At 60.9% G+C, this 57,671-nt stretch carries 48 protein-coding genes (1 of these 48 running past the window's edge); 31 read left to right on the top strand and 17 right to left on the bottom strand.

Annotated elements, in window-relative coordinates:
- The 10 genes from B0E42_RS18090 to nudK form a co-directional block, all read left to right on the top strand.
- On the top strand, positions 1-406 hold the 3' portion of the coding sequence (locus B0E42_RS18090; protein WP_003187193.1) for a F0F1 ATP synthase subunit B. Its footprint begins 65 nt before the window's first position; 406 of the gene's 471 nt are visible here — the last part of the coding sequence; the start codon falls outside the window, past its left edge; the stop codon is at positions 404-406.
- Positions 407-418: 12 nt separating this feature from the next.
- Positions 419-955: a F0F1 ATP synthase subunit delta gene (locus B0E42_RS18085; protein WP_003207094.1), complete on the top strand. Its 537-nt coding sequence runs from the start codon at positions 419-421 to the stop codon at positions 953-955.
- Positions 956-976: 21 nt separating this feature from the next.
- Complete coding sequence (atpA, locus tag B0E42_RS18080; RefSeq protein WP_003207093.1) at positions 977-2,521, top strand: F0F1 ATP synthase subunit alpha; 1,545 nt, start codon at positions 977-979, stop codon at positions 2,519-2,521.
- 50 nt (positions 2,522-2,571) lie between these two features.
- Positions 2,572-3,432 carry a F0F1 ATP synthase subunit gamma gene (gene atpG / locus B0E42_RS18075; RefSeq protein WP_003207090.1) on the top strand — a complete coding sequence of 287 codons (861 nt, stop codon included), beginning with the start codon at positions 2,572-2,574 and terminating at the stop codon, positions 3,430-3,432.
- A 27-nt stretch (positions 3,433-3,459) separates the two neighbouring features.
- Positions 3,460-4,836: a F0F1 ATP synthase subunit beta gene (atpD, locus tag B0E42_RS18070; protein WP_003207089.1), complete on the top strand. Its 1,377-nt coding sequence runs from the start codon at positions 3,460-3,462 to the stop codon at positions 4,834-4,836.
- A gap of 45 nt (positions 4,837-4,881) precedes the next feature.
- Complete coding sequence (locus B0E42_RS18065; RefSeq protein ID WP_003207087.1) at positions 4,882-5,307, top strand: F0F1 ATP synthase subunit epsilon; 426 nt, start codon at positions 4,882-4,884, stop codon at positions 5,305-5,307.
- 115 nt (positions 5,308-5,422) lie between these two features.
- Entirely contained in the window at positions 5,423-6,790 is a 1,368-nt protein-coding gene (gene glmU / locus B0E42_RS18060) for a bifunctional UDP-N-acetylglucosamine diphosphorylase/glucosamine-1-phosphate N-acetyltransferase GlmU (protein ID WP_077506973.1), read from the top strand.
- Between the two features lie 211 nt (positions 6,791-7,001).
- Positions 7,002-7,778 (top strand): DeoR/GlpR family DNA-binding transcription regulator, encoded by a 777-nt coding sequence (locus B0E42_RS18055; protein WP_018613851.1) that lies wholly within the window; start codon positions 7,002-7,004, stop codon positions 7,776-7,778.
- A gap of 1 nt (position 7,779) precedes the next feature.
- Entirely contained in the window at positions 7,780-9,612 is a 1,833-nt protein-coding gene (glmS, locus tag B0E42_RS18050; protein ID WP_077506972.1) for a glutamine--fructose-6-phosphate transaminase (isomerizing), read from the top strand.
- 93 nt (positions 9,613-9,705) lie between these two features.
- Entirely contained in the window at positions 9,706-10,302 is a 597-nt protein-coding gene (nudK, locus tag B0E42_RS18045; RefSeq protein WP_053183253.1) for a GDP-mannose pyrophosphatase NudK, read from the top strand.
- Positions 10,303-10,313: 11 nt separating this feature from the next.
- Here the strand turns inward: nudK and B0E42_RS18040 are convergent, their stop codons facing one another.
- Positions 10,314-12,536: an LTA synthase family protein gene (locus B0E42_RS18040; RefSeq protein WP_077506971.1), complete on the bottom strand. Its 2,223-nt coding sequence runs from the start codon at positions 12,534-12,536 to the stop codon at positions 10,314-10,316.
- 325 nt (positions 12,537-12,861) lie between these two features.
- Between B0E42_RS18040 and B0E42_RS18035 the strand changes: the two genes are divergently transcribed.
- The 4 genes from B0E42_RS18035 to B0E42_RS18020 all read left to right on the top strand — a co-directional run bounded on the left by B0E42_RS18035 (position 12,862) and on the right by B0E42_RS18020 (position 18,052).
- On the top strand, positions 12,862-13,764 hold the full coding sequence (locus B0E42_RS18035) for a LysR family transcriptional regulator (protein ID WP_077506970.1): 903 nt from the start codon (positions 12,862-12,864) through the stop codon (positions 13,762-13,764).
- Between the two features lie 125 nt (positions 13,765-13,889).
- On the top strand, positions 13,890-14,516 hold the full coding sequence (locus B0E42_RS18030) for a glutathione S-transferase family protein (protein ID WP_033062948.1): 627 nt from the start codon (positions 13,890-13,892) through the stop codon (positions 14,514-14,516).
- A gap of 205 nt (positions 14,517-14,721) precedes the next feature.
- A complete protein-coding gene (locus tag B0E42_RS18025; RefSeq protein WP_077506969.1) occupies positions 14,722-15,915 on the top strand; it encodes a DUF3142 domain-containing protein in 1,194 nt (397 codons plus the stop codon).
- Complete coding sequence (locus B0E42_RS18020) at positions 15,902-18,052, top strand: hypothetical protein (protein WP_053186203.1); 2,151 nt, start codon at positions 15,902-15,904, stop codon at positions 18,050-18,052. The genes B0E42_RS18025 and B0E42_RS18020 overlap by 14 nt, the downstream gene beginning before the upstream one ends.
- A 237-nt stretch (positions 18,053-18,289) precedes the next feature.
- On the opposite strand, the gene lpdA is transcribed toward B0E42_RS18020, so the two are convergent.
- Positions 18,290-19,690, bottom strand: coding sequence for a dihydrolipoyl dehydrogenase (gene lpdA, locus B0E42_RS18015; RefSeq protein WP_053186207.1), 1,401 nt, complete (start codon positions 19,688-19,690; stop codon positions 18,290-18,292).
- 221 nt (positions 19,691-19,911) lie between these two features.
- Here lpdA and B0E42_RS18010 point away from each other — a divergent pair, with 221 nt between their 5' ends.
- The 5 genes from B0E42_RS18010 to cfaB all read left to right on the top strand — a co-directional run bounded on the left by B0E42_RS18010 (position 19,912) and on the right by cfaB (position 27,245).
- Positions 19,912-21,873: a protease modulator HflK gene (locus B0E42_RS18010; RefSeq protein WP_077506968.1), complete on the top strand. Its 1,962-nt coding sequence runs from the start codon at positions 19,912-19,914 to the stop codon at positions 21,871-21,873.
- Complete coding sequence (gene hflC / locus B0E42_RS18005) at positions 21,870-22,910, top strand: protease modulator HflC (protein ID WP_077506967.1); 1,041 nt, start codon at positions 21,870-21,872, stop codon at positions 22,908-22,910. The genes B0E42_RS18010 and hflC overlap by 4 nt, the downstream gene beginning before the upstream one ends.
- The gene (hflK, locus tag B0E42_RS18000) at positions 22,907-23,959 is read left to right on the top strand and encodes a protease modulator HflK (protein ID WP_077506966.1); all 1,053 of its coding nucleotides are present in this window, start codon (positions 22,907-22,909) and stop codon (positions 23,957-23,959) included. Before hflC ends, hflK begins: the two co-directional genes overlap by 4 nt.
- The gene (locus B0E42_RS17995) at positions 23,956-25,875 is read left to right on the top strand and encodes a heavy metal translocating P-type ATPase (RefSeq protein ID WP_077506965.1); all 1,920 of its coding nucleotides are present in this window, start codon (positions 23,956-23,958) and stop codon (positions 25,873-25,875) included. The genes hflK and B0E42_RS17995 overlap by 4 nt, the downstream gene beginning before the upstream one ends.
- A gap of 182 nt (positions 25,876-26,057) precedes the next feature.
- Positions 26,058-27,245 carry a C17 cyclopropane fatty acid synthase CfaB gene (cfaB, locus tag B0E42_RS17990; RefSeq protein WP_018613886.1) on the top strand — a complete coding sequence of 396 codons (1,188 nt, stop codon included), beginning with the start codon at positions 26,058-26,060 and terminating at the stop codon, positions 27,243-27,245.
- Here the strand turns inward: cfaB and cls are convergent.
- On the bottom strand, positions 27,242-28,681 hold the full coding sequence (gene cls, locus B0E42_RS17985; protein WP_053183223.1) for a cardiolipin synthase: 1,440 nt from the start codon (positions 28,679-28,681) through the stop codon (positions 27,242-27,244). The genes cfaB and cls overlap by 4 nt on opposite strands.
- Before the next feature lie 141 nt (positions 28,682-28,822).
- Here cls and B0E42_RS17980 point away from each other — a divergent pair, with 141 nt between their 5' ends.
- A complete protein-coding gene (locus B0E42_RS17980) occupies positions 28,823-29,344 on the top strand; it encodes a DUF3617 domain-containing protein (RefSeq protein WP_018613891.1) in 522 nt (173 codons plus the stop codon).
- Between the two features lie 184 nt (positions 29,345-29,528).
- On the opposite strand, the gene B0E42_RS17975 is transcribed toward B0E42_RS17980, so the two are convergent.
- The 5 genes from B0E42_RS17975 to B0E42_RS17955 form a co-directional block, all read right to left on the bottom strand.
- Positions 29,529-30,404: a metal ABC transporter substrate-binding protein gene (locus B0E42_RS17975; protein WP_053183220.1), complete on the bottom strand. Its 876-nt coding sequence runs from the start codon at positions 30,402-30,404 to the stop codon at positions 29,529-29,531.
- Positions 30,405-30,415: 11 nt separating this feature from the next.
- Positions 30,416-31,282 (bottom strand): metal ABC transporter permease, encoded by an 867-nt coding sequence (locus B0E42_RS17970; protein ID WP_053183339.1) that lies wholly within the window; start codon positions 31,280-31,282, stop codon positions 30,416-30,418.
- Positions 31,282-31,950, bottom strand: a complete 669-nt coding sequence (locus B0E42_RS17965; RefSeq protein ID WP_053183217.1) for a metal ABC transporter ATP-binding protein — start codon at positions 31,948-31,950, stop codon at positions 31,282-31,284. Before B0E42_RS17965 ends, B0E42_RS17970 begins: the two co-directional genes overlap by 1 nt.
- On the bottom strand, positions 31,947-32,843 hold the full coding sequence (gene folE2, locus B0E42_RS17960; protein WP_077506964.1) for a GTP cyclohydrolase FolE2: 897 nt from the start codon (positions 32,841-32,843) through the stop codon (positions 31,947-31,949). The genes B0E42_RS17965 and folE2 overlap by 4 nt, the downstream gene beginning before the upstream one ends.
- A gap of 116 nt (positions 32,844-32,959) precedes the next feature.
- The gene (locus B0E42_RS17955; RefSeq protein WP_077506963.1) at positions 32,960-33,352 is read right to left on the bottom strand and encodes a glutamine synthetase; all 393 of its coding nucleotides are present in this window, start codon (positions 33,350-33,352) and stop codon (positions 32,960-32,962) included.
- A gap of 143 nt (positions 33,353-33,495) precedes the next feature.
- On the opposite strand from B0E42_RS17955, the gene zigA reads away from it, so the two are divergent.
- Both zigA and B0E42_RS17945 read left to right on the top strand, forming a co-directional pair.
- A complete protein-coding gene (gene zigA, locus B0E42_RS17950) occupies positions 33,496-34,704 on the top strand; it encodes a zinc metallochaperone GTPase ZigA (RefSeq protein WP_077506962.1) in 1,209 nt (402 codons plus the stop codon).
- Positions 34,704-35,354 carry a DUF1826 domain-containing protein gene (locus B0E42_RS17945; RefSeq protein ID WP_018613905.1) on the top strand — a complete coding sequence of 217 codons (651 nt, stop codon included), beginning with the start codon at positions 34,704-34,706 and terminating at the stop codon, positions 35,352-35,354. Before zigA ends, B0E42_RS17945 begins: the two co-directional genes overlap by 1 nt.
- Here the strand turns inward: B0E42_RS17945 and B0E42_RS17940 are convergent.
- The gene (locus B0E42_RS17940) at positions 35,351-35,704 is read right to left on the bottom strand and encodes a hypothetical protein (RefSeq protein WP_014340943.1); all 354 of its coding nucleotides are present in this window, start codon (positions 35,702-35,704) and stop codon (positions 35,351-35,353) included. The two genes, B0E42_RS17945 and B0E42_RS17940, sit on opposite strands and share 4 nt — an antisense overlap.
- A 27-nt stretch (positions 35,705-35,731) precedes the next feature.
- Here B0E42_RS17940 and B0E42_RS17935 point away from each other — a divergent pair, with 27 nt between their 5' ends.
- Positions 35,732-36,697 carry a GTP-binding protein gene (locus B0E42_RS17935; protein ID WP_053183208.1) on the top strand — a complete coding sequence of 322 codons (966 nt, stop codon included), beginning with the start codon at positions 35,732-35,734 and terminating at the stop codon, positions 36,695-36,697.
- Between the two features lie 12 nt (positions 36,698-36,709).
- Here the strand turns inward: B0E42_RS17935 and B0E42_RS17930 are convergent, their stop codons facing one another.
- Positions 36,710-37,132 (bottom strand): DUF3301 domain-containing protein, encoded by a 423-nt coding sequence (locus B0E42_RS17930; RefSeq protein ID WP_053186237.1) that lies wholly within the window; start codon positions 37,130-37,132, stop codon positions 36,710-36,712.
- 119 nt (positions 37,133-37,251) lie between these two features.
- Here B0E42_RS17930 and pdxY point away from each other — a divergent pair, with 119 nt between their 5' ends.
- A complete protein-coding gene (pdxY, locus tag B0E42_RS17925; protein ID WP_018613913.1) occupies positions 37,252-38,124 on the top strand; it encodes a pyridoxal kinase PdxY in 873 nt (290 codons plus the stop codon).
- Between the two features lie 111 nt (positions 38,125-38,235).
- Here pdxY and B0E42_RS17920 read toward each other — a convergent pair whose 3' ends face one another.
- On the bottom strand, positions 38,236-38,721 hold the full coding sequence (locus tag B0E42_RS17920) for an acyl-CoA thioesterase (protein ID WP_003206993.1): 486 nt from the start codon (positions 38,719-38,721) through the stop codon (positions 38,236-38,238).
- Positions 38,722-38,999: 278 nt separating this feature from the next.
- Between B0E42_RS17920 and B0E42_RS17915 the strand changes: the two genes are divergently transcribed.
- The gene (locus tag B0E42_RS17915) at positions 39,000-40,763 is read left to right on the top strand and encodes a cation:proton antiporter (protein WP_077506961.1); all 1,764 of its coding nucleotides are present in this window, start codon (positions 39,000-39,002) and stop codon (positions 40,761-40,763) included.
- Between the two features lie 13 nt (positions 40,764-40,776).
- Here B0E42_RS17915 and B0E42_RS17910 read toward each other — a convergent pair whose 3' ends face one another.
- From B0E42_RS17910 to uvrD, 3 genes are all read right to left on the bottom strand, one after another.
- Entirely contained in the window at positions 40,777-41,184 is a 408-nt protein-coding gene (locus tag B0E42_RS17910) for an SMI1/KNR4 family protein (protein ID WP_024616886.1), read from the bottom strand.
- Between the two features lie 140 nt (positions 41,185-41,324).
- Positions 41,325-42,200: a Tim44 domain-containing protein gene (locus B0E42_RS17905; protein ID WP_018613918.1), complete on the bottom strand. Its 876-nt coding sequence runs from the start codon at positions 42,198-42,200 to the stop codon at positions 41,325-41,327.
- Between the two features lie 312 nt (positions 42,201-42,512).
- Positions 42,513-44,696 carry a DNA helicase II gene (gene uvrD / locus B0E42_RS17900; protein WP_018613920.1) on the bottom strand — a complete coding sequence of 728 codons (2,184 nt, stop codon included), beginning with the start codon at positions 44,694-44,696 and terminating at the stop codon, positions 42,513-42,515.
- Between the two features lie 260 nt (positions 44,697-44,956).
- On the opposite strand from uvrD, the gene B0E42_RS17895 reads away from it, so the two are divergent.
- Positions 44,957-47,830: a bifunctional diguanylate cyclase/phosphodiesterase gene (locus B0E42_RS17895; protein WP_077506960.1), complete on the top strand. Its 2,874-nt coding sequence runs from the start codon at positions 44,957-44,959 to the stop codon at positions 47,828-47,830.
- Between the two features lie 69 nt (positions 47,831-47,899).
- On the opposite strand, the gene B0E42_RS17890 is transcribed toward B0E42_RS17895, so the two are convergent.
- Positions 47,900-48,214 carry a hypothetical protein gene (locus tag B0E42_RS17890; protein WP_018613925.1) on the bottom strand — a complete coding sequence of 105 codons (315 nt, stop codon included), beginning with the start codon at positions 48,212-48,214 and terminating at the stop codon, positions 47,900-47,902.
- 441 nt (positions 48,215-48,655) lie between these two features.
- Between B0E42_RS17890 and hexR the strand changes: the two genes are divergently transcribed.
- Positions 48,656-49,522, top strand: coding sequence for a transcriptional regulator HexR (gene hexR / locus B0E42_RS17885; protein ID WP_003187110.1), 867 nt, complete (start codon positions 48,656-48,658; stop codon positions 49,520-49,522).
- Between the two features lie 161 nt (positions 49,523-49,683).
- Positions 49,684-49,893 (top strand): PA3496 family putative envelope integrity protein, encoded by a 210-nt coding sequence (locus B0E42_RS17880; RefSeq protein ID WP_018613928.1) that lies wholly within the window; start codon positions 49,684-49,686, stop codon positions 49,891-49,893.
- Here the strand turns inward: B0E42_RS17880 and B0E42_RS17875 are convergent.
- A complete protein-coding gene (locus B0E42_RS17875; protein WP_077506959.1) occupies positions 49,835-50,797 on the bottom strand; it encodes a LysR family transcriptional regulator in 963 nt (320 codons plus the stop codon). The genes B0E42_RS17880 and B0E42_RS17875 overlap by 59 nt on opposite strands.
- A gap of 187 nt (positions 50,798-50,984) precedes the next feature.
- On the opposite strand from B0E42_RS17875, the gene B0E42_RS17870 reads away from it, so the two are divergent.
- Both B0E42_RS17870 and oadA read left to right on the top strand, forming a co-directional pair.
- A complete protein-coding gene (locus tag B0E42_RS17870; protein WP_003187105.1) occupies positions 50,985-52,400 on the top strand; it encodes an acetyl-CoA carboxylase biotin carboxylase subunit in 1,416 nt (471 codons plus the stop codon).
- Between the two features lie 12 nt (positions 52,401-52,412).
- On the top strand, positions 52,413-54,221 hold the full coding sequence (gene oadA, locus B0E42_RS17865) for a sodium-extruding oxaloacetate decarboxylase subunit alpha (protein ID WP_077506958.1): 1,809 nt from the start codon (positions 52,413-52,415) through the stop codon (positions 54,219-54,221).
- A gap of 64 nt (positions 54,222-54,285) precedes the next feature.
- Here oadA and B0E42_RS17860 read toward each other — a convergent pair whose 3' ends face one another.
- Positions 54,286-56,427 carry an autotransporter domain-containing protein gene (locus tag B0E42_RS17860; protein WP_077506957.1) on the bottom strand — a complete coding sequence of 714 codons (2,142 nt, stop codon included), beginning with the start codon at positions 56,425-56,427 and terminating at the stop codon, positions 54,286-54,288.
- 674 nt (positions 56,428-57,101) lie between these two features.
- Between B0E42_RS17860 and B0E42_RS17850 the strand changes: the two genes are divergently transcribed.
- Positions 57,102-57,422 (top strand): hypothetical protein, encoded by a 321-nt coding sequence (locus B0E42_RS17850; protein ID WP_077506955.1) that lies wholly within the window; start codon positions 57,102-57,104, stop codon positions 57,420-57,422.
- Positions 57,423-57,671 lie beyond the last annotated feature (249 nt).

Raw genomic sequence — 57,671 nt, 5'->3', positions numbered from 1 at the left:
GAAGTTCGTATGGCCTCCGGTCATTGCGGCATTGCACGAACGTCAAAAGAAGATCGCTGATGGTCTGGACGCTGCCAGCCGTGCAGCTCGCGACCTGGAGTTGGCCCATGAGAAAGTGGGTCAGCAACTGCGCGAAGCGAAAGCTCAGGCAGCTGAAATCATCGAGCAAGCCAAGAAACGCGGTACCCAGATTGTCGACGAAGCCCGTGAACAGGCTCGCGTCGAAGCTGACCGTGTGAAGGCTCAGGCTCAAGCCGAGATCGAACAGGAACTCAACAGTGTCAAAGACGCGCTGCGTGCCCAAGTGGGTGCCCTGGCCGTTGGCGGTGCTTCGAAGATCCTGGGTGCCACAATCGATCAAAACGCGCACGCAGAGCTGGTTAACCAACTGGCTGCTGAAATCTAAGCGAGGGCGATCATGGCAGAACTGACCACGTTGGCCCGACCTTACGCTAAGGCGGCCTTCGAGCACGCTCAGGCCCACCAGCAACTGGCCAATTGGTCAGCCATGCTCGGCCTGGCTGCAGCGGTGTCGCAAGACGACACCATGCAGCGCGTGCTCAAGGCCCCGCGACTGACGAGCGCAGAAAAGGCCGCCACGTTCATTGACGTGTGCGGCGACAAGTTCGATGCCAAGGCACAGAATTTCATTCACGTCGTTGCCGAAAACGACCGTCTCCTGCTTCTGCCGGAGATCGCCACTCTTTTCGACCTGTACAAGGCCGAGCAAGAGAAGTCGGTAGACGTGGAAGTGACCAGTGCTTTCGCATTGAACCAAGAACAGCAAGACAAACTCGCCAAGGTTCTCAGTGCACGACTCAACCGGGAAGTGCGCCTGCAAGTCGAGGAAGACAAGTCCCTGATAGGGGGCGTTGTAATCCGCGCCGGCGACCTGGTTATCGATGGCTCGATTCGCGGCAAAATCGCGAAACTTGCCGAAGCATTGAAATCTTGAGTTTGAAGGGGCAGCAGAGCAATGCAGCAACTCAATCCTTCCGAAATAAGTGAAATTATCAAGGGCCGCATCGACAAGCTCGATGTGACCTCCCAAGCCCGTAACGAAGGCACTGTCGTCAGCGTATCTGACGGTATCGTGCGGATTCACGGTCTGGCCGACGTCATGTACGGCGAGATGATCGAGTTTCCGGGCGGCGTCTACGGTATGGCCCTCAACCTGGAGCAAGACTCCGTAGGTGCCGTTGTACTGGGTTCCTACCAGTCGCTGGCCGAAGGCATGAGCGCCAAGTGCACCGGCCGCATCCTCGAAGTTCCGGTGGGTAAGGAACTGCTGGGTCGCGTCGTCGACGCACTGGGTAACCCTGTTGACGGCAAAGGTCCGCTGAACAACACCGAGACCGACGCGGTCGAGAAAGTTGCTCCTGGCGTGATCTGGCGTAAGTCGGTAGACCAGCCTGTACAGACTGGCTACAAGGCTGTCGATGCCATGATCCCTGTCGGCCGTGGCCAGCGTGAGCTGATCATCGGTGACCGTCAGATCGGTAAGACCGCTCTGGCGATCGACGCGATCATCAACCAGAAGAACAGCGGCATTTTCTGCGTCTACGTAGCCATCGGTCAGAAGCAATCGACCATCGCCAACGTGGTTCGCAAGCTGGAAGAAAACGGCGCCCTGGCCAACACGATCATCGTGGCGGCCAGCGCATCGGAATCTCCTGCGCTGCAGTTCCTGGCACCGTACTCCGGTTGCACCATGGGCGAATACTTCCGCGACCGCGGTGAAGACGCGCTGATCGTTTATGACGATCTGTCCAAGCAGGCAGTGGCTTACCGCCAGATCTCCCTGCTGCTGCGCCGTCCACCAGGCCGTGAAGCCTACCCAGGCGACGTGTTCTATCTCCACTCCCGTCTGCTGGAGCGCGCATCCCGCGTTTCTGAAGAGTACGTGGAGAAGTTCACCAACGGCGCAGTGACCGGCAAGACCGGCTCCCTGACCGCTCTGCCGATCATCGAAACCCAGGCTGGCGACGTTTCCGCGTTCGTTCCGACCAACGTGATTTCCATCACCGACGGTCAGATCTTCCTGGAATCGGCCATGTTCAACTCCGGGATCCGTCCTGCTGTGAACGCCGGTGTTTCGGTATCCCGTGTGGGTGGTGCCGCTCAGACCAAGATCATCAAGAAGCTGTCCGGTGGTATCCGTACCGCCCTGGCCCAGTACCGTGAACTGGCGGCATTCGCCCAGTTCGCTTCTGACCTGGACGAAGCGACCCGTAAGCAACTTGAGCATGGTCAGCGCGTTACCGAGCTGATGAAGCAGAAGCAATACGCACCAATGTCGATCGCTGACATGGCGCTGTCGCTGTATGCCGCTGAGCGTGGGTTCCTGACTGACGTTGAAATCGCCAAGGTCGGCAGCTTTGAACAAGCGCTGATTGCTTACTTCAACCGCGATCACGCCGACTTGTTGGCCAAGATCAACGTGAAGGGTGACTTCAATGACGAAATCGACGCTGGCATGAAAGCCGGTATCGAGAAGTTCAAGGCCACCCAAACCTGGTAAGCCGCAGCGGGAGTCGCAAGGCTCCCGCTTGCTAACCTGATAGGTGTTACATGGCAGGCGCAAAAGAGATTCGCAGTAAGATTGCGAGCATCAAAAGCACGCAAAAAATTACCAGCGCCATGGAAAAAGTGGCGGTCAGCAAAATGCGCAAGGCACAAATGCGCATGGCTGCTAGCCGCCCTTATGCGGAGCGCATCCGCCAGGTTATTGGTCATCTGGCCAACGCCAACCCGGAATATCGCCACCCGTTCATGATCGACCGTGCTATCAAGCGCGTCGGTTACGTCGTGGTGAGCAGTGACCGTGGTCTGTGTGGTGGCTTGAACACCAACCTGTTCAAGGCCCTGGTCAAGGACATGGCTGTAAACCGCGAACAAGGCGTCGAGATCGATCTGTGCGTGATTGGTAGCAAGGGTGCGGCTTTCTTCCGCAACTTCGGCGGCAACGTCGTCGCTGCTATCAGCCACCTGGGTGAAGAACCGTCGATCAATGACCTGATCGGCAGCGTCAAGGTGATGCTGGATGCTTACCTGGAAGGCCGGATTGACCGCCTGTCCGTGGTATCCAACAAGTTCATCAACACCATGACGCAACAGCCAACCGTGGAGCAATTGATCCCACTGGTGGCGACCCCGGAACAGGAACTCAAGCACCACTGGGACTATCTCTACGAACCGGATGCCAAGGAGCTGCTTGACGGCTTGATGGTCCGCTACGTGGAGTCGCAGGTCTACCAGGCGGTGGTCGAGAACAACGCAGCTGAACAAGCAGCGCGGATGATCGCGATGAAGAACGCTACCGACAACGCCGGTGATTTGATCAGCGATTTGCAGCTGATCTACAACAAGGCGCGTCAGGCTGCGATCACCCAAGAGATCTCGGAAATCGTCGGCGGCGCTGCCGCGGTTTAACGGTTCAAATATTCAGAGGATCCAGCTATGAGTAGCGGACGTATCGTTCAAATCATCGGCGCCGTTATCGACGTGGAATTTCCACGCGACAGCGTACCGAGCATCTACAACGCGCTGAAAGTACAAGGCGCGGAAACTACCCTGGAAGTTCAGCAGCAGCTGGGCGACGGCATCGTTCGTACCATTGCGATGGGTTCTACCGAAGGCTTGAAGCGCGGTCTGGACGTTATCGACTCTGGCGCAGCCATCTCCGTACCGGTCGGTAAAGCGACCCTGGGCCGGATCATGGACGTACTGGGTAACCCGATCGACGAAGCGGGTCCGATCGACACCGAAGAGCGCTGGGGCATTCACCGTCCTGCGCCATCCTTCGCTGAACAGGCAGGCGGCAACGACCTGCTGGAAACCGGCATCAAGGTTATCGACCTGGTTTGCCCGTTCGCCAAGGGCGGTAAAGTCGGTCTGTTCGGTGGTGCCGGTGTAGGCAAGACCGTAAACATGATGGAACTGATCCGTAACATCGCCATCGAGCACAGCGGTTATTCCGTGTTCGCCGGTGTGGGTGAGCGTACTCGTGAGGGTAACGACTTCTACCACGAGATGAAGGATTCCAACGTTCTGGACAAAGTGGCACTGGTCTATGGCCAGATGAACGAGCCGCCGGGCAACCGTCTGCGCGTAGCCCTGACCGGCCTGACCATGGCCGAGAAGTTCCGTGACGAAGGTAACGACGTTCTGCTGTTCGTCGACAACATCTACCGTTACACCCTGGCCGGTACCGAAGTATCCGCACTGCTGGGCCGTATGCCTTCGGCAGTAGGTTACCAGCCGACCCTGGCTGAAGAGATGGGCGTTCTGCAAGAACGTATCACTTCGACCAAGGAAGGTTCGATCACTTCGATCCAAGCGGTATACGTACCTGCGGATGACTTGACCGACCCGTCGCCAGCGACCACCTTCGCCCACTTGGACGCCACCGTCGTTCTGTCCCGTGACATCGCTTCCCTGGGTATCTACCCAGCGGTTGACCCACTGGACTCGACTTCGCGCCAGCTGGATCCGAACGTGATCGGCCAGGAGCACTACGACACCGCTCGCGGCGTCCAGTACGTGCTGCAGCGCTACAAAGAGCTGAAGGACATCATCGCGATCCTGGGTATGGACGAGCTGTCGGAAGCCGACAAGCAGTTGGTATCCCGCGCTCGTAAGATCCAGCGCTTCTTGTCGCAGCCGTTCTTCGTGGCTGAAGTCTTCACCGGTGCCTCGGGTAAATACGTTTCCCTGAAAGACACCATTGCTGGCTTCAAAGGCATCCTCAACGGTGACTACGACCACCTGCCAGAACAAGCGTTCTACATGGTCGGCGGCATCGAAGAAGCGATCGAGAAAGCCAAGAAACTGTAATCCCGGCGCCCGGCAACGGGCGCTAATTTAGGTTGAGGCAATCAGATGGCTATGACAGTCCATTGCGATATCGTCAGTGCGGAAGGGGAAATCTTCTCCGGTCTGGTCGAGATGGTGATTGCGCATGGTGAGCTGGGTGATCTTGGTATCGCTCTGGGTCACGCACCGCTGATCACTAATCTGAAACCGGGTCCGATCCGCTTGATCAAGCAGGGCGGGGAAGCCGAGGTGTATTACATCTCCGGTGGTTTCCTCGAGGTTCAGCCGAACATGGTCAAGGTCCTTGCCGACACTGTGCAACGTGCTGCCGACCTGGACGAAGCCTCCGCTCAGGAAGCCGTCAAGGCTGCCGAGAAGGCCCTGCACGAGCGTGGCGCGGAGTTCGATTACGGTTCTGCTGCTGCACGTCTGGCCGAGGCCGCAGCCCAGCTGCGCACCGTCCAGCAGATCCGCAAGAAGTTCGGCGGCTAAGCCGTCTGCTTTCTGTGCGATTGATTAAAAAGGGTAGCCTCGGCTACCCTTTTTTCTTTTCCCGATACTCATCATCTGGTCGCAGCCGCTGACCACCCAGGATTGGTAGCCAGTCATGTCTCTCGAAATCGTTATCCTCGCGGCCGGTCAAGGCACCCGCATGCGTTCGGCGCTGCCCAAGGTCTTGCACCCGGTAGCCGGCAATTCCATGCTCGGCCATGTTATCCACAGCGCCCGGCAACTTGATCCACAGCGCATTCACGTGGTGATCGGCCACGGTGCCGATGCGGTGCGCGAACGCCTGGCCGCCGATGACCTGAATTTCGTCCTGCAGGACAAACAACTGGGCACAGGCCATGCGGTGGCCCAGGCCGTGCCGTTCATCACCGCCGATACGGTGCTGATTCTCTACGGCGATGTGCCGCTGATCGAAGTCGAGACCTTGCAGCGCCTGCTCAAGCACGTTGCCCCACAGCAGTTGGGCTTGCTGACCGTCGAGCTGGATGACCCCACCGGTTACGGCCGCATTGTGCGCAACGCCGACGGCCAGGTGATGGCGATTGTCGAGCAGAAGGACGCCAACGAAGCCCAGCGCGCGATCACTGAAGGCAACACCGGGATTCTGGCCGTGCCGGCCGAGCGCCTGGGTGACTGGATGAGTCGTCTGTCGAACAACAACGCCCAGGGCGAGTACTACCTGACCGACGTGATTGCCATGGCCGTTGCTGACGGGCTTGTCGTTGCTACCGAGCAACCATTGGACGCCATGGAAGTGCAGGGCGCCAACGATCGCCGGCAACTGGCCGAGCTGGAGCGCCATTATCAATTGCGCGCCGCCCGCCGCCTGATGGCCCAAGGCGTGACCCTGCGCGATCCGGCCCGTTTCGACGTGCGCGGTGACGTCAGCGTGGGTCGCGACGTGGTCATCGACATCAACGTCATCCTCGAAGGCAAGGTTGTCATCGAAGACGACGTGGTCATCGGCCCGAACTGCGTGATCAAGGACAGCACCCTGCGCAAAGGCGTGGTGATCAAAGCCAACAGCCATCTCGACGGTGCGATCATGGGGGAGGGCAGCGACGCCGGCCCGTTTGCCCGCCTGCGCCCGGGTTCGGTGCTGGAAGCCCGTGCCCATGTGGGTAACTTCGTTGAACTGAAAAACGCTCATCTGGGCGAAGGCGCCAAGGCCGGGCACCTGACCTACCTCGGTGACGCTGAAGTCGGCGCCCGCACCAACATTGGCGCCGGGACCATTACCTGCAACTACGATGGCGCCAACAAGTGGAAAACCGTGTTGGGCGAAGATGTGTTCATCGGCTCGAACAACTCCTTGGTAGCACCTGTGGATATCTCCAGCGGTGCGACCACGGCAGCCGGTTCGACCCTTACCCAGAATGTGGATAAAGGCCAATTGGCAGTCGGACGCGCCCGCCAACGCAACATCGACGGCTGGAAGCGGCCGGAGAAAATCAAGAAATCCTGAAGTTATCCACATCCCCCTTGTGGGAGCGGGCTTGCTTGCGAAAGCGGTGGTTCAGCCAATTAATTCGTTGCTGACCCAACGCATTCGCGAGCAAGCCCGCTCCCACATTCGATTTGCGTGATTTCTGAATTTTTCTTCTGGCGCCTTGACGATATCGCTTCAATAGGTTTTGATTGCTTACGTTATCTTTCGAATCGAAACTTAAGCCGCCATGTCGAAACGCAACACGCCACAGCGCCGTCACAACATCCTTGCTTTGCTCCAAGAGCAGGGCGAGGTCAGTGTGGATGAGTTGGCCAAGCGCTTCGAAACCTCGGAAGTTACGATTCGCAAGGACCTCGCCGCCCTGGAAACCAACGGCCTGCTGCTGCGTCGCTACGGTGGCGCGGTACCGATGCCGCAGGAGTTGGTGGCCGATAACGGGCAAGCCGTCTCCAAGTACAAACTGGCCATTGCCCGGGCCGCCGTGAAGCGGATCCGCGAGCACGCGCGTATCATCATCGACAGCGGCAGCACCACGGCGGCCATGATTCCGCAACTCGGCCAACAGCCGGGCCTGGTAGTGATGACCAATTCCCTGCACGTTGCCAATGCCTTGAGCGAACTGGAGCACGAGCCGGTGCTGTTGATGACTGGCGGCACTTGGGACCCTCACTCCGAGTCGTTCCAGGGCCAGGTGGCCGAGCAGGTTCTGCGTTCCTACGATTTCGACCAGCTGTTCATCGGTGCCGACGGCCTCGATCTGGTTCGAGGTACCACCACCTTCAACGAACTGCTGGGCCTGAGCCGTGTGATGGCTGAGGTTGCCCGGGAAGTGATCGTGATGGTGGAGGCCGACAAGATCGGCCGCAAGATCCCCAATCTGGAACTGCCGTGGAGCAGCGTCCATACCCTCATTACCGATGATCGCCTGCCCGTAGAGGCCCGCGATCAGATTCAGGCCCGCGGCATCACCGTGATCTGCGCGCCTGTCAGCCAGGAGAAATAGCATGTGTGGAATTGTCGGCGCCGTAGCGGAACGCAACATCACTGCCATCTTGCTTGAGGGCCTCAAGCGTCTTGAATATCGCGGCTATGACAGCGCCGGCGTGGCGGTTTTCACCAACGACGAAAAGCTTGAGCGCATGCGTCGTCCAGGCAAGGTCAGCGAACTGGAACGAGCGCTGGACGCCGAACCGCTGGTCGGTCGCCTGGGCATTGCCCATACCCGTTGGGCCACCCATGGCGCGCCGTGCGAGCGTAACGCCCATCCGCATTTCTCCGGCGACCTGGCGGTGGTGCACAACGGCATCATCGAGAACTATGAAGCGTTGCGCGAACAGCTGAAGGCGCTCGGCTATGTGTTCACTTCCGATACCGACACCGAAGTCATTGCCCATTTGCTCACCCACAAGCTCAAGGATCTGGCGGACCTGACCGTGGCCCTCAAGGCAACGGTCAAGGAACTGCACGGGGCCTACGGCTTGGCGGTGATCAGCGCGAAACAACCGGATCGCCTGGTAGCAGCCCGCAGTGGCAGCCCGCTGGTGATCGGCCTGGGCCTGGGGGAAAACTTCCTGGCGTCCGATCAACTGGCGCTGCGTCAGGTCACTGATCGCTTCATGTACCTGGAAGAAGGCGATATCGCCGAGATTCGTCGCGACAGCGTGCAGATCTGGGACCTCGATGGCAAAAGCGTGGAGCGCGAGACCGTTCAGTACCGCGACGGTGCCGAAGCCGCCGACAAGGGCGAGTTCCGCCATTACATGCTCAAGGAAATCCACGAGCAACCGGCCGTTGTGCAGCGCACCCTGGAAGGACGCATGAGTCAGGAACAGGTGCTGGTCCAGGCCTTCGGTCCACAAGCGGCCGAATTGTTCGCCAAGGTCCGCAACGTGCAAATCGTGGCCTGCGGCACCAGTTATCACGCCGGCATGGTCGCCCGTTACTGGCTGGAAGAGCTGGCGGGTATTCCGTGCCAGGTCGAAGTGGCCAGCGAGTTCCGCTATCGCAAAGTCGTGGTGCAACCCGATTCACTGTTCGTCACCATTTCCCAGTCCGGCGAAACTGCCGACACTCTGGCCGCCCTGCGCAATGCCAAGGAACTGGGTTTCCTCGCCAGCCTGGCGATCTGCAACGTGGGCATCAGCTCGCTGGTGCGCGAGTCCGACCTGACCCTGCTGACCCAGGCCGGGCGTGAGATCGGTGTGGCGTCGACCAAGGCGTTCACCACGCAGCTGGTGGGGCTGCTGTTGCTGACGCTGTCCCTGGGCCAGGTGCGCGGCACCCTGGGTGAAGGCGTCGAGGCCAAGCTGGTGGAAGAACTGCGTCGCCTGCCGGCCCGCCTGGGCGAAGCCTTGGCCATGGACGGCACCGTGGAAAAAATCGCCGAGCTGTTCGCCGAGAAGAACCACACCCTGTTCCTGGGCCGTGGCGCGCAATTCCCGGTGGCGATGGAAGGGGCCTTGAAGCTCAAGGAAATCTCCTACATCCACGCCGAGGCCTACCCGGCCGGCGAGCTCAAGCACGGCCCGCTGGCGCTTGTGGATAACGACATGCCGGTGGTCACCGTCGCGCCGAACAACGAGCTGCTGGAAAAGCTCAAGTCCAACCTGCAGGAAGTGCGCGCCCGTGGCGGCCAGTTGATTGTCTTTGCTGACGAGAAGGCCGGCATGACCAATGGCGAAGGCACCCACGTGGTGCACATGCCGCACATCCACGACATCCTGTCGCCGATCCTCTACACCATCCCGTTGCAGCTGCTGTCGTACTACGTCGCTGTGCTCAAGGGTACCGATGTGGACCAGCCGCGCAATTTGGCGAAGTCTGTGACGGTGGAGTGATTCATGGCGCTTCTGCTAGCCTGCCGATTCAATTCGACAGGCTGGCAGGCCATGGTTGTGCCTGTGGCCACTGGTCCCTAACGGAGTGGGCAAATGACACAGGCAATCAGCATCAAGGATCGGGTACGCATCAAGCACGTCGAAGTCCTCTCGGATGATTGGTACGTGCTGCGCAAGACCACCTATGACTACCTCGGCCGCAATGGCCAATGGCGCGAGCTGACGCGCGAGACCTACGACCGTGGCAACGGCGCCACCATCCTGCTGTACAGCAAAGCCAAGCAGACCGTGGTGTTGACCCGGCAATTCCGCTTCCCGGCCTTCGTCAACGGGCACGATGACCTGTTGATCGAAACCTGCGCCGGCCTGTTGGACAACGACGACCCGCACACCTGCATTCGCAAGGAAACCCAGGAGGAAACCGGCTATATCATCCAGGACGTGCGCAAGGTGTTCGAAGCCTTCATGAGCCCGGGTTCGGTGACTGAACGGGTGCATTTTTTCGTCGGCGAGTACTTCGATGAAGACAAGCAGCACGCAGGCGGCGGCCTGGAAGCCGAGGGCGAAGAGATCGAAGTGCTGGAGCTGTCCCTCGACCAGGCCTTGGGCATGATCGAGACCGGGGAGATTTGCGACGGCAAGACCATCATGCTGTTGCAGTACGCCAAGCTGCATCGGTTGCTGGATTAGCCGCGTTTTTTTCAGCTGGATTGGGCCTCGCTGTCTTCCTGCATATCGTCCAGGTATTGCGGCTGGTCCGTCTGGTCCGTCTGGTCCGGCAGCTCGGTCACGACGCTGAAGTCGCTGATCTCGATGGCGCCGACCCCATGACCGAGCAGATGGAAGGAAAACATCTTGCGTTGCTGTGGGTTGTCGAAACGGAGGTTCATCACCAGCGGCTGGTCGGGGGTCACCACCACGTCTGTCGGCAGGTCCATCGGCACATCCTGCTCTAATTCCTTGGCCTTGAGGGAAATGTAGGCGGCATGGTCAGCCTCGACGGCGCGGATGGTCAGGCTGACGCGGGTCTGTGAACCCTTGGGCATTTCCAGGTACTGGGCACCGATCAGGTTGTCGGCCCAGTCGTCGATGACCTGGGCCGGCAGCGGGATTTTATCCGCGCCGCCGAACTGATAATGCTGGTTCAAGGGCGTGCGCAACAGGGTCTGGTCCAGGGCCGTGGCCCGGGCGCCGATCAGCCTGGCGCGCTGGCCGCTGTATTGCCCGCCATAGGTGGCACGGTCGGCGATGAAGCCTTCGCTGGTGTAGTCACGGCAATGTTGGAGAAAATCGCATTCGGTAAACGTGCCCTTGCCATCGTGGTAGCGCAGCTTGCCGTTGGTGAACGACATGATTTCCCGGCCCGTCGGGTAGTCCCTGAACATCGAGCGGCCAGACAACGACGTGGGCACCGTAAAGCCGAAGTAATCGAGGATCGAGGCGGTCAGGTCGACATGGCCGTAGGTGCCTGACTTGATCCGGGGCAACGGTTCCGGCGCCAGCGTCAGGTTGAACCCCCAGGACGAGGCCAGCCGCACGTCGTCGATGCCATGGGATTCGTCCGAGGTGATGACCACCAGGGTGTTGTCCAGGATGCCCTGGCGTTCCAGGCCCGCCAGGAAGTTCTCCAGGGCGTCGTCCAGGTAACCCACCGCCGCCTGCTTGGCGGTGTCGTAGCGTTGCAGGTAGTCATCTGGGGCCGAGTAGGGCTGGTGCGTGCCCACGGTCAACAGGGTCAGCATCCAGGGTTTGTCCGCTTGTTGCAGTTGCCCGACGTAGTCCAGCGCGCCTTCGAAGAAGGTCTTGTCGTCCTTGCCCCAAGGGAATTCCAGGTAGGCGGGGCGAGTGAACCATTCCATGCCCAAGGTCGTGTCGAAACCGATGTGCGGCATGATCCGGTCCTTGGCCATGAACCGCAGGCCCGCGCCCTGCAGGAAGTGGGTGGAAAAGCCGTTCTGGCGCAACTGGGCTGGCAGGCAGGCTTGGTTACGCTGGCTCTGGTTGAGCATTTCGACGCCTTTGGGCGTGCCGTTGTCGAGCTTGTCGTAGTCGCCACACAGCATCGCGTACAAGCCCCGGATGGTCTGGTGGCTGTGCAGGACGTAATCGGGGGTGTTCATGCCGCGCTCGGCCCAGGCGCTGAGGTGCGGCATCAGGTTCTCCTGATAGCTGCTTTTCAAGGCCTGACGGTTGGCGCCCACATAGGCGCCGGGAATGCCCTCCAGGGCGATGACCAGGACGTTGCGCGCACGCCCGGGTTCGGCCAGCAGTCTGTTGCCATCGAGGTCCAGGCGGGTCAGCCCTGCCATGGGCGGGGCGGGGTCCACGGCATCGCCGTCGAGCCATTGTCGGGCCTGATCCTGCCCGGCGGCGATACCCGCCGTGACGAGTTGGTGGGGCAGGTTGAACACGTTCCATTGGTCCGCCTCGCTGGGGCGCCAGGCTTGCAGCGCGCCGTGGCTCAGCAGGAGCAACACGGGCACGGCCCAGGCGTGGCGAGGCAAGCGTGGCGCTTGGCGTGGGCGGTTGGTCCATTGGGTCATCAACCAGAACGCCAGCGCGGCCAACTGGATCGCCGCCAGCCATGGATGGGAAAAGCCGCCGCGGGTGGAGTTTTCAACGAACTGCGGGTCGGTCAGATAAAGAATGTCCGAAGGATTGGGCATCCGCCCGACCGCGCTGACCAGCTCGATGCTGGCCAGCGTCAACGTGCTCCAGGCCAGCAATACCGGGAACGCCAGCCACCCGGGACGGTGATGGAGCAGCACGATCAGCAACCCGCCGATACCCAGGTCCGAGAGATAACCCAGCGGGTCGGACCAGCCGAGGGCGAGACGCAGGCCCATGGGGACGAGTAGTACGCAGCCAATCAGGGCGATGAGGGCGGCGCGCGGATGGGTTGAAGCGCGATAAAGAACGTTCACAAAAGCAGGCCTTTCGATGGGTGCGAGCCAGGCAACCCTGTGAGAGCGGGCTTGCTCGCGAAGGCGTTGTGCCAGTCAGCATCCTCGTCAACTGAAATACCGCCTTCGCGAGCAAGCCCGCTCCCACCAGGTCCAGGTCATTCTCAAGTCATGAAACTGTCATGAAGAGGGATGGTACCAAGGGCAATCGCCCCTGGCCGAGCCAATGTCCCGGTGTCTGGCTGCGCTACGCTGTGGTTCACTGGCCCAGGCCTCTACAATGGCCGCGTAGCGCTGCTTTGAGACGCGCAGAAAACTTGTATCAGGATTTCTCATCGGGGGATGGATGGACAGGTTCCAGGAAATGCAGGTTTTCCTCGCCGTGGCCCAGGAGTCGGGGTTTTCGGCGGCAGCGCGGCGCCTGGGGCTGTCGGCGGCCAGTGTCACGCGGGCGGTGGCAGCGTTAGAGCAACGCATCGGCACGCCGTTGTTGGTGCGCTCCACCCGCAATGTGTACCTGAGCGAAGCCGGCCAGCGCTTTCTCGAGGACTGTCGCCGGATCCTGAGCGATTTGCAGGAAGCCGAGGATTCGGCGGCCGGCAGCCACGTCCAGCCCCGTGGGCAATTGACGATTACCGCACCGGTGCTGTTCGGTCAGTTATTCGTCACGCCGCTGCTGGTGGATTACTTGCACCGGTTCCCCGAGGTCAGCATCAACGCCTTGTTGTTGGATCGTACGGTCAGCCTGGTGGAGGAGGGCATCGATGTTGCCTTGCGCATTGGCGAGCTGCCGGACAGCAACCTGCACGCTGTGCGTGTCGGTGAAGTGCGGCGGGTGGTGTGCGGCGCCCCGGATTTCTTCGCGCGCCACGGGCTGCCCCGGCATCCGGAGGACTTGGAGCGAATGCCCGTGGTGGCGTCGTCGGCCATTGGCCAGGTCAAAAGCTGGACCTTCATCGATTCAGGCCAACCGTTGGCCGTCCGGCCCGTGCCTCGGCTGGTGGTGACGGCCAACCAGGCCGCGATCACGGCGGCCTGCCAGGGGCTGGGGATGACGCGTGTCCTGTCTTACCAAGTGGCAGGCAACGTGGCGGCCGGGGAATTGGAAATCGTCCTGGCCGATTTCGAATTGCCGCCTCTGCCGATCCATGTGGTGTATCAGGGCGGGCGCAATGCGCCGGCGCGGGTCCGCAGTTTTGTCGATTTCATCGTCAGTGCATTGCGCGAACATCCGGCCTTGAGCGGCTGAAGCATTGTTTCTCTGGCTGAAACAATGGATTGCATTTCTGGGGGATTCTCTTGGTTTTGCCTGGAGCGGAAGATGACCCCATCGACGCCGTTGTGCTGATGGCGTCACTTGCAGCGGAGTCGACCATGAACCCTATCAAGCACTATCACTTCCCGCTTTCCGGCCATTCCCATCGCGTTCAACTGATGCTTTCGTTGCTCGGGCTGCCTGTCGAAGAAGTCTTCGTCGACTTGGCCAAGGGCGCGCACAAACAGGCGGATTTCCTGGCGCTCAATGCGTTTGGCCAAGTGCCGGTCATTGACGATGACGGCGTTGTGCTGGCGGACTCCAACGCGATCCTGGTGTACCTGGCGCACAAATACGGCAAGGGCCGCTGGCTGCCGACCGATCCGATCGGCGCCGCCCGGGTGCAGCGCTGGCTGTCGGCGGCGGCCGGGCCGATCCATGCGGGGCCGGCCACGGCGAGGCTGATCACGGTGTTTGGTGCGGCCTACAACGCCGAGGACGTGATTGCCCGTTCTCACAACGTGCTGAAAGTCATTGATCAAGAATTGAGCAGCCGTGCTTATCTGGCGGGTGACGCTGCAACCGTCGCGGACATCGCCGGCTACAGTTACATCGCCCACGCACCGGAAGGCAATGTGTCGTTGGACGACTATGCCAATGTACGGGCCTGGCTGGCGCGGATCGAAGCCTTGCCCGGGTTCGTGGGCATGCCGCGTACGGTTGTCGGGTTGCAAAAGCACGCCTGACACGGAGCCCGGTGGCGAGGGGATTTATCTTCACTGTGGGAGCAAGGCTTGCCCGCGATGAAGGCACTGCGGTCCTTCATAGATCGAGGCGTCTGTTTCGCGAGCAAGCTTTGCTCCCACAGTAGGATCAAATCCCCTCTGCACCATTTCCGCTTCGACCCCAAGTGGCGGTAATCTGCCGGGCTTTGATGGGTGGTGAGGCTCCATGACTTTTCTTTTCCGGCTCTCCCTGGCCCTCGCCGTGTTGTTTTTGGGGGGCTGCGAACAATCCCCGGCCCCGGCCCTCGATCAGCAGCTCTATATCTGGCAACGCCAATGGACCCCGGCCCACGCGCTGGCGCTGCGCCAAAGCCAGGGCGATTTTTCCACGCTGCGGGTGCTGGCGTTGCAGGCTTTTCCCGGGGCGGGCTGGAGCCGTGCGCGGATCAATCCGCTCTTGCTCAAGGCTGACGGCCGTCCGCTGATCGCTGTGATTCGCCTGGACGGTCAGCTCAAGGCTTTGGACCAGGACGAGGTGATCGCGCAGATCCAGCAGGTGCTGGGCGATTGGCAAGCCCAAGGCCTGACCCCGGTGGGGGTAGAAATCGACCACGATGCGGGCAACGCACGGTTGCCGGCTTATGAAAAGTTCCTCGGCCAACTGCGGCAAGCCCTGCCGGCCAATGTGCGGCTGAGTATTACCGCGCTACCGGCCTGGCTCGACAGCCCCGCCTTGCCTGGCTTGTTGGAAACGGTGGACAGCAGCGTGCTGCAGGTCCACGCGGTGAGCGACCCCAGGCAGGGCTTGTTCGATCCGAAACAGGCCCGGCACTGGGCGCAACGTTGGAGCGATGTCACCACACGGCCGTTTTATCTGGCCCTGCCGGCGTACGGCGTGGCGCTGCTGACCCAGGAGAGTGGCGTTCCGGTGGTGGAAAGCGAAGTGCCGATCGATCGCGGTGGCGAGCGGCGGGAGTTGCTGGCCGATCCGCAACAAGTGGCCGGGCTTGCGGCAGATTTGCGTGCCGATCCGCCGCAACATCTCGCGGGGCTGATCTGGTTTCGCCTGCCGCTGGCCGGCGACCGAAGGGCGTGGAGCCTGACCACGCTCGGCGCCGTCGCCCGGGGCGACAACCTGGCCAGTCGCCTGGCGTTGCAGTGGGGAGAGCAGGGTGGTTTGTACGATATCCGCCTGGTTAACCAGGGCAATCTCGACAGCCCCTGGCCCCAGCGCCTGACGCTGGCTGTTGGCGCGTGTGACGGCGTCGATGCCCTGGCCGGTTATACGTTGCAACAAACCCCCGGACTGCTTACCTTCACCCGCATTCAGGAAGGCCGCTTGGCTGCTGGCAGCCAACGGGCAATCGGCTGGGCGCGCTGTACGAAAATTGACCAAGGAGGTTTCAATGTTTACCCGTAAGTGGCCTCGTCACCTACTGTGCCTGAGCCTTTGCCTGCCGCTGGGCCCGGCGCTGGCCTGCGGGCCGGATTTCCCGATGCGTCTGCTGGATAACCGCGCCCAGTCGCTGGCCGAATTGCCCGAAGGCAGCTTTCGCTTTGAGGTCAGCCGCCTAGGCCAGGCGATTGCCGGGCTCAAGCCGGCCACCGAGGCAACGCGTAACCCGGACTACAGCTATGACGACCTGCCTTCCTACGTTGAACAACGCAACAAGGCTGAGCAGATCGGCCTGACCCCGCCGCAGCAAGCGGTGGTGGAGCGCCTGCGGGCCCTGACCGATGTCGACCAGGTGGCAACCGAAGCGGCCAATCTGCCTGATGAACTGCGCCTGTATGCGATTGGCGCGGCGGCTTTTAACGTCGGCGAGCATCAGCGTGCCGTGGACGCGTTCCAGCAGTTGCTGGCGTTACCGGCCGACCAACGTCGGTTGCGCAGCACCTGGGCCGCGTACTCCCTGGGGCGGGCCTTGTTCGCCGTGAGCACCGAGGCCGGCAGCGGCGACCCTGTGGTTTTGCAGGACCAGGCGCGAGCAGCGTTTCGCCAGGCCCGCGAGTTGAGCATTGCCGGCTTCAGCGATCCGCTGGAACTGGGCATCGCCAGCCTTGGCGAAGAAGCCCGGGTGGCCTACACCGCTGACGACTGGGACAGTGCCATCGGCCTGTATGCGATCCAGAACCTGCAAGGCTCCCCGGTGGGCTACAGCTCGTTGTTGCAACTGGCCGGTGATTTGAGCGTCCAGCCGGATGCGCGCTTGAGCGAACTGCTCAAGACTAAGGCAGTGCAGCGATTGGTCACCGCCTACCTGCTCAGCCGCGTCGGCTGGTGGGACGGTGAAGAACCCTCTGGCGAGAAAAGGCTGTTCGAACTGTTGCAGGCCAGCGCCCGGGACAACCTGGACGACGCCGACCGTTTGGCGGCGGTGAGTTACCAGCACGGCGATTACGCCAGCGCCCAGGCTTTTGTGCAAAAGGCTTCCGACACCGGCCTGGCCTGGTGGGTGCGTGCCAAGCTGGCCTTGCGCGACGGCGACAAAGTGACCGCGGCGGCGGCTTATGCCAAGGCCGCCCAGGCCTTTCCGAACGATGAATCCTGGGGCAACCGGCGCACACCGGATTGGAACTACGAGTCGGTGCAACCCAAGTGCCGTGTCGAAGGTGAAAGCGCGATCCTGGCCCTGCAGCGCGGCGATTACCTGCAAGCTTTCGATCAGCTCTATCGCGGCCAGAGCAACTATTGGTACGACGCTGCCGCCGTCGCCGAGCGTGTGCTCACGGTGGATGAGCTCAAGCAGTACGTCGACGCCCAGGTCCCGGCGCCACCGGCGTTGAGCCAGGAGGATCGGGACAACTACGTGCCGCTGCCGGTGGCTGCGAGCCTGCGCAATCTGCTGGGTCGTAGGTTGTTGAGAGAAGGGCGCTTTGATGAGGCACCGGCTTATTTCGATAACGCGGACCTGCAGAACAAGGCCCGCGCCTATGGGCAATTGCGCCAGGACGCGGAGTCCAAATGGTGGCCAACCCGACGGGCCGAGGCGTATTTCAATGCGTCCTGGATGGCGCGCAAATGGGGCATGGAGTTGCTCGGCTATGAGATGGCGCCGGATTACGCCAGCCTGGGCGGCAACTACAGCCTGGAACCGGTTGAACTGAAGGTCGGGCCGCTGGTGGCCGAAGGCGAAGTGCAACGCCAGCAGGCCAGCGCGGCGCAGCCTGAGGTGCGTTATCACTATCGGTTTGTCGCCACGGCGCTGGCGAGCCAGGCGGCGGATCATTTGCCGCATACCAGCCAGGCCTTTGCGGCGGTGCTGTGCAAAGGGGTGGGGTACAACTCCAGCCTTGAGGAACAAAGCGCGCTGTATCAACGCTATGTGAAGGACGGTCCGTATGTGGATTGGGCCGGCGATTTCGGTCATCAATGCCAGGAACCGGACTTCAGCAAGGCGAACAAACGCTATGTGACGCAGGCCTTGGACCCGATTCGTTCGACGTTGCGACCTTACAAGGTTTGGCTGGAGGTGAGCGGGGCCGTGCTGCTGGTAGCGGTGGCGTTGGGGCTGATCAGCCGGCGCCGGCGCAAGGCACGGATGTCGACCAGCTAAGCTAACGGCCAGCCGAACACAGTTGTTTGGACCGAGGTCATGGTGGCCTTTGTGGCGAGGGGATTTATCCCCGCTGGGCTGCGCAGCAGCCCCAAAAGCAGTTAACTCAATCTTCCTGGCATACCGAGTTGCCTGGTTTTGGGGGGCTGCTGCGCAGCCCAACGGGGATAAATCCCCTCGCCACAGGTTAACCATGCCCCCGGACCAAACAGTGTTCCTTCCAGCTTTGCGTTGTTCCTACATCTGCGTCGCCATCCCCTCCACATTCATCGCCGCCTGGCGTAACGCCTCCGAGCGGGTAGGGTGTGGGTGGCAGGTCAGGGCGATGTCCTCGGCTGAGGCGCTGAACTCCATGGCCACGCAGTATTCACCGATCATCTCACTGACGCTCGGGCCTACCAGGTGCACGCCAAGGATCTCATCGGTGCGTTCATCGGCCAGGACCTTGGCGAACCCTTCGGTCTCGTGGTTGATCTTGGCTCGGCTGTTGGCGGTGAAGGGGAACTTGCCGACCTTGTAGGCACGGCCTTCGGCCTTGAGTTGTTCCTCGGTCTTGCCGACGCTGGCCAGTTCCGGACGGGTGTAGATGACGCTGGGAATCAGCGCATAGTTGACCTCGGCAGCCTTGCCGGCGATCTGTTCGATGCAGACCATGGCTTCGTCTTCGGCCTTGTGGGCCAGCATCGGTCCGGACGTCACATCACCGATGACCCAGACGCCGGGCGCTTCGGTCCGGTGATGCTGGTTGGCGAGCATGCCGCGTTTGTCAGGGCTCAGCCCGACGTTCTCCAGCCCCAACCCTTGCGTGTAAGGCCGACGACCGATGGCGACCAGCACGTAATCGGCGTCCAGGGTCTGTGCTTCGCCGCCCGCCGCCGGTTCGATCTGCAATTGCACGCCGTTGGCCGAGGGAATGGCTCCGGTGACCTTCGAACTCAACTTGAACTGGATGCCCTGTTTACTCAGGGCCCGTTGCAGGGTCTTGCCGGCCTCGCCATCTACCCCCGGGCAGATGCGATCGAGGTATTCCACCACGGTCACCTGGGCCCCCAGGCGCCGCCAGACCGAACCCAGTTCAAGGCCGATGACGCCAGCGCCGATCACCACCAGATGCCGGGGCACTTCACTCAGGGACAAGGCGCCGGTGGAGTCGAGGATGCGTTGGTTATCGATGGTCACGCCTGGCAGGGGCATGGGTTCCGAGCCGGTGGCGATGACGATGTCCTTGGCGCTGAGTTCGGTCCTGGCGCCATCGTCGCCGGTAACGGTCACCTTGCCGGGCCCGTCGATGTGGCCCCAGCCTTTGATCCAGTCGACCTTGTTCTTGCGAAACAGAAACTCGATGCCCTTGGTCAGGCCAGCCACGCTTTCGTCCTTCTGCTTCATCATCTGCGCAAGGTTGAGGGTGGGGCTGACTTCAATGCCAAGATTGGCGAATTCCGCTCCCGTGGCGGCTTCGTACAGTTCCGAGGCATGCAGCAAGGCCTTGGAGGGCATACAGCCGACATTCAGGCAGGTGCCGCCCAGGGTGGCTCGGCCTTCGACACAGGCGGCTTTCAACCCCAACTGCCCGGCCCGAATCGCCGCGTTATACCCGCCGGGGCCGCCGCCCAGAATGATCACGTCGTAGTTGCTCATTGCTGTTCTCCCGCTTGGCTTGATAAAAAATTATGCTCGTAATATGAGCGTTTCCAGAGATTTCGGTCAAGGCTTAAGTCAAGCGGCCAGCGTGGGCCTTGGCATGAAGAATTCAAAACGGAAATTTCACAGGAATCGTTATAAGGTAACGGCATATAACGGAGCGTCGGTGGCGCCTGGCCACGGCCCCGGATTTTGATCGCCACGAGTGCTGGGGTGGTATGCAAGTCGATCTTGATGTCGAGGGGGCACAGGTGGCCGAATGGCCGCGTTTTCAGCGCGCGTTGTTTCAAGGGCGCCGTTTGAAGCAGATTGCTTTCGCCCTGGGAAGCGTGGCGGGTTTGGGCCTGGTGCTGGCGTTTTTTATCGGGGTGTTTTCGCCACAGTCGCTATGGCCGGTTTTGCTGGTCAGCCAAGGCGCGGGACTCTTGGTGCTGGTGGTGGGTTTGCAATCGGCCTGGTGGGTCACGCAATGGCGTAGCAGGGCGCTGCTGCCAGCTGTGGATAACCTGCCTGCGGAAAACGAGCCTGTTGATAACCTGGGTTGGTATGAGCGGCTGCTGGAGCGAATGGGCGCTCGCGGGGTCGGCCTGCTGAAACAGATCGGTGCGCCTGCGTTGTGGTTGGTCGGGTGGTCAGTGCTGGTATTGCTGGGCCTGGAGCAAGCCTGGAATTTGCAACTGCCGGCTGCCGCCCTCGGTGTCTCGGCCAGTGTGGGGGCGGTGTTGTCGTTGTTGTTGGCGTTCGGGTTATTGGTGTTCGAGCGGCAATTGGCCCAGCAATCTCCGGTGGAATGGCCGGAAGCGCCGCCGCTGGCGCAACTGACGCGGGTGGCAATCATCGTGCTGGTGCTCGGCGCTTTGTGCTTGTTGTTCGCCGCAGAAACGTCCATCTGGCCGATGCGCCTGGCCGTGCTGATGGGGCTGTTGCCGGGCGTGGTGGCGGCCGAGTTTTTGCTGCGCGCGGTGCTGTCGTTATTCATCCCGCGCCGGGACGCCCTGGAACCGACGCTGCTGGGCCGCAGTGTCATCGCCGATCTGCTGCGCTGGCCGCCGCAACCGTTGCTGGCCCTGCAGCATGAACTGCACAACCGTTTTGGTATCGACCTGCGCCAGATCTGGGCCTTCAGCTACATGCGCCGGGCTTTTTTGCCGGTGTTGGCGCTGGTGTCGCTGGTGGGCTGGTTGTTGACGGGCATGCATGAAGTGCCGCTGCAGGGACGTGGCATCTATGAGCGCTTTGGCAAACCGGTGGAGGTGTTCGGCCCGGGCTTGCATGTCGCGTTGCCTTGGCCGTGGGGCAGGGTGCTGAACGTCGAGAATGGTGTTGTGCATGAACTGGCGACCAGCGTCGCGGAGAGTCGGGCCGTGGTCGAGGCTGAACCGGCGGAGGGACCGGCGCCGGCAATCGCCAATCGGTTGTGGGACGCCAGCCATGTGAACGACAAGTCCCAGGTCATTGCCAGTCGTCGTGCCGACCAGCAGAGCTTCCAGATCGTCAACATGGACGTGCGCTTTGTCTACCGTATCGGCCTGACCGACGCTGCGGCGTTGGCGGCGACCTACAACAGCGCGGATGTGCCGACGCTGATCCGCAGCACCGCCAGCCGCATCCTGGTGCATGAGTTTGCGTCCCGCACGCTGGACGGTTTGCTGGGCGCGGACCGTGTCAGCCTCGCCGACGAAATCGGTCGCGCCGTCCAGGCTGATTTGCAATCGCTCGACAGCGGTGTGGAAATCCTGGCGACGGTTGTGGAGGCGATTCATCCACCGGCCGGTGCGGCCAATGCCTACCACGGCGTGCAGGCGGCGCAGATTGGCGCGCAGGCATTGATCGCCCGAGAGCGTGGCGCGGCGGCGGAACAGACCAACCAGGCGCAATTGCAAGCCAGCGTCGCCCATGACCAGGCTACGGCCACCGCCCGGGAAATCAACGCGACCGCCCAGGTCGCCGACCTGCGCTTCAATGCCGACCGCAAAGCCTACGCCACGGCGGGGCACGCTTTTGTGCTGGAGCATTACCTGGGCCAACTCAGGCAGGGCCTCACCAATGCCCGGTTGCTGATTCTCGACCATCGCCTGGGCGGCAGCGGCAACGCGCCGACCATCGACTTGCGTACCTTCACGCTGCCGGTAGACCCCGCGTCGCCGCGTAACCCTGTCCCGCCAGGAGCTGCCCATTGAGCCAGTCCTCTACACACGATCACCACGACCACGCTGGTCACGATCACGGTAATGCCGGTCATCACCATGGGCATCATCACCACCATCATGGCGATACGCAGCAAGCCGGTCCGTTCCCGTGGCGGCGGATGGGTTGGGCGGTGTTGCTGGTGGCGTTTGCCGTTGCAGCGGCCAGCCTGGTGCAAGTGCGCTCGGGGGAGGCCACGGTCATCACCCGTTTCGGCAATCCGGCGCGGGTGCTGCTGCAACCTGGCTTGGGTTGGCGCTGGCCGGCGCCGTTCGAGGCAGCGATCCCGGTGGACCTGCGATTGCGCACCACCTCCAGCGGCCTGCAGGATGTCGGTACTCGTGACGGGCTGCGGATCATCGTCCAGGCCTACGTGGCGTGGCAGGTACAGGGTGACCCGGACAACGTGCAGCGCTTCATGCGCGCGGTGCAGAACCAACCGGACGAAGCCGCACGGCAGATCCGCACCTTTGTCGGCTCGGCGCTGGAAACCACGGCCGCCAGTTTTGACCTGGCGAACCTGGTCAACACCGACGCCAGCCAGGTACGCATCGCCGATTTCGAAGCTCAGTTGCGTCAACAGATCGATCAACAGTTGCTCACCACTTACGGCGTGCGCGTGCTGCAAGTCGGCGTTGAGCGCCTGACCTTGCCCTCGGTGACACTGACGGCGACGGTGGATCGCATGCGCGCCGAGCGTGAGACCATCGCCACCGAACGCACCGCCATCGGCAAGCGCGAAGCGGCGCAGATTCGCTCCGCCGCAGAACGTGATGCGCGAGTCCTGCAAGCCGATGCCACGGTGAAAGCTGCGGATATCGAAGCGCAGTCGCGGGTAGAAGCAGCCGAGATCTACGGCCGGGCATACGCTGGATCTCCGCAGCTCTACAACCTGCTCCGTTCGCTGGACACCTTGGGCACGATCGTCAGCCCAGGCACGAAGCTGATTTTGCGCACCGATGCGGCGCCATTCCGTGTCCTGGTGGACGGCCCTGTTTCCATGGAAGGTAAAGGTGGAACACAACCATGAGTTTGGTTCCACGTGGAACAAACGAGTTATCCAGCCCGTGGATCCAGGCCGGGCGCCTGGCGTTTCTGGCGCTTTACGCCGTCACGGTGTTGGCGGCGTTGGCCTGGGTCTTTTCCAACGTGCGGCAGATCGATCCGCAGAATCGTGCGGTGGTGCTGCACTTTGGCGCCTTGGATCGCATCCAGAATGCCGGCCTTTTGTTGGCGTGGCCTCGTCCTGTGGAACAAGTGGTCTTGCTGCCCGCTGCGGATCGGGTGCTTGAGCGGCGGGTGGAAAATCTGCTGCGCTCGGATGCGGCCTTGCAGGCTGATCGTGTCGCCAGCTTCGCCACCCCGGTCAGCGATGCGTTGGCCGGCTCTGGTTATTTATTGACCGGTGATGCCGGCGTGGTGCAACTGGATGTGCGGGTGTTCTACAAAGTCACCGACCCTTATTCCTTCGTCTTGCAAGGTGAACATGTCCTACCGGCACTGGACCGGTTGGCGACCCGCAGTGCCGTGGCCCTGACCGCAGCCCGGGATCTGGACACCATTCTGGTGGCTCGCCCCGAACTGATGGGCAGCGACAACCAGGCGGCCGAGCGTCGCGAACGCTTGCGTGGCGATCTGGTCCAGGGGCTTAACCGACGCCTGGCTGACTTGGCGGCGACGGGGCAGGGGTTGGGGATCGAAGTGGTGCGGGTCGATGTGCAATCGAGTTTACCGGGGCCGGCGGTGAGTGCCTTCAACGCGGTGCTGACGGCCAGCCAGCAGGCCGATAAAGCCGTGGCCAACGCCCGGACTGAAGCGGAAAAACTCACCCAGGCCGCTCGCCAAGATGCCGACCGCGCCGTGCAAGTCGCCCATGCCCAGGCCAGCGAACGACTCGCCAAGGCTTCGGCCGACACGGCCACGGTGCTCGGCTTGGCGAAGACCCAAGGCAGCGATCCGCAAATGCTGCTGCGTCTGTATCGCGAACGCATGCCTGCCATCCTTCGCCAGGCCGGTTCAGTGACCACGGTCGATCCGAAAGACGATTCCCACCTGATCATCCAGGGAGCCGGACAATGACCGCCCAAACCAGCGTTGCACCGATGTTGTCCTCGACGGAACAACGCATCGCCGCCCGGCAACTGACCTTGGCGATGCTCGCCCTCGGCTTGCTCGCATTGGGCCTGGTATGGCGCGGTTGGTCGCCGGAGCAGAGCGGTGTCAGCCAACTGCTGTTGGGGTTCGCCTCGCTGTTGGTGGCAGTGCCGGTGATGCGGTCGGCCTGGTACAGCTTGCGTTACCCAAGCCTGCACGGGATTACCGACCAACTCATCGCCCTGGCGATGCTCGGTGCCTGGGCCACCGGCGATCTGCTGACGGCGGCGTTGTTGCCAATCATCATGATCTTCGGGCATGTGCTGGAAGAGCGCAGCGTCATCGGTTCCCAGGAGGCGATCCATGCACTTGGCCAACTGACCCGCAGCCAAGGTCGCAAGGTGCAGGCCGACGGTTCGATCATCGATGTCGACAATGCAACGCTCCAGCCCGGCGATGTCGTTGAGGTGCGCGCCGGTGACCGGGTGCCGGCTGATGGTCGGGTGTTGTCCGGCCAAGCCAGCCTCGACACCGCGCCCATCACGGGTGAGTCGGTGCCGTTGGAGGCTGTGGTCGGCACTGAAGTCTTTGGTGGAGCGATCAACCTGGATGGCCTGTTGCGCCTGGAAGTGACCCGGACCGGCGAAGAATCGACTCTGGGCAAAGTCATCGCACTGATGCAAAACGCTGAACGCTCCAAGCCACCCATCACTCGCTTGCTGGAACGCTACGCCGGCAGTTACCTGGTACTGGTGTTGTTGCTGGCGGCGGTGACCTGGTTCGTGACCAACGATGCCCAGGCGATGCTGGCGGTATTGGTCGCCGCCTGCCCTTGTGCGTTGGTGCTGTCGGCGCCGGCCACCGCCATTGCAGGGATCGCGGTGGCGGCGCGCCACGGGATCCTGATCCGCAGCTCGGCCTTCCTGGAAGAACTGGCGGACCTGACGTCGTTGGTTGTCGATAAGACCGGTACTCTGACCTACGGCGTCCTGCGCCTGCAATCCATCGAACATGCCCAGGATGCTCCCTCATCGTTGCTACTGCCTTTGGCGGCCAGCCTCGGTTCGGCCAGCAGTCATCCGGTCAGTCGTGCGTTGGCAGGGTTGGTGGACCAGGAAGACTGCGTGGCGCTGACGGACATCCATGAGCGCCAGGGCTTAGGGGTGGTCGCGATGACCGCCCAGGGCGAAGCGGCGCTTGGGCGGCCGGAGTTGTTTGCACAGCTGGGCATTCAAACGTCAGCGGTCCCGGAGCACGATGGCCCGATTGCCGGTCTGGCCCTGGATGGGCAGTTCCTCGCCTGGCTGTTGCTGGCCGACAGCGTCAAGCCGGAGGCACGGGTTGCCATGGCCGAGCTGCGCGAGCTGGGCCTGGGACGTCAGTTGCTGTTGACCGGCGACCGCCAGAGCGTGGCCACGACCCTGGCCCGGGATGTCGGCATCGGCGACCTGCAAGCCCAGGCCCTCCCTGAAGACAAACTCAAACGGGTCATGGCCGAAATCGACCATGGGTTCCGCCCCATGGTGGTGGGCGATGGCATCAACGACTCCCTGGCGCTCAAGGCCGGGGTGGTCGGCGTTGCAATGGGCGCCGGCGGCGCAGATATCGCCCTGGCGTCGGCAGACATCGTGCTGATCGGCAGCGACCTGCGACGCCTCGGCACCTGCGTCCGATTGAGCCGCCAATGCAGGCGCACGTTGCAGGTCAACGTGATCATTGGCCTGGGCTGGACGCTGGCCATCGTCGCCTTTGCCGCCTTCGGTTGGCTCGGCGCGGCGGGGGCGATGATCGCTGCGCTGCTGCACAATCTCAGTACCCTGCTAGTGTTAGGTAATGCAGGGCGATTGCTGCGGTTCCAGGAGCCACTCCTGAAAATCCAAGCGAAGGGAGCCGTTGGATAACCCTTGGCGAACTGTGCGTCACCCTTGCAGTCTCTGTTGGAGAGGGCACCCATACTGGCATTACCCGGCACAAGGAGTGAATTTGGGACGGTGATAGAGAAAGGCTATAAATTCGATAGCCTGCTATTTTTCTATGATGGTCTACCCTCATTTTCAGACGTCTGAAACATGGGGGATTCTTCATGCTCGCGCAACTTCCACCGGCCTTACAGAATCTGCATCTACCGCTTCGGCTGCGGCTCTGGGATGGCCATGAATTTTCACTGGGTGACGACCCCAGTGTCACGATCGTGGTCAAGGACCCACAAATGGTCGCGCAATTCACCCATCCCAGCCTGAATGCGCTAGGAGCGGCCTTCGTCGAAGGCAAGCTGGAACTCGAAGGATCGATCCACGAAGTCATTCGTGTCTGCGATGAATGGAGCCAGGCATTGATTGAGGACGACGCCGACAACCTGCCGGTGCGATCGCTCCACGACAAGGAAACCGACGCCCAGGCGATCTCCTATCACTACGATCTTTCCAACGCGTTCTATCAGCTGTGGCTCGACAGTGACATGGCCTATTCCTGTGCCTATTTCGAGACGGGCAGTGAAACCCTCGAACAGGCCCAGCAAGCCAAATTCCGCCACTTGTGCCGCAAGCTGCGATTACAGCCGGGTGACTACCTGCTGGATGTCGGATGTGGGTGGGGCGGCCTGGCCCGTTACGCTGCACGCGAGTTTGGTGCCAAAGTCTTCGGGATTACCCTGAGCAAGGCGCAGCTGACACTGGCTCGGGAACGGGTCAAGGCAGAAGGCCTGGAGGATCTGGTCGATTTGCAATTGCTGGACTACCGCGACCTGCCCCAGGACGGTCGCTTCGACAAAGTGGTCAGCGTCGGCATGTTCGAGCATGTTGGCCACGCCAACCTCGAGCAGTACTGCAAGACGCTGTTCGGCGCGGTGCGTGAGGGCGGGTTGGTGATGAACCATGGCATCACCGCCAAGCACACCGACGGTCGTCCGGTCGGTCGTGGCGCCGGTGAATTCATCGAGAAGTATGTATTCCCCAACGGCGAGCTGCCGCACCTGTCGATGATCTCTGCCGAAATCAGCGAAGCGGGGCTGGAGATCGTCGACGTGGAAAGCCTGCGCCTGCATTACGCGCGCACGCTCGATCACTGGAGTGAACGCCTGGAGGACAATCTCGAGGCCGCCGCGAAGGAAGTGCCGGAACAGGCGTTGCGGATCTGGCGTCTGTACCTGGCCGGCTGCGCCTACGCGTTCGCCAAGGGCTGGATCAATTTGCACCAGATCCTGGCGGTGAAGGCCCACGCCGACGGTAGCCATGAGTTGCCCTGGACCCGCGACGACATCTACACCCCTTAGAGAATCGGGGAAATAAGCCGGGCGATTCGCATGCCGATCTTCTGCAGGCGGTGGGTCTCCCGGCTTTCCTGTTTGTCGATTTCCACGGCTCGGGCGAAGTCCTGCTCAAGCATCTGCTCGACCTCGGTGGCGAACGGGATATCCACCGTGAGCAGCATGACTTCGAAATTCAGGCGGAACGAACGGTTGTCCAGGTTCGCACTGCCGATGGCGCTGATTTCCCGGTCGATCAGCACCACTTTCTGATGCAGGAAGCCTGGCGCGTAACGGAACATCCGCACACCGGCCCGCACCGCTTCAAACGCATACAGGCTGGATGCGGCGTAGACGATCTTGTGGTCCGGCCGCGAGGGCAGCAGGATGCGCACATCCACCCCGCGCAGCACCGCCAGGCGCAAGGCCGCGAACACCGCTTCGTCAGGGATGAAGTAAGGCGTTGTGATCCAGACTCGCTCGCTGGCCGCATGGATAGCTTCGACGAAAAACAGCGAACAGGTTTCGTAGGCATCGGCCGGGCCGCTGGTCAGCAACTGGCAGAGCACACCGTCGTCCGGGTAGGTGTCTGGCAGGATCAGCGGTGGCAGCGAACGGGCCGCCCAGAACCAGTCCTCGGCAAACGACTCTTGCATACTTCCCACCACCGGGCCGCAGACTTCGACATGGGTGTCGCGCCACGGCGCCAGGGGCGGCTTTTCGCCCATGTATTCATCGCCCACGTTGTGCCCGCCAACGAAGCCTAGAACGCCATCCACCGCCACGATCTTGCGGTGGTTGCGAAAGTTGACCTGGAACCGATTGAGCCAGCCGCTGCGGGTGGCGAAGGCTTTGACGTGGACACCACCGTCGCGCAGCGCTTGGACGTAGCGGTGGGGCAGGGAGTGGCTGCCAATGCGGTCGTAAAGCAGATACACCGCCACGCCTTCGGCGGCTTTTTTCAGAAGCAGTGTCTGCAGGCGTAGGCCGAGGCGGTCGTCGTGGATGATGAAAAATTGAATCAGCACGGCCTGCCGTGCGTTATCGATGGCCTGGAAGATTGCCTCGAACGTGGCCTGCCCATTGACGAGCAAACGCACCTGATTGTTCGCCAGGCACGGTGTGCGCCCCAGCTTGGGCATGGCCCGTAGCGAGTCGTAGGCCTGGGAGGCACGGGCGGTCAAAGCCTCTTCAACCCACGGCCGCCAGTTCAGCTCGGAGATCGCCTTGCGCATCTCTTCGTTGGCTTGTCGGCGCGCCTTGATGTAGCCATCAAAGGTGCTGCGCCCGAAAACCAGGTAAGGAATCAACGTCAGGTAGGGAATGAACAGCAGCGACAGGGCCCAGGCAATCGAGCCTTGGGCCGTGCGCACTGTCAATACAGCGTGGACGGCGGCGACGGAACCCAGGGTGTGGAACAGCGCGATCAGGTAACCGAAAACATGCGGGCCGAAATAATCCATGGGGCAGCCTTGCTCCGGAAGTTTCTATGCTTAACAGACCATGTTCCATGGCGAATGTCGCTATTTAATTCACTCGTCCCGGGCTTGAACCGAAGCCTGTGGGCGGCGTCTAACGGCCACTTGTCCTCTGGAGTTTATGCAATGAATGTTCGTCTGCTGGGTGTGGCCTTGGCAATTGGCTTGGCGGTTCCGATGGCGGCTCAGGCGCAGATGCTCCAGCCGGGTTTGTGGGAACTGACCACCAGCAACATGAAGGTCGATAACCAGAACTTGCCGGACCTGCAATTGATCCTCGGCCAGTTGCAAACCCAGATGACCCCGGAGCAACGGGCGATGCTGGAAAAGCAGGGCATCACCATGGGCGGTAAAGGCATTCGCGTCTGTCTGACCCCGGCGCAGGTGCAAACCAATGACATTCCGCTGCAAGACCCGCAATCGGGTTGCAAGCAGCAGATCACCGAGCGTACCGGCAATCAGTGGAAGTTTCGCTTCAGTTGCCCGAAAGCCCAGGGTAATGGCGTCGCGACGTTCCAGAGCGATCGTGAATTCACCACCAAGGTCAACGGCACGTTCAATGCCACCGGCATCCAGCAGAACGGCAGCCTCGACACGCGCGCGGTATGGCTGGGGCAGGAGTGTGGGACGGTCAAGCCGAGGGCTTGAATCGGAATTAGGTAATTTCTTGGTGAACCTGTGGGAGCAAAGCTTGCTCGCGATGCGGGCAACTTGGTCAATCGCCAAGCGCGGTATCGTTCATCGCGGGCAAGCCTTGCTCCCACAAGCGCTCGATCAGGGCAAGCCTTGCCACAAGCGCTCGATCAGGGCAAGCCTTGCCACAAGTGCTTGATCAAGGCCGACTCAGCGCCTCATACAACGTATTGAGGTTGTATTCGAAAAGACCCGTGAAGGTGCTGGCCGGTCCGCTGGCCGCGAGTGCATCGGAGTACAGCGTGCCGCCGATGTGCGCGCCGCTCTCGTCGGCGATCTGCTTGAGCAGGCGTGCGTCCTTGATGTTTTCCATGAACACCGCTTTGACCTTCGCCTGACGGATCTGGGTAATCAGCGCCGCGACTTCTGCCGCCGACGGTTCACGCTCTGTGGATAAACCCTGGGGCGCCATGAACTCGATGCCATAGGCCTGGCCCAGGTAACCGAATGCATCGTGGGAGGTCACGATCTTGCGATTGCCGGCAGGCAATGCACCGAGCTTGGCCTTGGCTTCGGCGAGCAGGGCATAGATTTTCTTCAAGTACGCCTGGCTGTTGCGTTCGTAGTCGGCCTTGTTGGCCGGGTCGGCCGCTTCCAATGCCTTGGTGATGTTGCTGACATACAGCTCGGCGTTCGCCAGGTTGTGCCAGGCGTGCGGGTCGGGGATGGTCTCGCCATCCTCATCCAGTGAGCGCGGGATGACGCCGCGACTGGCGCTGATCACCGGGGCAGTGGTTTCAGTGCTGGTCACCAGGCGGTCCAGCCACGACTCGAAGCCCAAGCCATTCTTGATGATCAGTTTTGCCCTGAGCAATGCCTTGGCGTCGTCTGGCGTGGGTTCGTAGGTGTGTGCATCGGCGTCCGGGCCGACCATGTTGGTGATTTGGATATGCTCACCGCCGACCTGTTGGGTCATGTCGGCGAGGATGCTGAAGCTGGTCACCACCTGGAGCTTTTCGGCGGCGGACAGGGACATGGACAGCATCAGACTGAATAGCACGAGCAGTACGCGCATCGGGAAACACCTCATTGGGATGTGAGCAAAGGCGGGCGGCGCAGCAAGCCGTGCACCGGACCGAATACCACCGACAGCAGATAAAACCCGCCTGCCACCAGCACGATGGACGGCCCGCTGGGCAGTGAGTAATAGAAGGACAACAACAGGCCAAGCCAGACCGAGAGGCAGCCGAGCAGCGCCGCGATCAGCATCAGCAGTGGCAGGCGACGGCTCCAGAATCGCGACGCGGCGGCTGGCAACATCATCAGGCCGACCACCATCAGCGCACCGATGGCCTGGAAGCCGATCACCAGGTTCAACACCACCAGGGTCAGGAATACGCCATGGGCCAGCGGGCCAAGACGACTGACGGTTTGCAGGAACAGTGGGTCCAGGGTATCGAGCAGCAACGGTCGGTAAATCAATGCCATCGCCAACAAGCTGGCACCGGACACCCAGAGCATGCCGGTGAGCGTCGGGCCGTCCACCGCCAAGGCTGAGCCGAAGAGCAGGTGTAGCAAGTCCAGGTGTTTACCGGCCATGCCGAGGATCAATACGCCGGCCGCCAGGGAAATGGGATAAATCGCCGCGAGGCTGGCGTCTTCCCTTAGACCGGTACGCCGGGTAATCCAGGCAGCGAGCCCGGCCATGCTCAGGCCCGCGCCCAGGCCGCCAACGGTCAAGGCCGGCAGGCTCAGCCCGGCAAACCAGAAACCCAGGGCGGCGCCAGGCAGAATGCCGTGCGCTACGGCGTCACCAATCAGGCTCATGCGCCGAAGAATCAGGAACACGCCCAACGGCGCCGTGCTGCACGCCAGCACCAGGCCGCCAAGCAAGGCCCGACGCATGAAGACAAACTCTTGAAACGGTTGCCAGAGATGAGTGGCCGCAAGCATCAGGCCACCCACGTATGGGGTTGTTGGGCGATCAAATCGACACTGCGGCCCAGCACGCAGCCGGTATTTTTTATCAGCAGCGTATGGGGGACATGTTGGCGGACCGCTGCCAGATCATGGCATACCACCACGACGGTTCGGCCCTGGGCGTGCCAGTGATGGAGGTGTTTCCACAGCAGTGCCTGGCCCTGTTCGTCGAGGGCGGCGTGAGGTTCGTCGAGCAACAGCAGTGGCGCTTCGGCCAGGCTCATGCGAGCGAGCAGGGCGCGTTGCAACTCGCCTCCAGACAGCGCCATTAACGGACGATGCTCAAGGCCGGTCAGCGCCCAGTCGGTCAGTACGGTCTGGAGCAACTGCCCGCGTATCGCTGGCGTGTGTCGATTACCCCAGGAACCGGCGGCCACCAACTCCTGCAAGCTGATGGGGAACTGCCGATCCAGATGTTGCTGCTGGGGCATGAACGAAACCCCACCACGGCGTGGAACATCCAAGGTGACTTTGCCAGAGAGCGGTTGTTGCAGCCCCGCGAGCACTTTCAACAGGCTGCTTTTGCCCGAGCCGTTGGCACCGATAATAGCGGTGAGACTACCGGCCGGTCGCTGCATCGTGAGCGGCGGTGTGAGAGGTTGTCCGGGTGCGCCCCAGCGCAGCGCTTGGCAGTTGATCATGATGCGCCCCGGGTCCAGCGGCTTTGCGCCACGGCGTCATGGGCGTGCAGGCTTTCGGCGTGAACGACGCGTACATTCAGGGCAGCGATGTCGGGTAACCGCCTCAGGGCCGTGCTTAATCGCCGCGCGGCGTCTTCGCAGAACATCAGGTTTTGGCCGTTGGCCAGGGCGAAGGCCTGTTCATCGGCGCGCTTGACGGCGGTCTGCACAGCGGTGCCGAGGGCTGCTTCGGCTTCGTTGATGAAAGACTGAAGCGGCAAATCGTCGGCATTGGCATTCAGGCGCAGGGTCAGGATCGCCTTACTGCGTTGGCTATGAGGGGTGGCAACAATGCCGTTCGATGAACCTAGCCAGGCCAGGATCTCGGCGTGCTCAAGTTTCTGGTTAGCGAAGTCGTCGATGAATTGCTGTTGGATCAACTGCCGGGCAAGTGCGGCCGAACAGGGGCAGGTGGATGAATAGGGAATCTGGATGTTCAGTTCCACGTGGAACATTGCGTTTTTCAAGTGGGCTTCGATGCTCACCGGGTAGCGTTTCCAACCCATCAGCGGGCTGATGAGTGCCGGACGCTTGAGCAGCAGATCGGTATGCACACTGAGCGATGCCGCGTGGGACAAGCCTTCGTGGCTGTCGAGAAATTGCTGGAGGATTCGGCGCAATAACGCTGGTGAGAGCGTCGTCTCTTCGAGCAACTCCAGCGCCAGGTATAAACGTGACATGTGAATGCCGCGCGCCTCACCGTCATCAAGGCTGACACCTGCGTCGGCCATTGCACTGAGACGCTGGCCGTCGATCAACACCGGTGTTGCGATGCCACACATGCCCACCCAATCGAGGGGCAGGGTTTGACGTGAAGCCTGCGCAGCGATGTCGGGCAGGGTTAACGCGTTCATGGTCAAGGTCCATCGAAGGTTCAAAATTAGATGTTATAGTATAACAACTGATTTAAAGAAACCTTTTCCATGAAAGGAGTTTCATCTCCCCAAACGTTCACGTTCCACGTGAAACATCAGCGCGATGAATCCTGGCAGCCGTTCATGCGCCCGCATACAAATGCGCCCCCACTACCACCGGAGCTCGAGAAACGATTAAGGGTCGTCCAGCCCACTCGCCGGCTGTATCCGACCCAACTTTCTCCATCCGATGCCAAGCCGGTAAAGAAGGTGAGCTGACCGTAACGGCTGTTTGTTTGCGCCCAATAACGACGACTGGCCGCTTCAAAACCTCGTAAATAAATGGTGTTTCCCGCCGTTGCGACGCTGTAGGCGTTGCTCTGGATGTCCACGCACGCCAGCAGATTTGCACTGCGGGTGCAGTTCGCCAGGAGTGAGGTTTGGGCCGAAACGCTTAACACCCACAGCAACAACGGGCTCGCCAATACGAATTTCAGATGATTGCGCATGGAGTGATCTCAGGCCAATACGGGATGGCGGGGGCTGGTTGAATTGCGTTGTTATACTATAACATAAACGCCTTGCCCCTGAATCTAGCCAAACCCTGGAAACGAGCCGTAGTCGAAGCGGCCGCCCGATGAGGATATACCTGATGCCCAATCGTCTTCCCGTAACCGTGCTTTCCGGATTCCTCGGTGCCGGTAAAAGCACACTGCTCAACCACGTTTTGCGTAATCGCGACAATCTACGGGTTGCGGTGATCGTCAACGATATGAGCGAAATCAACCTCGATGGCAGCGAAGTTCAGCGAGATGTCACCCTGAGTCGTTCCGAAGAGAAACTGGTGGAAATGAGCAATGGCTGCATCTGCTGCACGTTGCGCGAGGACCTGCTCGAAGAAGTCGGGCAACTCGCCAGGGAAGGGCGTTTCGATTACCTGCTGATCGAGTCCACGGGTATTTCCGAACCGCTGCCAGTGGCAGAAACCTTCACGTTTCGTGATGAAGAAGGCCGAAGCCTGGCCGATGTGGCGCGACTCGACACCATGGTGACGGTGGTCGATGGGGTGAATTTCCTGTTGGATTACCAGGCCGCTGAAAGCCTTGCGTCACGCGGTGAAACCTTGGGTGAGGACGATGAACGCTCGATCACCGACCTGCTGATCGAACAGATCGAGTTTGCCGACGTGATTCTGATCAGCAAGATTGACCTGATCAGCCAGCATGAACGGGAAGAGTTGACCGCGATTCTGCAGCGCCTCAACGCTCAGGCGCAGATCCTCCCCATGGTCATGGGGCAGGTGCCGCTGGGCAGAATCCTCGATACAGGCCTTTTTGACTTCGAACGCGCCGCCCAGGCCCCTGGTTGGTTGCAGGAGCTGCGTGGCGAGCACGTGCCAGAAACCGAGGAATATGGCATCGCCTCGACCGCCTATCGGGCACGCCGACCGTTTCATCCCGAGCGCTTTTTCAGTTTCATCGACCGTCCATGGCCTAACGGCAAACTCCTGCGCTCCAAGGGGTTCTTCTGGCTGGCCAGCAAACCTGAGGAGGCGGGCAGTTGGTCCCAGGCCGGGGGCTTGATGCGGCATGGTTTCGCCGGGCGCTGGTGGCGGTTCGTGCCGAAAAACCAATGGCCGCAGGATGAAGAGAGCACAGCGGCGATCATGAAGAACTGGCTCGCTGCCACAGGCGATTGCCGTCAGGAGCTGGTGTTCATTGGTCAGGATATCGACTTCAGCCAGCTCACCGCCGAACTGGACGCTTGCTTGCTCACCGACGCGGAAATGGCCTTAGGCGCCGAAAATTGGCGCTTGTTACCCGATCCGTTCGGCCCGTGGCATGACGAGGTCGCGGCGTGATGCTGGCGCCCAGTCTGAAAAGGGCTACGCAGGCACGACAGGTCCAAGGTGATACGCCAGGGGTATTCACGCAGATCCTGGACGACGGCACCAACCTGGCGGTCTGGCAGCGTCAGCTTCCTGCACACATCAGCGATTTTGCGGCCATGGTGCTGGCGATGGACCCGTCGCTGGCCGAATCACGCGTGCTCGAGTTGCCGGAGGAAGACACGCAGCCGGCGCTGCGAGGGCTCGCGGCAGGTTTCAGCGACCTGCAAGGCTATGAAGGCTTTATCGCCGATGTCTCCTGGCTGGTCAGTGCATTTGCCTGCCTATTGGGTGCCCAACGTGTCGGCCTGCGCCTGCGCACGCTGGACAAGGCGATGTGCCCGCGCTTTCACGTTGACCACGTGCCGGTGCGGCTGCTGACCACCTATGCGGGCGTCGGCAGCCAGTGGCTTGAGGAAGGTGCCATGGACCGTCGACGACTTGCCGAGCCTGAGGCTGAGCCCAGTGATCCGCGCGTGATCCAGCAGTTTCGTTGCGGTGATGTGGGTTTGCTTAAAGGCGAAAAATGGCACGGCAACGAGGGCCTTGGCCTGATCCATCGATCACCGGAGCTCGCGCCGGGAGAGCGTCGATTGATTCTCACGCTGGATTGGCTGGCTTAAGGCTTGAGCCAGGTGCCTTGGCTCTGCCCTTCGCAAAAGGGCTGCAGATAAGCGGCATCGGTCGCCACGCCGTAATAGTGAATATCCTGGCGGTAAGGCATATTGGCGACCTGGGCGTTGCTGCAGACGCCGAACGCGCCGCCAGGGCATTGATCGACGTATTGCACCTCGACCTTCTGGCCGGCAAGGTTTGGCTGGCAGAAACCATCGGCAAACAGCTTCTGCGGGATGTTGCGGTTCTGCTGGCAGACTTTCACATCCAGCCGCTCCGCCTGGCTGTGGACCACGCAAGCCTGGGCCAATGCCTGGTTCGAAGTCAGTGCCAGTAACAACCAGCCGATCATTCGCATATTCACCTCCATCGAAAGCCGTCGATTATGTTGCAGCACATTCCCACTCATGTCATCGCCGGTCCCTTGGGCGCCGGCAAGACCAGCCTGATCAGGCATCTGCTGGCGCAGCGCCCGGCCAATGAGCGCTGGGCGGTGTTGATCAATGAGTTCGGCCAGATCGGCCTGGATGCCGCGTTGCTGACCCAGGCGGGCGATGGTATCGCACTGGGCGAAGTGGCCGGCGGCTGCTTGTGCTGCGTCAACGGCGCGCCGTTTCAGATCGGTCTTGGGCGTTTGCTGCGCAAGGCCCGGCCAGATCGGCTGTTCATCGAACCCTCGGGCCTGGGTCATCCGGCGCAGTTGATGCGCCAGCTGAGCGAAGCGCCATGGCTCGGTGTGCTGGCGGTGCAATCCTGTGTGCTGGTGTTGGACGCCCGGGCGATGGCGGACGGCAAGCCCTTGCCCGACGCGCAGCAACAAATCCTGGCGGATGCCGGACTGCTGGTGCTGAACAAGTCCGAGACCCTCACACAAGCCGATCGCGAACGGCTGACGGCGCAACTGCCAGGGCGTGCGTTGTACTGGACGCAACAGGCTGCGCTGCCGATCGATCGATTGCCAGGCCTTGCGGCTCGGGGCAGTGGGGCTGTGGATAACTTGAATCTACCGAAGAGCCTGGGCCAGATACCGGCCATTTGGTCCGACCCGACGCTGCCGATCTGCTTGTATCAGCAGCAGGAAGGCGGCTGGAGTATTGGTTGGCGCTGGCACCCCAGCCAGCAATTCGACGCAGCGGCGCTGACGCAATGGCTGCAAGGCCAGGACTGGAAACGGGCGAAGATGGTTATCCACAGCGTCGGTGGTTGGGTTTCAGCCAATGCGCTGGAGGGGGCGGTGGTGGGTTGGCAAACCAGTGAGTGGCGCCAGGATTCTCGGATCGAGCTGATTTTCGATCAGGTGCAAGACGTTGATCGCCTGCGAGCCGGGCTGGCGAACTGTCGGTGTCGCTGAGTCAGCCCCGTTTCAAGGCTTCCATTTGTTGTGTTCCTGGCGCCATTGGCTCAACTCGATGACTTCAGCCCTGGGTCTGGTCTGGACCGGTTCAATGGAGGGTGGCGGTGTTTCTTCGAAGGGCATCGGGTAGGGCGCTAGTTCTATTTGTGCGCTGTGGGCACCAAACTGAGTGATGGTGCCCGAATGGCGGCTTTCGCCGGTGACGGTGAACTCGAAGGTGTAGACGCGAGCCAGCCGTCGTCGTCCGCTGGCGTCTTTCACGAAACCGATCCTTTTCAGCGCCACGTTGCCGTCCAGCAGCTCGATCTTGAGGTTGGCGCAATGCTGCATGACCCTCGCCAACGCCCGTTCGCGCAAGCCATGGTTGTGCCACAGCCAGGCGCCGCCGGTAGCCAGCAGCATCAGCACGAAAATGTTTCCAAGGGTCAGCATGAACAAAGTGCTCCAACAAGTTGCTGCCAGCTTAACTGTCTCGCCGGTCTGTCGTACAGGCTGCGTTTAGTCGCATACTGCGCGGCTTGAATTTCAATCGTTTTACGGAAACTTCCCGCATGAAACGTACGCCTCATCTGCTTGCCATTCAGTCCCACGTGGTGTTCGGACACGCCGGCAATAGCGCCGCAGTGTTTCCGATGCAGCGGGTTGGCGTGAACGTTTGGCCGCTCAACACCGTGCAGTTTTCCAATCACACCCAGTACGGCCAATGGACCGGGGAAGTGCTGGCGCCAGAGCAGATACCGGCATTGGTAGAAGGCATTGCGGCCATCGGTGAGCTGGGTCACTGCGATGCGGTGTTGTCCGGTTACCTGGGCAGCGCGGCTCAGGGGCGGGCGATTCTGATGGGCGTGGCGCGGATCAAGGCCGCCAATCCGAAGGCGCTGTACCTGTGTGACCCGGTCATGGGGCATCCAGAGAAGGGCTGTATCGTGGCGCCCGAGGTGAGCGAGTTTCTCCTGGAAGAAGCTGCTGCCGTGGCGGACCTCATGTGCCCGAACCAACTGGAGCTGGACAGTTTTTCGGGACGCAAGGCGCAGTCTTTGCTCGATTGCCTGGCCATGGCCCGGGCGTTGCTGGCCCGTGGGCCGAAGGCGGTGCTGGTCAAGCACCTGGCCTACCCTGGCAAACCCGATGACAGCTTCGAAATGCTGCTGGTGACCGCCGATGGCAGTTGGCACCTGCGCCGTCCGCTGCTGGCTTTCCCGCGTCAGCCGGTGGGCGTGGGTGACCTGACGTCAGGGTTGTTCCTGGCGCGGATACTGTTGGGGGACAGTCTGGTGGCGGCGCTCGAATTCACTGCCGCAGCGGTGCATGAAGTGCTGCTGGAAACCCAGGCCTGCACAAGCTATGAGCTGGAACTGGTCCGCGCCCAAGACCGGATCGCCCATCCACGGGTGCGGTTCGAGGCAGTGCCGATCAGCCTCTGATCAATGCAAGCCCCTTGTGGGAGCGAGCTTGCTCGCGATAGCGATGTCACAGCCAACCTTTATGTTGAATGTGATGCCCTCATCGCGAGCAAGCTCGCTCCCACATCTCGGTTAAGGCCCGTCTGCCTTGATGTCCTGATAACGCTTTTCCAGCTCCTGGCGAATCTGCCGGCGTTGCTGGGCTTGTTCGTAGCGGCGTTTTTCTTCGCTGTTTTGCGGCTGCAAGGGCGGCACGGCTGCGGGTTTACGCAGGTCATCCACCGCGACCATGGTGAAGAAGCAACTGTTGGTGTGGCGCACCGAGCGTTCGCGAATATTTTCGGTCACGACTTTGATGCCCACTTCCATCGACGTGTTGCCGGTGTAGTTCACCGAGGCCAGGAAGGTCACCAGTTCGCCGACATGAATCGGCTCACGGAAAATGACCTGGTCAACCGACAGGGTCACCACGTAGCGCCCGGCGTAGCGGCTGGCGCAGGCGTAGGCGACTTCGTCGAGGTATTTGAGCAAGGTGCCGCCATGGACATTGCCAGAGAAGTTGGCCATATCGGGGGTCATCAACACCGTCATCGACAGCTGGGCGTTTCCGGGTTCCATAACGTACTCACGGTTCAAGGCAGCAATGTTGGAGTGCACCTCTGCGGGTGCTGGTGAGTGGCCTGCAAACAGGTCACCAGGTTTTTAAAACCACCGATATCGGGACGCTGCGCCTGTGGTTGCCGTCACGCGCCGATGGATCTGTTTCCATATATTGCACCGTCTTTTTGTCGGAAGTCGCGGTGTTACCCTTCAAAAGCCCGTTGTGAGGGCAATTCCTACAGAGGAAATGGATTTCTCCAGCTCTGCGATGAGTCATTTGAACAGGGAGCCCCGACATGCATGCCATCAGTTTCATTCAAGACTTGGCAATCATCATGATGGCAGCGGGGCTGGTGACCGTGCTCTTTCATCGTTTCAAGCAACCGGTGGTATTGGGCTACATCGTGGCCGGCTTCATCATCGGCCCGCATACGCCGCCGTTCGGTTTTATCCACGACGAAGACACGATCAAGACCCTGGCCGAGCTCGGGGTGATCTTCCTGATGTTTTGCCTGGGCCTGGAGTTCAGCCTGCGCAAACTGTTCAAGGTTGGGGCCACGGCCTTCATCGCGGCGTTCCTCGAAATCGTGCTGATGATCTGGATCGGTTATGAAATCGGCCGCTGGTTCGAGTGGAGCACCATGGATTCGCTGTTCCTCGGCGCGATCCTGGCCATTTCCTCCACCACCATCATCGTCAAGGCCCTCAACGACCTGAAGATGAAGAACGAGCGTTTTGCGCAGCTGATCTTCGGGGTGTTGATCGTCGAGGACATCCTCGGTATTGGCATCATCGCCTTGCTGTCGAGCATTGCCGTCAGCGGCACCGTGAGCTCCGGCGAGGTGTTTTCCACGGTCGGCAAGTTGTCGTTGTTCATGATCGTCGCGTTGGTCATCGGCATTCTGCTGGTGCCGAGGGTCCTGGCCTACGTGGCGAAGTTCGACAGCAACGAAATGCTGCTGATTACCGTGTTGGGTCTGTGTTTCGGCTTCTGCCTGCTGGTGGTGAAGCTGGAATACAGCATGGTGCTCGGGGCGTTCCTGATCGGTGCGATCATGGCCGAGTCCCGGCAACTGCTGAAAATCGAGCGGCTGGTGGAACCGGTGCGCGATCTGTTCAGCGCGATTTTTTTCGTCGCCATCGGGCTGATGCTCGATCCGGCGATATTACTGCAGTACGCCTGGCCGATTGCGGTGATCACGGGGGCAGTGGTGCTCGGCAAGATGTTGTCCTGCGGCCTCGGTGCCTTTATCGCCGGCAACGACGGACGCACCTCGCTGCGCGTTGGGATGGGCCTTTCGCAGATCGGCGAATTCTCCTTCATCATCGCGTCGTTGGGGATGACCCTGCAGGTCACCAGCGATTTCCTCTATCCAGTCGCGGTCGCCGTCTCGGTGTTGACCACACTGCTGACGCCGTACCTGATCCGGGCCGCCGACCCGCTGTCCGTCAAGTTGGCGACGCTCATGCCGCAACGGCTGACGCGGGTGCTGGGGATGTATGGCGAATGGCTGCGCAGCATCCAGCCCCATGGTGAAGGGGCGATGGTGGCGTCGATGATCCGGCGGATCTTGCTGCAGGTCGGCGTCAACCTGGCGCTGGTCATTGCGATTTTTGTCTCGGGCGGTTATTTCGCCGAGCGGATGTCGGCTTACCTGCAAGCGTGGATCAGCGACCCGAGCTGGCAGAAAGCCTTGATTTGGGGCGGGGCGTTGTTGCTGTCGCTACCGTTCCTGATCGCCGCCTATCGCAAGCTCAAGGCGCTGTCGATGCTGCTGGCGGAGATGGGCGTGAAGCCGGAGATGGCTGGCCGCCACACCCAGCGCGTGCGTCGGGTGATCGCCGAAGTGATCCCGATTCTCTCGCTGCTGGTGATTTTCCTGCTATTGGCAGCCTTGTCGGCCAGCATTCTGCCGACCAACAAGTTGCTCGTACTGATCGCCGTAGTGGCGACCGCCGTGGCGGCACTGCTCTGGCGCTGGTTCATCCGCCTGCATACACGGATGCAGGTGGCCTTGCTTGAAACCCTGGACAATCACAAGGACTCGTCCGGGCATTGACCGGCGACGGGGCTCAGCTTTCCAGCCAGACGTCCCGCGCCCAGTGCCAGACCGATTCCCAGGTTTCTTCGGCGACCAGTTCTTCCTCGGCCTGCCACAGCACCACAGTGCCGTCTTCTTCGACGCAATAATAATCGTCGCCGTCCTGGCAGATCGGGATCAGGCTGCGGTCGACACCGGCATCCCAGGCATTGGCGGCAACGTCCGGCAGGTAGGTGTGGGATTGTGGATCGGTGACGGTCACCGGTTCCAGGCTGCCATAGACGACATCGCTGACGGTCAGCAAAAACTCCCTGAAGACGAATGGGATATCGATGAACAGCTGCTCCTCGATCTCTACCAGCAAGTCTTCGTCGGGCAACTCCAGCGGGACCGGTACGGGCTCGTTGGCTTCACGCAATTGTTCGATGATTTCTTCCACGTCCGGGGATCCTCTTTCTCGATGGCGCGGTTTTATATGGAGCGGTTTATACAGTAGCTCGCTATAGATGCAACTGCGAAATAGAAAACCCCGGCCTGAGCCGGGGTTCTTTTATTTCAACATGCAAAACGGGCAAAGGTTCAACCGTTCTGGCGAATACCGGCCACCAGCCAAGGCTGGTCATCGCCCTGGGCACGTTCCATGTTCCAGCTTTCGCTGAACGCTTCGCCCTTGTCGAAGCGAGAATCCTTCGACACACCGCTGAAGGTCAGGGTGGCGATGGTCTTGTCGGCGCGATCGTCGACGCCGTCCAGTTGCACGTTCAGATTGTCGATGTAGGTGGACTGGAAGCCATCGCCCAGTTCGGCCCGCTCGCGCTTGAGGAACTCCAGCAGCTGCGGGGTCACGAACTCGGAGATCTTGTCCATTTCGTTCGCGTCCCAATGTTGCTGCAGGGACATGAAATGGTTGCGCGCGGCTTCGACGAAGCGGCCTTCGTTGAACCAGGCTGGCGCATTGATGACCGGACGGACGGCGGCAGGCGCTGCCGAACCGCCGAAGATCGAACCACTGGCAGGCTGCTGGTTGAACACTTCACGCTGCATCGGCGCGTGGCCGGCTGGAGCCAATTGCTCCTGCTGCTTGCGACGACGGGCGGCAATGAAGCGGAAGACCAGGAAGGCGATGACCGCCATGATCAGGATGTCGAAGATCTGCATGCCCTGGAAGCCGTCGCCCATGAACATGGAGGCGAGCAGGCCACCGGCGGCGATGCCGGCCAGGGGGCCGAGCCAGCGCGAAGCACCGCTGGCCTTGGTGGCAGCGCCTGCGGCACCGGCCGCGCCTGCGGTGGCAGCGGTAGAACCGGCGGCAGAGGACGGTGCCATCTGGCTGGTCTGGTGAGTCGGGGCAGCGCCCGAGCTTTTACCACCGCCAAAACGCTTGGCGGCATTGGCGTCGATGGCCATCGTCAGGCCGATGCACAGCGCCATGGCGATGCTAAGAAAACGTTTCATATAAAGGCATTCCCATTTGTGGATAGCACGCGCGCCATGTTGCACAGCTGAACTGTTGCTGGCTAGTGACAGAGTGTTTCGGGCTTTTGCGTGACAGCTTAGGTTCAGCTTCGGCTGTGCAAGAAGGCTTGTTCGCTTTGGGCTGTAGGAAAAGTAAATAAGTTCGGTCGGAAACTAATGTGGGATAGAGAGAGATACCTGTGGGAGCAAGGCTTGCCCGCGATAGCGATCTGTCTGACGCATCTGTGTTGAATGTGCCACCGCCTCGCGGGCAAGCCTTGCTCCCACAGCAAGGTGCTTCTTACGAAATCCTTAGATCGCTTCCAGCTTGGCATACCCCAGCATCAACCACTTGCTGCCTTCGCTGAAGTTCACCTGCACCCGCGCCTGGGCGCCAGCGCCCTCGAAGTTGAGGATCACGCCGTCGCCGAATACCGAATGCCGCACGGTCTGGCCGAGGCTGAAGCCGGTTTCCGGGATGTTGCTGCCGCCGAACAGGCTGCTGGTGCTTTGTTGCTGGCCGCCACCGAACGGTCGGCTGACACTGTTGGACAGCCGCACTTCCTGGATCAGTCCCTTCGGGACTTCACGTACGAAGCGTGACACCTTGTTGTAGGTCTCGCTGCCATACAAACGTCGGGTTTCGGCGTAGGTCAGCACCAGATTCTGCATGGCGCGGGTGATACCGACATAGGCCAGGCGCCGTTCCTCTTCCAGGCGGCCCGGTTCCTCCAGGCTCATCTTGTGGGGAAACAGGCCCTCTTCCATACCCACGAGGAACACGTAGGGGAATTCCAGGCCCTTGGCGCTGTGCAGGGTCATCAGCTGGATGCTGTCTTCATGCTCGTCGGCCTGGGTGTCGCCGGCCTCCAGGGAGGCATGACCCAGGAAGGCCGACAGCGGCGTCAGGTCTTCGTCTTCTTCGGTGCTTTCGAAGTTGCGCGCGGCGCTGACCAGTTCCTCAAGGTTTTCCACCCGGGCCTGGCCTTTCTCGCCTTTTTCCGCTTCGTGGTAGGCGATCAGGCCGGACTGTTCGATGACGGTCTGGGTCATCAAGTGCAGAGGCATTTCCCCGCACTTGGCGGCCAGGTCCTCGATCAGGTCCATGAAGGCCTTCAGCGCACCGGCGGCGCGACCGGTCATGCCTTTGTTGGCGACCAGTTGGTGCATGGCTTCCCACATGGACACATGGCTGTGGCGTGCGTGATCGCGAATCGCCTCGACGGTTTTCTCGCCAATGCCCCGCGTTGGCACGTTGATCACCCGCTCCAGGGCTGCATCGTTGCCACGACCTTCGATCAAGCGCAGGTAGGCCATGGCGTTCTTGATTTCAGCACGCTCGAAGAAGCGCTGGCCGCCGTAGATGCGGTAGGGGATTCGCTCGCGCAGCAAGGCCTCTTCGAGCACCCGTGACTGGGCGTTGGAACGGTACAGGATGGCGATGTCGCTGCGGGCCAGGCCGGTTTTCAGCGCGCTTTCGATGGTTTCCACCACGTAGCGGGCTTCGTCGTGTTCGTTGAAGGCGGCGTAGAGGTTGATTGCCTCGCCTTCGCCGCCGTCGGTCCACAATTCCTTGCCCAGGCGCCCGGTGTTGTTGGCGATCAGGGCATTGGCGGCCTTGAGGATGCCGGCGGTGGAGCGGTAGTTCTGTTCCAGGCGGATGACTTCGGCGTCCGGGAAGTCCGCCGAGTATTGGTGGATGTTCTCGATTTTGGCGCCGCGCCAGCCGTAGATCGACTGGTCGTCGTCACCCACCACCATCAGGCTGTCACCGCCCTTGGCGAGCAGGCGCAACCAGGCGTATTGCACGGCGTTGGTGTCCTGGAATTCGTCCACCAGTACATGCCGGAAGCGCTTCTGGTAATGGGCCAGCAGGCCTGGGTGGTCGCGCCACAGGTCCAGCGCCCGTAGCAGCAGCTCGGAGAAGTCGATGACTCCGGCACGCTGGCACGCCGCCTCGTAGGCTTCGTAGATGCTGCGCATGGTCGCCAGGAACAGGTCGCCGCTGGCCTGGATGTGTTGCGGGCGCAGGCCTTCGTCTTTCTGGCCGTTGATGAACCATTGCGCCTGGCGGGCTGGCCAGCGCTGCTCGTCCAGGCCCAGCTCGCGGATCACCCGCTTGACCAGGCGCTGCTGGTCGTCGCTGTCCAGGATCTGGAAGGTCTGGCTCAGCCCGGCCTCCTGCCAATGCGCCCGCAACAAGCGGTGCGCCAGGCCGTGGAACGTGCCGACCCACATGCCGGCGGGGTTGATGCCCATCAGTTGCTCGATGCGATGGCGCATCTCGGCCGCGGCCTTGTTGGTGAACGTCACCGACAGGATCGAATGGGGCGAGGCGTTCTCGACCTGGATCAACCAGGCGATACGGTGCACCAGCACTCGGGTTTTACCGGAGCCGGCACCGGCCAGGACCAACTGACGACCCACGGAGGCGGCTACGGCCTGACGTTGGGCATCGTTGAGGGAGTTCAGCAGAAGGGAGAGATCATCGCGCATCGGGGCATTCTAGGGTGCGGCGTCACCCCGGGCAAACCGAGCTTTGCATCAGCCGATAAAAGACCGGTTGTGGATGACCGGCGGGTCATAGGCTACAGCCATTGGCGGGACTCGCTTCGAAGGGGCGCGAGCCAATGAAATAGCGACTTTTTCCGTATTTTTATGAGCTGGGGCAGTGTGGGATGGCCCATGGCTTGTGTATGCTCGGTGCTTGTTTCGGGTTCTCCACGCTCTACTGAATAAGAACAAGAACAGTGCCAATGACCCTCAATTCCGATCCGGCGGGCCCCTGTGTGGAGCCGCGGATCATCTGCAAGCAGTACGCCATGGAGATGGCGGTCGAGCGCACACGTCTGCTGTATCAGGGCTCGCTGCTGCCTACGCTGTTCATGTTGCTCAACGGTCTGGTCTGCGCCGCGCTGTTGTGGGAGCCGCGGCGCTATTTCCTGGTCAGCGTCTGGCTCGTCTGGTTGCTGTCACTGGTGGCCTTGCGGGTGATCCAGGTGGCGGCTTTCGATTCGGCGATGCCGAGCCGCCAGGCACACCCGATCTGGTTGCGCATGTTTTTGCTGGGTTCCGCGATGACTGGCCTGACGCTGGCTGGGGCCGGTATCGCGCTGGTCCCGGCCGACAGCTTCCAGCAGCAGGCCTGGGTGTTCGGCCTGATTGGCGCGGCGGCCCTGTCCGCCAGCGTGGCCTACGCGGTGAGTCTTCCCGCCTTCCTGTCCTTTACCTTGCCCTGCCTGTTACCGGCCATCGGCTATCTCTTCTGGGGCGGCGATGAGCAGCAACGCGGGTGGGGCTGGCTTGGGCTGATTGTGCTGGTCTCGTTGAGCGTGGTGGCCTGGCAAGTCAACCGCTTGATTCAAAGCAGTCTGTTGCGACGCTTCCAGAACCAGGCGCTGATCGAGCACCTGCAGCAAGCGCAAACCCGCAGCGCCCAGCTCAACGACGCGCTGGCCCGGGAGGTCGAACAGCGTCGTTCTGCCGAGGAAAAACTGCGGGCGGCCCAGGTGGGCCTGGAGGCGCGGGTAGCGCAGCGCAGTCTTGAACTGGAGGTCACCAGCCAGGCCTTGAGCAAGAGTGAGGCGCGTCTGGCCCTGGCGCTCAAGGCCAGTGAACTGGGGTTGTGGGATTGGAACCTGCAGACTGACGAAGTCCATCACACCCAGCTCAAGGAGCTCTTCGGCCTGGAGCCCGAATACATCACGGCGATGCTCACTCACCTCACTCCGCGCCTGCACCCTCAAGACCTGCCGGCGCTCAAGCGAGCCCTGGTCGAACACCTCAAGGGCCGCAGCGAGGATTACCAGATCGAATACCGTGTGCGTCACGGCGACGGTCACTGGGTCTGGATCGAAGACCGCGGCCGGGCCGTGGAGCGCAGCATGAGCGGGCGGGTGCTGCGTATGGTTGGCACCCGGCGAGACATCAGCGCCAGCAAGGAACTCGAGCAGCAACGGCAACTGGCGGCCACAGTGTTCGAAGCCGCCAGCGAAGGGATCGTGATTTTCGACCCCCACTACGTGCTACTCGCTGCCAATCAGGCGTTCACGCGGGTCACCGGTTTCAATATCGATGACATGCTCGGGCGCAACGTGGTGGATCTGCCGTGCAGTCGCGACGCGCGCCGGCATTACCCCGTCATTCGCCAAGCGCTCAAGCAGCACGGCACCTGGCAGGGTGAGTTGGTAGAGGCACGTGCCAACGGCGAGTTGTATCCGCAATGGCTGCAACTGAACGTCGTGCGCAATGCGCGGGGAAATGTCAGCCATATCGTGGGCTTCTTCGCCGATCTTTCGGCGCGCCGCGAATCCGAAGAACGGATGCGCTACCTGACCCATTACGATGAACTGACCGGGCTGGCCAATCGCTCGCTGTTTCGCGAGCGCCTGCACGAAGCTCATCAGCGTGTGCGCCAGGGCGGACGGCGCAGCCTGGCGTTGCTGCATATCAACCTGGACCGTTTCAAATTGCTCAACGACAGTCTCGGCCATGACATCGCCGACCAATTGTTGCAGAAAATGGCACGACGCCTGATCAATGCGCTGCCCGAGGCGGATACCATCGCCCGGTTATCGGGCGATGAGTTTGCGGTGTTGTTCGATGCCTATGGCAACCTTTCAAGCCTGGCGCGGGTGGCGACCCGGCTGGCCGCCAAACTGCGTGTGCCGCTGACCATCGAAGGCCATGAACTGGTGCTCAGTGCCTCGATTGGCATCAGCTTGTTGCCCGACAATACGCGGGAAATTGCCACACTGGTCAGCCAGGCGAACATGGCTATGCAGCATGCCAAGCATTTGGGGGGCAACAACTTCCAGTTCTACACCGATAGCCTCCAGGCCAGCACGCTGGAGCGCCTGCAACTGGAGAATCAGCTGCGCAAGGCCTTGGAAGAGCAACAACTGAAGGTCTTTTATCAACCAAAACTGTGCCTGGCGACCGGTCGCCTGAACGCCGCCGAGGCGTTGGTGCGTTGGGATCATCCGGCCATGGGCCGGGTACCGCCGGGGGATTTCATTGGCCTGGCCGAAGAGACCGGGTTGATCGGGCCGATTGGCGAATTCGTGTTGCGCCAGGCTTGTTGGCAGGCATGCGAATGGCAGCGCCAGGGGCTCGCGCCGATCAGGGTGTCCGTCAATCTGTCGGTGCATCAACTGCGCCAGGGCAAGCTGGTCAGCCTGGTGCGGCAGGTACTGGAAGAAACCGGTCTGGCCCCGCAATACCTGGAGCTGGAACTGACCGAGAGCCAACTGCTCGACAGCGTTGAACACATCATCGCCACGTTCCAGCAATTGCGGGACCTTGGAGTCAAGCTGGCGATCGACGATTTTGGCACCGGCTACTCATCGCTGAGCTACCTCAAGCGCATCCCGGTGGATTACGTGAAGATCGACCAGGCGTTCATTCGCGGGTTGGGTGAGGGCAGTGTGGATGCGGCAATTACCCGGGCAATCATTGCAATGGCCCATGGGCTGTCGCTCAAGGTCGTGGCCGAAGGCGTCGAGCGGCAGGAGCAGCTCGAATTCCTCAGGAACGAACGTTGCGATGAGGTTCAAGGGTATCTGATCAGCCGGCCGGTGGAGGCTGAAGGGTTGGCTGGGTTGTTGCGGGCGCAACACCTGGTTGAATGAGCCTGAACCGCAACGATAACTTCCCGTCAGGCAACGAAGTCGTCTGACGGAAAGTTATGGGGTCTACGCTTAGTTAGTGATTAGCACGTCATCGATGTGGTGCAGTAACTGGCCTTCGAAAAAGATACTGACGCCAGTGACATTGGAGTCGCCCAGCTCTTTGTATTCAACGAACTTGTCGGTCAGTACTTGCAGTGAAACTCCATCGGAATGTTCAAGTTTCAATTCCAGTCGCAGGTCAAAGGACTTGTCCTGTAGGTCGCTGCGTACCAGCGTCGGGGTAACGCCGCTATTGGCTACAGTGACGGTGCCAAAGGTGCGGAAAGATGCGGCACCTGGCATGCGGTCGATTTGTGCGGTCCAATCTTTAGTCGTGATTTTCATGGTTGTAACTCCTGTAGTTAAGTTGATTGCGTCCTGCGGGAGCCAATATATCTACTTTGACTTGAGAGTGTCTGCTCAATTGCGGTTGGTATTGTAAGGAGAAATGAGTTTCCGATGGCTTACTTGGTTCTGTTTTAAGATCTACTGTCTATTGTTACTGGAAGATATTGTTGAGGGGAGCAAGTTGCTTTAGGTGTTGGCTATTGACCAATAGACGATTTTCCCCGCGTTGAAAGCCCAGGACGGGCCTGGAAATCAGCGGATCGGCAGCGTTGAAGGTTTGCGCTACGGCACAAGCTGCTACATCGGGGGATCCTCGGCCAAAACAAAGGGGCAGCGCGGCAATCCAGTTACGTTTTGGACGGGCAAAAAGCCAATTCTTGTAGTATAACTACAAGCTTGCTACATCCCGGCATCTGCCCATAACAAGAGTCCAGTCCCTTGAACCTGTTGCAACACATCGCCCAGTCACGCCACTTGCTACGCAAGTCGGAGCTGAAAGTCGCCGATCACGTACTGCTTGATCCTGCGGCCGTGATGCATAGCTCCATGGCCGATCTTGCCCACAGCGTCGGCATCAGCGAACCGACCATCGTGCGTTTCTGCCGGGCCATCGGTTGCTCGGGTTTCCAGGACCTGAAACTCAAGCTGGCGCAAAGCCTGGCCGCCGGCGCGAGCTTCGGTCAGTTTGCGATCCACGAAGACGATTCAGTGGCGGACTACAGCCTGAAAATCTTCGACACGACCCTGCATACGCTGATGGAGGTTCGCGAGAAGCTCGACCCGGTGGCGTTGCAAAAAGCCGTCACGGCCATGTCCCAGGCCCAGCGTGTCGAGTTTTATGGCTTCGGCGCCTCGGGCGCGGTAGCAGCCGATGCCCAGCACAAGTTCTTCCGGTTGCTGCTGACGGCTGCGGCCTATTCCGACCCGCACATGCAGGCCATGTCAGCGGTGACCTTGAAACCCACCGATGTGGCGATCTGCATTTCCCAGTCGGGGCGTTCCAAGGACTTGCTGATCACCGCGAACCTGGTGCGCGAAAGCGGTGCCTCGCTGATCACCTTGTGTCCGAGCCAGACGCCATTGGCGGAACTGTCCACGGTCAACCTGGCCATCGACGTCCATGAAGACACCGAGATCTACACGCCGCTGACCTCGCGCATCGCCCACCTGGTGGTGATCGACGTGCTGGCAATGGGTGTCGCCATGGCCCGTGGTCCAAGCCTGGTCAACCATCTCAAGAGCGTGAAGCGCAGCCTTCGCAGCCTGCGGCTGTCGCCCAAGTCGGTGAAGGCGCTGGACGACTGAATCCCAAGCCCTGAGGTCGAGGGGCTTTTGTGGCGAGGGAGCAAGCTCCCTCGCCACAGGGATCGTTTGCCCGAATTCATCGTTCTGTAACGCACGCGCCGCCAAACCGTCATCCCGCGCCGTCATCGTAAAGCTCCCGTATACGTCTTGGGAGTCTCGACATGACCCAGTCCTACGAAGAACGCAGCGCCGTCAAAACCCGTCGTCAGCAGGAAGACCAGCGCCGCATGGCGTTCCGTCGTGCCATCGAAGACCGCTATGAACAGCGCCAGCTCCTGGCCGAGATCAGCGAGTTTCCTGACGCGGCAGAGTTCAATTACTGGCAGGCAACGCCGGCGGCTTCCCGTCGAAACGCTCAACCAGGCCGATGATCTGAGCGCGCTCGCCGCGAACGAATGCCAGGAAGGCGTGAGCCACCGGTGACAGGCGTTTGGCCCTGGCTTGCACCAGGCACCAGCTGCGGTACAGCGGCAATTCCTCCACCGGCAACTCGATGAGTGCGCCGGACGACAGTTCCCGGCTCACGGCGTGGCGCGTCAACAGCGCCACGCCCAGCCCGGCCACTACACACTCGCGCTGGGCCTCCGCCGACGCCACCTCCAGTGTCTGGGTGAAATGCCCCCGTTTCTCCTTGAAATACTCCTCGCAGGCCAGTCGCGTGCCGGACCCCGGTTCGCGCAACAGCAGCGTATAGGGCTCCAGGTCCTGCAAGCGCAGCGGGCCCATGTGGCACAACGGATGATCGGGCGGCGCCACGGCGACGATGGGGTTGTTGAGAAAGGGCAGGAATTCCAGGCCCATGTCCTGGGGCACCATGGACATGATCACCAAGTCGTCACGGTTGTCCGAGAGCCGACGGATGACCTGGCCGCGATTGACCACCGTGAGGTTCAGGTTGACCTCCGGATGCTGGCGCTTGAACGCGGCGAACAGGTGCGGGACGAAGTACTTGGCGCTGGACTCCACCGCCAGCTTCAATTGGCCTTGCAGCGAACCCTGCATGTCCGAGAGCTGCATGTCGAGGTTTTCCAGGCGTCCGAAGATGTCCCGGCTGGCACGTTGCAGGGCTTCGGCGGCTTCGGTCATGTAGAGCTTTTTGCCAACATACTCAAACAGCGGTTGGCCAATCAGCTCTTCCAGGGAACGAATCTGTAGGCTGACGGCCGGTTGTGTGAGAGACATTTCATCAGCTGCACGGCTGTAGGACCTCAGGTCGCACACCTCGTTGAAAATCTGCAATTGACGTAATGTCATACGCATCAATGACTTACGCATCTTTCAAGCACCCTGGGCCGAGACGGATAGCGCAACTATAAGTCTTTGCTTATGCATGACCCAATAATTATTCATTTTTGTTAATCAACAGCCAGGACTAGTGTGGGGCTGCGACCAATTGTTACATCTGGTCACGCGTCGGCCTGGACCCCAGGCCGTGGTATCACCGGCTCAAGGGAACCTCCAATTGATAACAAAGATCCTGATCGCCAACCGTGGTGAGATTGCCGTCCGCATCGTGCGCGCTTGCGCCGAGATGGGCATTCGCTCGGTCGCGGTCTACTCCGACGCGGACCGCCATGCGCTGCACGTCAAGCGTGCGGACGAGGCCCACAGCATCGGCGCCGATCCGCTGGCCGGCTACCTCAACCCGCGCAAACTGGTGAACCTGGCGGTGGAAACCGGCTGTGATGCCTTGCACCCCGGCTACGGTTTCCTCTCGGAAAACGCCGAACTGGCAGACATCTGCGCTGAACGCGGCATCAAATTCATTGGCCCTTCGGCAGAAGTCATTCGCCGCATGGGCGACAAGACCGAAGCGCGCCGCAGCATGATCAAGGCCGGTGTGCCGGTCACGCCGGGCACCGAAGGCAACGTGGCGGGCATTGAAGAAGCGCTGACCGAAGGTGATCGCATCGGTTACCCGGTGATGCTCAAGGCCACGTCCGGCGGCGGCGGTCGTGGTATCCGTCGCTGCAACAGCCGCGAAGAACTCGAACAGGCCTTCCCGCGGGTCATTTCCGAAGCCACCAAGGCATTCGGTTCGGCGGAAGTGTTCCTGGAAAAGTGCATCGTCAATCCCAAGCACATCGAAGCGCAGATCCTCGGTGACAGTTTCGGCAACGTGGTGCACCTGTTCGAACGGGACTGCTCGATCCAGCGCCGCAACCAGAAGCTGATCGAAATTGCCCCGAGCCCGCAGCTGACCCCCGAGCAGCGTGCCTACATCGGCGACCTGTCGGTGCGTGCCGCCAAGGCCGTGGGCTACGAGAATGCCGGCACCGTGGAGTTCCTGCTCGCCGAAGGCGAGGTGTACTTCATGGAGATGAACACCCGGGTGCAGGTGGAACACACCATCACCGAAGAAATCACCGGTATCGACATTGTTCGCGAACAGATCCGCATCGCCTCCGGGTTGCCGCTGTCGGTCAAGCAGGAAGACATCCAGCACCGTGGCTTTGCGTTGCAGTTCCGCATCAACGCCGAGGACCCGAAAAACAACTTCCTGCCCAGCTTCGGCAAGATCACCCGCTATTACGCCCCTGGCGGCCCGGGTGTGCGCACCGACACGGCGATCTACACCGGCTACACCATTCCGCCGTTCTACGATTCGATGTGCCTGAAACTGGTGGTCTGGGCGTTGACCTGGGAAGAAGCGATGGACCGTGGCCTGCGGGCCCTGGATGACATGCGCCTGCAGGGGGTCAAGACCACCGCCGCGTATTACCAGGAGATTCTGCGCAATCCGGAATTCCGCAGCGGCCAGTTCAATACCAGCTTCGTTGAAAGCCACCCTGAACTGACCAACTACTCGATCAAGCGCAAACCCGAAGAGCTGGCCCTGGCCATCGCCGCCGCCATTGCCGCCCACGCAGGCCTGTAAGGAACTATGACCATGTCCAAGAAGATCTTTGTTACCGACACAATCCTGCGCGACGCCCACCAATCGCTGCTCGCCACCCGCATGCGCACCGAAGACATGCTGCCGATCTGCGACAAGCTCGACAAGGTCGGCTATTGGTCGCTGGAAGTGTGGGGCGGCGCGACATTCGACGCTTGCGTGCGCTTCCTGAAAGAAGACCCGTGGGAGCGCCTGCGCCAACTGCGCGCGGCGCTGCCCAACACCCGTCTGCAAATGCTCCTGCGCGGCCAGAACCTGCTGGGCTACCGCCATTACAGCGATGACGTGGTCAAGGCGTTCGTGGCCAAGGCTGCGGTCAACGGCATCGACGTGTTCCGTATTTTCGATGCGATGAACGACGTGCGTAACCTGAAGGTCGCCATCGAAGCGGTGAAGGCTGCCGGCAAGCACGCCCAGGGCACCATCGCCTACACCACCAGCCCGGTGCACACCATCGACGCGTTCGTGGCCCAGGCCAAGCAGATGGAAGCCATGGGTTGCGACTCGGTGGCGATCAAGGACATGGCCGGCCTGCTGACCCCATACGCCACTGGCGAGCTGGTGAAAGCGCTGAAGGCCGAGCAATCGTTGCCGGTGTTCATCCACTCCCACGACACCGCCGGCCTGGCCGCGATGTGCCAGCTCAAGGCGATCGAAAACGGCGCCGATCACATCGACACCGCGATCTCCAGCTTCGCCTGGGGCACCAGCCATCCGGGCACCGAGTCGATGGTCGCGGCCCTCAAGGGCAGTGAGTTCGACACCGGCCTGAGCCTGGAACTGCTCCAGGAAATCGGCCTGTACTTCTACGCCGTGCGCAAGAAGTACCACCAGTTCGAAAGCGAGTTCACCGCGGTGGACACCCGCGTCCAGGTCAACCAGGTGCCGGGCGGGATGATCTCCAACCTCGCCAACCAGTTGAAAGAGCAGGGCGCACTGAACCGGATGAACGAAGTGCTGGCGGAGATCCCGCGCGTGCGCGAAGACCTCGGCTTCCCGCCGCTGGTGACCCCGACCTCGCAGATCGTCGGTACCCAGGCATTCTTCAACGTGTTGGCCGGTGAGCGCTACAAGACCATCACCAACGAAGTGAAGCTCTATCTGCAGGGCGGTTACGGCAAGGCGCCAGGCTCGGTGAGCGAGAAGCTGCGTCGCCAGGCCATCGGCAGCGAAGAGGTGATCGACGTGCGTCCGGCCGATTTGCTCAAGCCGGAAATGACCAAGCTGCGCGGTGAAATCGGTGCGCTGGCCAAGTCCGAAGAGGACGTACTGACCTACGCCATGTTCCCGGACATCGGTCGCAAGTTCCTCGAAGAACGCGAAGCCGGCACCCTGACCCCGGAAGTGCTGATGCCAATCCCCGAGGCGGGCAGCGTGAGCTCGGCGGGCGGCGAAGGCGTGCCGACCGAGTTCGTCATCGACGTTCACGGCGAAACCTACCGCGTCGACATCACCGGTGTGGGCGTCAAGGCCGAAGGCAAGCGTCACTTCTACCTGTCCATCGATGGCATGCCGGAAGAGGTCGTGTTCGAACCGCTCAATGAATTTGTCAGTGGCGGCAGCAGCAAGCGCAAGCAAGCCACTGCACCGGGCCATGTCAGCACCACCATGCCGGGCAACATCGTTGATGTGCTGGTCAAGGAAGGCGACGTGGTGAAGGCCGGTCAAGCAGTGCTGATCACCGAAGCCATGAAGATGGAAACCGAAGTGCAGGCGGCCATCGCCGGCAAGGTCACCGCGATTCATGTAGCCAAGGGCGACCGGGTCAACCCGGGCGAGATCCTGATCGAGATCGAAGGCTGAGTAAACAGCCTCGATACAACGCTTTAACCTCGGGGGGGCATGTGCTCCCCTTTTTTTTTGCCTGTCAGAACATCATTCGCCACTGGCCCATGAGTGCACCGTTGCGGTTGTCCTGGCCTGTTTCGCCGTTGTAGCTCAATCCCAGGGTGTGCCGGGGCGAAACGGCCAGGTCCAGCCCCGCTTCCAGGAGCAGGCTGTCACGGTCCAACTCGATACCTTCGACGGTATAGATGCCACTTCCGCTAGCCATACGCTGATGTGAGGTGCCCCTTACGTCGCCATACAGGTGCTTCCAGCCGACATCCAGTCGCGGCGTCAACCGCATGCCTCGGTCGAAAATCAAAGGACGGGCGAGGCGCAGGCCGAGGTCGCTGCTGTAGTGTTCCTGTGCCTGGCCGTTGTACAGCAACGCGGCGTCCCCACCTTTTTCGGTATAGGCATCGCGTTGATAGCGCTGGTAACCCACTTGGACATAGGGTTCGATATCGAAATGTCCAACATCCAGGTTGTAGCCGATCTGTCCAAAGACCTGCTGTGTCGTGGCATCGTAACGACCCTTCAAGCGATCCCTGAATCCGTTGAAGGCAACGTGGCGCTTGGTGCTGCCGTCATGACTGCCATAGACAGCGCCCAGGCGCAGCGCCAGCGAACCTTCCTGGCGCAAGGCGTAAGCGCCTGCGAGCCAACTGTCCAGGGCACCGTCGAACTGATAACTGTCCATCCGCGTCTGGGTCTTGCTGCCGATGATGCCCAGCCGCCAATCGGGGCTGACAGCCCAATCAGTTCCCAGCATCAAACCTTTTGTCGAATGCTTGAGAGCAAAGTTTCCCAATTGCTTGGCGAGGCTACCGCTGTTGCCGATGGCCTGGACCCAGACTTGGCCGTTGTCGTACCCATCCGCCGGACTTCTCCGGCTCATGGCCGAGAGCATTCCCGTGCTGATCGGCGCGACACTGCTCAGGGTGACATTGCCCAGGTCGGCGGTGTCATAACCGCCCAGTTGGTCGATGGCATCGGCGGCGGTGGTCAGGTTGGTGCCAAGCAGGGCGTTGATGGCGGCGTTGGGTTTGGGCACAGGTTGGGTGGCCGACGATTGAGCCGCAGGTGTTGGCGCGGTACTGGCAATTTTTGGTGGTTCGGGGAGTTTTGACGTTGGGCGAGTGGCTTGCGGCTTGGCGGCTGGGGATGGTACTGGCGCTGAAGTGCCGCTAGGTGCTGGCGGCGATGGTTTGGCTGATTGCGGCGTCGGGATAGCGCTTACAAATTCTTGGCCGTTGGGATTTACCGTGGCTTTCTCAAGGAGCACCTCGTTGCGAGCGAGGACCAGTCCCACTTGTTTCTCCGTGGTGTAGTCCGGTGTAGCCGTCATGAAAGCGAGTTCATTGATGACCTTCCCAAACTTACTATCGATCTTGTCCGCCTTGATCACGACGTGCTTGCCGGCTTCGGTGGGTTCGCCCGATACAGAGATGATTTTCAGCGTCGCATTACCCAAGGTGGCTGTACCGCCAACCTTGATCATGGCGCTGCCTTTCTCTGCATCAATCCCATAAACCAGCGTTGCGCTCCTGGAAAACTTGAGATCGTTGATAACCGAAGGGGCACCCAGTTCTGGTCCGACTTCCATCAGGCCCGTGACATCCAGCGTGTCGACCGTCCCGTTACCGACGAACGTACCCTTCTTCCCGACAAGCACAGGTCCGGCCACGGTACCGCGGTTATCGAATACGCCGAGAACGTGCACCGCGCCCGTAATCTGGCCGGTGTTGGTCAGCCTGGCCTTCGAATCGACCAGGCTTCCTCCGTTGAAAGCACCGCCGTTTGACCATTCACCTTGCTTGAAATACGAATCCTGGAAGTTGCGTGTTTCGCCTAATGCGCCTCCCTCGGCAGCATCCAATAGCAAGACATTGGTACCTCCGCCACCGTCGGTGAGCCCGAAAAGTTTGCCTTGCTTGCTTACGATCACCAGATCATTGCTGTTGTCCTTCAACAAGGGTGTTTCGCGGGCATTGGTGACATTTTCACGTTTCGTATCCGCTGAAGGATCCATGAACGTCTTGAGGCGGGCTTGCATTTGGGCGGTTGTTTCAACGGGGCGGGCTTCCCCGGCAACTGACTGGGCCATCGAAACCTCGGCACAGCCAAGCGCCAAGGCTATTGCCAGCGCGAGATGTTGAGGCAGGAATGAATGTTGGGTTCGCATCGAATGTGACCTCTCATGAAGGAGGTCGCACTTTAAAAATTTCACCCTGGGCGGCGATGCCAGCCATCTCCTCGCCGTGGGAAAGATTCGGCGGATGAAATTTGTAGGCTGCTGGTGCTGCGATCAGCGTGTTGGTTCGTTGGCTTTCATGGTTCGAGGCTTTGCCTTACAGCCCGCACGGACCTTTCTGTTTGACCAGTATTTGACGGGGCAATCACTGCCGGCGGATGCCTTGTTTAAACTGTTGGGATGAAGACTTGAGGTTGTCCGGCAGCGCTCATTCGAAAGTGCAACTGACCAACTGCTCGATACAGATTGGGCTCGCGATGGTAGGCTTCCGGCCGATCAAAATTGAGCTTTGTAAACCCATTCTGTGTTTCGCGTAGGATGGTATCCGAGATACGGAAAATCAGCGTTGTATCGTTAGGGCCTCGCCTATAGTTCTCTCGTCACCGACAAATCGGTGATCGATCTTAGCCGGTCGAACAAGAGTGCACGAGCGCCCCCAATGGCGGCGCTTTTTGCTGCCTGTGTTTTACATTTATGGCGGCTGTGCGGGGGACATCTTCGGGTGTGCCGGATTCTCTTGTCCGGTCGGCTAACCCGCGTACAGCTGCCACCCACATTCGTTTAGCCGCGAGCGGTGGTAGCTCCCAACTCAAGAGAGCAACCCGATGATCAAGTACCATCCCCTTCAAGCAAATACCAGCGCCGGTGCCACACTGTTTATCGACACAGAAGCTGGCGCTTCCGATCTTTTGGAAACGGCTTCGCATCGCATCAAAGCCGCTCGAGACTTGCTCAACAGCGTTTCCTGTCTATGCATGAAAAACGCCGAAGGCTATGACCTGGAGCATTTCGCCAACGCCGCGCATCTGTTGTTGCAGGATGGTTGCGATGCGCTGGAAGTGTTGGGGTGGAGCATTGATGGGTGTGATTTCCAAACTGCACCTGCTAGCGATTCGGCTGCACCTCAGACGGATTTTCCTGTTTAGCCGTTGAGCTGGGTGGGATTTTGGGGGCGGGGTGTATATCCGTTTCTGCGGTAACGGCCACTTAAGGTTCCGCCCTGACGGCGGGTCACTTTCGAAAAGCGCGAAAGTAACCAAAGCGCTCCTGCCCCACCACTCGGTGCCTCGCTTAGGCTCGGCATGCCTGAACGAAGGCATTGCTCCGTGGGCCGCCGCGAAGGGCCATCCATGGCCCAGCGCGGCTAACCCGGCATCCATGCCGGGTTGCCCACT

Origin of the sequence: Pseudomonas sp. A25(2017), assembly GCF_002001065.1 — a bacterium.
GTDB lineage: Bacteria > Pseudomonadota > Gammaproteobacteria > Pseudomonadales > Pseudomonadaceae > Aquipseudomonas > Aquipseudomonas kilonensis.
This window is presented reverse-complemented; position numbering and strand designations above follow the sequence as displayed.

What these genes read in the sequence shown, in the direction of transcription:
- B0E42_RS18085 (WP_003207094.1), top strand. Translation starts at nt 419, where the DNA reads ATGGCAGAACTGACCACGTTGGCCCGACCTTACGCTAAGGCGGCCTTC.
- B0E42_RS18010 (WP_077506968.1), top strand. Translation starts at nt 19,912, where the DNA reads ATGCAAGTCGATCTTGATGTCGAGGGGGCACAGGTGGCCGAATGGCCG.
- B0E42_RS18025 (WP_077506969.1), top strand. Translation starts at nt 14,722, where the DNA reads ATGACTTTTCTTTTCCGGCTCTCCCTGGCCCTCGCCGTGTTGTTTTTG.
- zigA (WP_077506962.1), top strand. Translation starts at nt 33,496, where the DNA reads ATGCCCAATCGTCTTCCCGTAACCGTGCTTTCCGGATTCCTCGGTGCC.
- B0E42_RS18065 (WP_003207087.1), top strand. Translation starts at nt 4,882, where the DNA reads ATGGCTATGACAGTCCATTGCGATATCGTCAGTGCGGAAGGGGAAATC.
- B0E42_RS17975 (WP_053183220.1), bottom strand. Translation starts at nt 30,404, where the DNA reads ATGCGCGTACTGCTCGTGCTATTCAGTCTGATGCTGTCCATGTCCCTG.
- B0E42_RS18020 (WP_053186203.1), top strand. Translation starts at nt 15,902, where the DNA reads ATGTTTACCCGTAAGTGGCCTCGTCACCTACTGTGCCTGAGCCTTTGC.
- atpA (WP_003207093.1), top strand. Translation starts at nt 977, where the DNA reads ATGCAGCAACTCAATCCTTCCGAAATAAGTGAAATTATCAAGGGCCGC.
- uvrD (WP_018613920.1), bottom strand. Translation starts at nt 44,696, where the DNA reads ATGCGCGATGATCTCTCCCTTCTGCTGAACTCCCTCAACGATGCCCAA.
- B0E42_RS17875 (WP_077506959.1), bottom strand. Translation starts at nt 50,797, where the DNA reads ATGCGTAAGTCATTGATGCGTATGACATTACGTCAATTGCAGATTTTC.
- cfaB (WP_018613886.1), top strand. Translation starts at nt 26,058, where the DNA reads ATGCTCGCGCAACTTCCACCGGCCTTACAGAATCTGCATCTACCGCTT.
- B0E42_RS18055 (WP_018613851.1), top strand. Translation starts at nt 7,002, where the DNA reads ATGTCGAAACGCAACACGCCACAGCGCCGTCACAACATCCTTGCTTTG.
- pdxY (WP_018613913.1), top strand. Translation starts at nt 37,252, where the DNA reads ATGAAACGTACGCCTCATCTGCTTGCCATTCAGTCCCACGTGGTGTTC.
- B0E42_RS17965 (WP_053183217.1), bottom strand. Translation starts at nt 31,950, where the DNA reads ATGATCAACTGCCAAGCGCTGCGCTGGGGCGCACCCGGACAACCTCTC.
- oadA (WP_077506958.1), top strand. Translation starts at nt 52,413, where the DNA reads ATGTCCAAGAAGATCTTTGTTACCGACACAATCCTGCGCGACGCCCAC.
- B0E42_RS17860 (WP_077506957.1), bottom strand. Translation starts at nt 56,427, where the DNA reads ATGCGAACCCAACATTCATTCCTGCCTCAACATCTCGCGCTGGCAATA.
- glmU (WP_077506973.1), top strand. Translation starts at nt 5,423, where the DNA reads ATGTCTCTCGAAATCGTTATCCTCGCGGCCGGTCAAGGCACCCGCATG.
- glmS (WP_077506972.1), top strand. Translation starts at nt 7,780, where the DNA reads ATGTGTGGAATTGTCGGCGCCGTAGCGGAACGCAACATCACTGCCATC.
- B0E42_RS17980 (WP_018613891.1), top strand. Translation starts at nt 28,823, where the DNA reads ATGAATGTTCGTCTGCTGGGTGTGGCCTTGGCAATTGGCTTGGCGGTT.
- B0E42_RS17850 (WP_077506955.1), top strand. Translation starts at nt 57,102, where the DNA reads ATGATCAAGTACCATCCCCTTCAAGCAAATACCAGCGCCGGTGCCACA.
- nudK (WP_053183253.1), top strand. Translation starts at nt 9,706, where the DNA reads ATGACACAGGCAATCAGCATCAAGGATCGGGTACGCATCAAGCACGTC.
- B0E42_RS17920 (WP_003206993.1), bottom strand. Translation starts at nt 38,721, where the DNA reads ATGGAACCCGGAAACGCCCAGCTGTCGATGACGGTGTTGATGACCCCC.
- B0E42_RS18030 (WP_033062948.1), top strand. Translation starts at nt 13,890, where the DNA reads ATGAACCCTATCAAGCACTATCACTTCCCGCTTTCCGGCCATTCCCAT.
- atpD (WP_003207089.1), top strand. Translation starts at nt 3,460, where the DNA reads ATGAGTAGCGGACGTATCGTTCAAATCATCGGCGCCGTTATCGACGTG.
- B0E42_RS18035 (WP_077506970.1), top strand. Translation starts at nt 12,862, where the DNA reads ATGGACAGGTTCCAGGAAATGCAGGTTTTCCTCGCCGTGGCCCAGGAG.
- B0E42_RS17940 (WP_014340943.1), bottom strand. Translation starts at nt 35,704, where the DNA reads ATGCGAATGATCGGCTGGTTGTTACTGGCACTGACTTCGAACCAGGCA.
- cls (WP_053183223.1), bottom strand. Translation starts at nt 28,681, where the DNA reads ATGGATTATTTCGGCCCGCATGTTTTCGGTTACCTGATCGCGCTGTTC.
- B0E42_RS17935 (WP_053183208.1), top strand. Translation starts at nt 35,732, where the DNA reads ATGTTGCAGCACATTCCCACTCATGTCATCGCCGGTCCCTTGGGCGCC.
- B0E42_RS17895 (WP_077506960.1), top strand. Translation starts at nt 44,957, where the DNA reads ATGACCCTCAATTCCGATCCGGCGGGCCCCTGTGTGGAGCCGCGGATC.
- B0E42_RS17880 (WP_018613928.1), top strand. Translation starts at nt 49,684, where the DNA reads ATGACCCAGTCCTACGAAGAACGCAGCGCCGTCAAAACCCGTCGTCAG.
- B0E42_RS17945 (WP_018613905.1), top strand. Translation starts at nt 34,704, where the DNA reads ATGCTGGCGCCCAGTCTGAAAAGGGCTACGCAGGCACGACAGGTCCAA.
- B0E42_RS17955 (WP_077506963.1), bottom strand. Translation starts at nt 33,352, where the DNA reads ATGCGCAATCATCTGAAATTCGTATTGGCGAGCCCGTTGTTGCTGTGG.
- lpdA (WP_053186207.1), bottom strand. Translation starts at nt 19,690, where the DNA reads ATGAGCAACTACGACGTGATCATTCTGGGCGGCGGCCCCGGCGGGTAT.
- B0E42_RS17970 (WP_053183339.1), bottom strand. Translation starts at nt 31,282, where the DNA reads ATGCTTGCGGCCACTCATCTCTGGCAACCGTTTCAAGAGTTTGTCTTC.
- folE2 (WP_077506964.1), bottom strand. Translation starts at nt 32,843, where the DNA reads ATGAACGCGTTAACCCTGCCCGACATCGCTGCGCAGGCTTCACGTCAA.
- B0E42_RS17890 (WP_018613925.1), bottom strand. Translation starts at nt 48,214, where the DNA reads ATGAAAATCACGACTAAAGATTGGACCGCACAAATCGACCGCATGCCA.
- B0E42_RS17995 (WP_077506965.1), top strand. Translation starts at nt 23,956, where the DNA reads ATGACCGCCCAAACCAGCGTTGCACCGATGTTGTCCTCGACGGAACAA.
- B0E42_RS17930 (WP_053186237.1), bottom strand. Translation starts at nt 37,132, where the DNA reads ATGCTGACCCTTGGAAACATTTTCGTGCTGATGCTGCTGGCTACCGGC.
- B0E42_RS17905 (WP_018613918.1), bottom strand. Translation starts at nt 42,200, where the DNA reads ATGAAACGTTTTCTTAGCATCGCCATGGCGCTGTGCATCGGCCTGACG.
- B0E42_RS17915 (WP_077506961.1), top strand. Translation starts at nt 39,000, where the DNA reads ATGCATGCCATCAGTTTCATTCAAGACTTGGCAATCATCATGATGGCA.
- hflK (WP_077506966.1), top strand. Translation starts at nt 22,907, where the DNA reads ATGAGTTTGGTTCCACGTGGAACAAACGAGTTATCCAGCCCGTGGATC.
- atpG (WP_003207090.1), top strand. Translation starts at nt 2,572, where the DNA reads ATGGCAGGCGCAAAAGAGATTCGCAGTAAGATTGCGAGCATCAAAAGC.